This is a genomic window from Marinobacterium sp. xm-m-383 (assembly GCF_013283255.1).
GTDB lineage: Bacteria > Pseudomonadota > Gammaproteobacteria > Pseudomonadales > Balneatricaceae > Marinobacterium_E.
Genome location: NZ_WBYT01000003.1, coordinates 170,377 through 228,047, shown reverse-complemented (window position 1 = coordinate 228,047; position 57,671 = coordinate 170,377). Strand labels below are relative to the sequence as shown.

51 protein-coding genes, 1 tRNA gene and 2 pseudogenes (2 of these 54 only partly in view) are annotated in these 57,671 nt (G+C 49.0%); 40 read left to right on the top strand and 14 right to left on the bottom strand.

The genetic code is table 11. From position 1 onward, the window contains the following. From XMM383_RS06720 to XMM383_RS06705, 4 genes are all read left to right on the top strand, one after another. Positions 1-371 carry the 3' portion of a GatB/YqeY domain-containing protein gene (locus XMM383_RS06720; protein WP_173494728.1) on the top strand. 73 nt of this gene lie to the left of the window's left edge, so 371 of the gene's 444 nt are visible here — the last part of the coding sequence; the start codon falls outside the window, past its left edge; the stop codon is at positions 369-371. A 35-nt stretch (positions 372-406) separates the two neighbouring features. Then, positions 407-2,323 (top strand): DNA primase, encoded by a 1,917-nt coding sequence (gene dnaG / locus XMM383_RS06715; RefSeq protein ID WP_173494727.1) that lies wholly within the window; start codon positions 407-409, stop codon positions 2,321-2,323. A 141-nt stretch (positions 2,324-2,464) separates the two neighbouring features. Next, positions 2,465-4,297 (top strand): RNA polymerase sigma factor RpoD, encoded by a 1,833-nt coding sequence (gene rpoD / locus XMM383_RS06710; RefSeq protein ID WP_173494726.1) that lies wholly within the window; start codon positions 2,465-2,467, stop codon positions 4,295-4,297. Positions 4,298-4,359: 62 nt separating this feature from the next. Further along, positions 4,360-4,436: transfer RNA gene (locus tag XMM383_RS06705), tRNA-Ile, on the top strand. Positions 4,437-5,095: 659 nt separating this feature from the next. Here the strand turns inward: XMM383_RS06705 and XMM383_RS06700 are convergent. Further along, positions 5,096-5,449 carry a hypothetical protein gene (locus tag XMM383_RS06700; RefSeq protein ID WP_173494725.1) on the bottom strand — a complete coding sequence of 118 codons (354 nt, stop codon included), beginning with the start codon at positions 5,447-5,449 and terminating at the stop codon, positions 5,096-5,098. Positions 5,450-5,558: 109 nt separating this feature from the next. Then, a complete protein-coding gene (locus XMM383_RS11870; RefSeq protein WP_371731651.1) occupies positions 5,559-5,924 on the bottom strand; it encodes a type IV pilin protein in 366 nt (121 codons plus the stop codon). Between the two features lie 268 nt (positions 5,925-6,192). On the opposite strand from XMM383_RS11870, the gene pilB reads away from it, so the two are divergent. The 6 genes from pilB to yacG all read left to right on the top strand — a co-directional run bounded on the left by pilB (position 6,193) and on the right by yacG (position 12,282). Beyond that, positions 6,193-7,908: a type IV-A pilus assembly ATPase PilB gene (gene pilB, locus XMM383_RS06690; protein WP_173494724.1), complete on the top strand. Its 1,716-nt coding sequence runs from the start codon at positions 6,193-6,195 to the stop codon at positions 7,906-7,908. 36 nt (positions 7,909-7,944) lie between these two features. Further along, on the top strand, positions 7,945-9,192 hold the full coding sequence (locus XMM383_RS06685) for a type II secretion system F family protein (protein WP_173488528.1): 1,248 nt from the start codon (positions 7,945-7,947) through the stop codon (positions 9,190-9,192). Positions 9,193-9,822: 630 nt separating this feature from the next. Further along, positions 9,823-11,037 (top strand): bifunctional glutamate N-acetyltransferase/amino-acid acetyltransferase ArgJ, encoded by a 1,215-nt coding sequence (argJ, locus tag XMM383_RS06680; RefSeq protein WP_173494723.1) that lies wholly within the window; start codon positions 9,823-9,825, stop codon positions 11,035-11,037. A gap of 21 nt (positions 11,038-11,058) precedes the next feature. Beyond that, positions 11,059-11,457 (top strand): 8-oxo-dGTP diphosphatase MutT, encoded by a 399-nt coding sequence (gene mutT, locus XMM383_RS06675; RefSeq protein ID WP_173494722.1) that lies wholly within the window; start codon positions 11,059-11,061, stop codon positions 11,455-11,457. Next, on the top strand, positions 11,457-12,059 hold the full coding sequence (gene coaE / locus XMM383_RS06670; protein ID WP_173494721.1) for a dephospho-CoA kinase: 603 nt from the start codon (positions 11,457-11,459) through the stop codon (positions 12,057-12,059). The genes mutT and coaE overlap by 1 nt, the downstream gene beginning before the upstream one ends. Positions 12,060-12,075: 16 nt before the next feature. Further along, complete coding sequence (gene yacG / locus XMM383_RS06665) at positions 12,076-12,282, top strand: DNA gyrase inhibitor YacG (protein WP_173480423.1); 207 nt, start codon at positions 12,076-12,078, stop codon at positions 12,280-12,282. Positions 12,283-12,418: 136 nt separating this feature from the next. On the opposite strand, the gene XMM383_RS06660 is transcribed toward yacG, so the two are convergent. Together XMM383_RS06660 and nadC are read right to left on the bottom strand one after the other, a co-directional pair. After that, positions 12,419-12,625 carry a hypothetical protein gene (locus tag XMM383_RS06660; RefSeq protein WP_173480424.1) on the bottom strand — a complete coding sequence of 69 codons (207 nt, stop codon included), beginning with the start codon at positions 12,623-12,625 and terminating at the stop codon, positions 12,419-12,421. A gap of 205 nt (positions 12,626-12,830) precedes the next feature. Continuing rightward, positions 12,831-13,670, bottom strand: coding sequence for a carboxylating nicotinate-nucleotide diphosphorylase (gene nadC, locus XMM383_RS06655; protein ID WP_173494720.1), 840 nt, complete (start codon positions 13,668-13,670; stop codon positions 12,831-12,833). 101 nt (positions 13,671-13,771) lie between these two features. Here nadC and ampD point away from each other — a divergent pair, with 101 nt between their 5' ends. Continuing rightward, on the top strand, positions 13,772-14,326 hold the full coding sequence (gene ampD, locus XMM383_RS06650) for a 1,6-anhydro-N-acetylmuramyl-L-alanine amidase AmpD (RefSeq protein WP_173494792.1): 555 nt from the start codon (positions 13,772-13,774) through the stop codon (positions 14,324-14,326). On the opposite strand, the gene XMM383_RS06645 is transcribed toward ampD, so the two are convergent. After that, a complete protein-coding gene (locus XMM383_RS06645) occupies positions 14,319-15,035 on the bottom strand; it encodes a 16S rRNA (uracil(1498)-N(3))-methyltransferase (RefSeq protein WP_173494719.1) in 717 nt (238 codons plus the stop codon). The two genes, ampD and XMM383_RS06645, sit on opposite strands and share 8 nt — an antisense overlap. Positions 15,036-15,110: 75 nt before the next feature. Between XMM383_RS06645 and XMM383_RS06640 the strand changes: the two genes are divergently transcribed. Both XMM383_RS06640 and phbB read left to right on the top strand, forming a co-directional pair. Then, entirely contained in the window at positions 15,111-16,445 is a 1,335-nt protein-coding gene (locus tag XMM383_RS06640; protein WP_254443091.1) for an MATE family efflux transporter, read from the top strand. A 255-nt stretch (positions 16,446-16,700) separates the two neighbouring features. Then, entirely contained in the window at positions 16,701-17,450 is a 750-nt protein-coding gene (phbB, locus tag XMM383_RS06635; RefSeq protein WP_173480427.1) for an acetoacetyl-CoA reductase, read from the top strand. Positions 17,451-17,560: 110 nt separating this feature from the next. On the opposite strand, the gene XMM383_RS06630 is transcribed toward phbB, so the two are convergent. After that, positions 17,561-17,980, bottom strand: coding sequence for a YchJ family protein (locus tag XMM383_RS06630; protein WP_173494718.1), 420 nt, complete (start codon positions 17,978-17,980; stop codon positions 17,561-17,563). Positions 17,981-18,061: 81 nt separating this feature from the next. Here XMM383_RS06630 and sbcB point away from each other — a divergent pair, with 81 nt between their 5' ends. Then, entirely contained in the window at positions 18,062-19,507 is a 1,446-nt protein-coding gene (gene sbcB, locus XMM383_RS06625; protein ID WP_173494717.1) for an exodeoxyribonuclease I, read from the top strand. A 9-nt stretch (positions 19,508-19,516) separates the two neighbouring features. Here the strand turns inward: sbcB and XMM383_RS06620 are convergent, their stop codons facing one another. Further along, a complete protein-coding gene (locus XMM383_RS06620) occupies positions 19,517-22,261 on the bottom strand; it encodes an insulinase family protein (RefSeq protein WP_173494716.1) in 2,745 nt (914 codons plus the stop codon). A 141-nt stretch (positions 22,262-22,402) separates the two neighbouring features. On the opposite strand from XMM383_RS06620, the gene XMM383_RS06615 reads away from it, so the two are divergent. The 8 genes from XMM383_RS06615 to nadA all read left to right on the top strand — a co-directional run bounded on the left by XMM383_RS06615 (position 22,403) and on the right by nadA (position 29,519). Continuing rightward, positions 22,403-22,786 carry a DUF6394 family protein gene (locus XMM383_RS06615; RefSeq protein ID WP_173480431.1) on the top strand — a complete coding sequence of 128 codons (384 nt, stop codon included), beginning with the start codon at positions 22,403-22,405 and terminating at the stop codon, positions 22,784-22,786. After that, positions 22,783-24,477 (top strand): TrkA family potassium uptake protein, encoded by a 1,695-nt coding sequence (locus XMM383_RS06610; RefSeq protein ID WP_173494715.1) that lies wholly within the window; start codon positions 22,783-22,785, stop codon positions 24,475-24,477. Before XMM383_RS06615 ends, XMM383_RS06610 begins: the two co-directional genes overlap by 4 nt. Then, complete coding sequence (locus XMM383_RS06605; protein WP_217361980.1) at positions 24,474-25,388, top strand: DMT family transporter; 915 nt, start codon at positions 24,474-24,476, stop codon at positions 25,386-25,388. Before XMM383_RS06610 ends, XMM383_RS06605 begins: the two co-directional genes overlap by 4 nt. Positions 25,389-25,406: 18 nt before the next feature. Next, a complete protein-coding gene (locus XMM383_RS06600) occupies positions 25,407-26,270 on the top strand; it encodes a Tim44 domain-containing protein (protein ID WP_173480433.1) in 864 nt (287 codons plus the stop codon). A 95-nt stretch (positions 26,271-26,365) separates the two neighbouring features. Continuing rightward, a complete protein-coding gene (gene pal / locus XMM383_RS06595; protein WP_173480434.1) occupies positions 26,366-26,884 on the top strand; it encodes a peptidoglycan-associated lipoprotein Pal in 519 nt (172 codons plus the stop codon). Further along, positions 26,884-27,729, top strand: coding sequence for a tol-pal system protein YbgF (ybgF, locus tag XMM383_RS06590; RefSeq protein ID WP_173494714.1), 846 nt, complete (start codon positions 26,884-26,886; stop codon positions 27,727-27,729). Before pal ends, ybgF begins: the two co-directional genes overlap by 1 nt. A 2-nt stretch (positions 27,730-27,731) precedes the next feature. Next, positions 27,732-28,418: a 7-cyano-7-deazaguanine synthase QueC gene (gene queC, locus XMM383_RS06585; protein ID WP_173488535.1), complete on the top strand. Its 687-nt coding sequence runs from the start codon at positions 27,732-27,734 to the stop codon at positions 28,416-28,418. A gap of 57 nt (positions 28,419-28,475) precedes the next feature. Next, the gene (nadA, locus tag XMM383_RS06580; protein WP_173480437.1) at positions 28,476-29,519 is read left to right on the top strand and encodes a quinolinate synthase NadA; all 1,044 of its coding nucleotides are present in this window, start codon (positions 28,476-28,478) and stop codon (positions 29,517-29,519) included. Positions 29,520-29,563: 44 nt separating this feature from the next. On the opposite strand, the gene XMM383_RS06575 is transcribed toward nadA, so the two are convergent. After that, positions 29,564-30,973 carry a M48 family metalloprotease gene (locus XMM383_RS06575; RefSeq protein WP_173494713.1) on the bottom strand — a complete coding sequence of 470 codons (1,410 nt, stop codon included), beginning with the start codon at positions 30,971-30,973 and terminating at the stop codon, positions 29,564-29,566. A 75-nt stretch (positions 30,974-31,048) separates the two neighbouring features. Here XMM383_RS06575 and XMM383_RS06570 point away from each other — a divergent pair, with 75 nt between their 5' ends. Both XMM383_RS06570 and XMM383_RS06565 read left to right on the top strand, forming a co-directional pair. Further along, positions 31,049-31,285: a sulfurtransferase TusA family protein gene (locus XMM383_RS06570; RefSeq protein WP_173494712.1), complete on the top strand. Its 237-nt coding sequence runs from the start codon at positions 31,049-31,051 to the stop codon at positions 31,283-31,285. 7 nt (positions 31,286-31,292) lie between these two features. Further along, complete coding sequence (locus XMM383_RS06565; protein ID WP_173480440.1) at positions 31,293-32,366, top strand: AI-2E family transporter; 1,074 nt, start codon at positions 31,293-31,295, stop codon at positions 32,364-32,366. A gap of 55 nt (positions 32,367-32,421) precedes the next feature. Here XMM383_RS06565 and bcp read toward each other — a convergent pair whose 3' ends face one another. After that, a complete protein-coding gene (bcp, locus tag XMM383_RS06560) occupies positions 32,422-32,871 on the bottom strand; it encodes a thioredoxin-dependent thiol peroxidase (RefSeq protein WP_173480441.1) in 450 nt (149 codons plus the stop codon). Between the two features lie 153 nt (positions 32,872-33,024). Here bcp and dapA point away from each other — a divergent pair, with 153 nt between their 5' ends. The 3 genes from dapA to purC are packed head-to-tail and all read left to right on the top strand — an operon-like array spanning position 33,025 to position 36,018. Continuing rightward, positions 33,025-33,900, top strand: a complete 876-nt coding sequence (gene dapA / locus XMM383_RS06555) for a 4-hydroxy-tetrahydrodipicolinate synthase (protein WP_173483887.1) — start codon at positions 33,025-33,027, stop codon at positions 33,898-33,900. 10 nt (positions 33,901-33,910) lie between these two features. Continuing rightward, on the top strand, positions 33,911-35,266 hold the full coding sequence (gene bamC, locus XMM383_RS06550; protein WP_173494711.1) for an outer membrane protein assembly factor BamC: 1,356 nt from the start codon (positions 33,911-33,913) through the stop codon (positions 35,264-35,266). A 41-nt stretch (positions 35,267-35,307) separates the two neighbouring features. Next, complete coding sequence (gene purC / locus XMM383_RS06545; RefSeq protein WP_173494710.1) at positions 35,308-36,018, top strand: phosphoribosylaminoimidazolesuccinocarboxamide synthase; 711 nt, start codon at positions 35,308-35,310, stop codon at positions 36,016-36,018. A gap of 52 nt (positions 36,019-36,070) precedes the next feature. Here purC and XMM383_RS06540 read toward each other — a convergent pair whose 3' ends face one another. From XMM383_RS06540 to XMM383_RS06530, 3 genes are read right to left on the bottom strand one after another with little or no spacing between them, the layout of a single operon-like run. Next, entirely contained in the window at positions 36,071-36,703 is a 633-nt protein-coding gene (locus XMM383_RS06540) for an RluA family pseudouridine synthase (protein ID WP_173480445.1), read from the bottom strand. Continuing rightward, positions 36,700-38,049, bottom strand: a complete 1,350-nt coding sequence (rlmD, locus tag XMM383_RS06535; RefSeq protein WP_173494709.1) for a 23S rRNA (uracil(1939)-C(5))-methyltransferase RlmD — start codon at positions 38,047-38,049, stop codon at positions 36,700-36,702. The genes XMM383_RS06540 and rlmD overlap by 4 nt, the downstream gene beginning before the upstream one ends. A gap of 38 nt (positions 38,050-38,087) precedes the next feature. Then, positions 38,088-39,254 carry a cation:proton antiporter gene (locus XMM383_RS06530; RefSeq protein ID WP_173488540.1) on the bottom strand — a complete coding sequence of 389 codons (1,167 nt, stop codon included), beginning with the start codon at positions 39,252-39,254 and terminating at the stop codon, positions 38,088-38,090. A gap of 137 nt (positions 39,255-39,391) precedes the next feature. Here XMM383_RS06530 and nfuA point away from each other — a divergent pair, with 137 nt between their 5' ends. From nfuA to XMM383_RS06515, 3 genes are all read left to right on the top strand, one after another. Then, entirely contained in the window at positions 39,392-39,988 is a 597-nt protein-coding gene (nfuA, locus tag XMM383_RS06525; RefSeq protein WP_173480448.1) for a Fe-S biogenesis protein NfuA, read from the top strand. A gap of 419 nt (positions 39,989-40,407) precedes the next feature. Next, the gene (gene lon / locus XMM383_RS06520; protein ID WP_173494708.1) at positions 40,408-42,828 is read left to right on the top strand and encodes an endopeptidase La; all 2,421 of its coding nucleotides are present in this window, start codon (positions 40,408-40,410) and stop codon (positions 42,826-42,828) included. 151 nt (positions 42,829-42,979) lie between these two features. Beyond that, positions 42,980-43,255 (top strand): HU family DNA-binding protein, encoded by a 276-nt coding sequence (locus XMM383_RS06515; RefSeq protein ID WP_173480450.1) that lies wholly within the window; start codon positions 42,980-42,982, stop codon positions 43,253-43,255. A 702-nt stretch (positions 43,256-43,957) separates the two neighbouring features. On the opposite strand, the pseudogene XMM383_RS06510 reads toward XMM383_RS06515, so the two are convergent. Beyond that, positions 43,958-44,260 (bottom strand): annotated as a pseudogene (locus XMM383_RS06510) (transposase); the annotation flags it as partial. 560 nt (positions 44,261-44,820) lie between these two features. Here XMM383_RS06510 and XMM383_RS06505 point away from each other — a divergent pair. From XMM383_RS06505 to XMM383_RS06460, 10 genes and pseudogenes are all read left to right on the top strand, one after another. Beyond that, entirely contained in the window at positions 44,821-46,608 is a 1,788-nt protein-coding gene (locus XMM383_RS06505; protein WP_173480452.1) for an acyl-CoA dehydrogenase C-terminal domain-containing protein, read from the top strand. 120 nt (positions 46,609-46,728) lie between these two features. Then, positions 46,729-47,046 (top strand): SCP2 sterol-binding domain-containing protein, encoded by a 318-nt coding sequence (locus XMM383_RS06500; RefSeq protein ID WP_173480453.1) that lies wholly within the window; start codon positions 46,729-46,731, stop codon positions 47,044-47,046. Between the two features lie 67 nt (positions 47,047-47,113). Beyond that, complete coding sequence (locus tag XMM383_RS06495; RefSeq protein ID WP_173483353.1) at positions 47,114-48,784, top strand: AMP-binding protein; 1,671 nt, start codon at positions 47,114-47,116, stop codon at positions 48,782-48,784. Positions 48,785-48,802: 18 nt separating this feature from the next. Next, positions 48,803-49,360: a DUF2889 domain-containing protein gene (locus XMM383_RS06490; protein ID WP_173494707.1), complete on the top strand. Its 558-nt coding sequence runs from the start codon at positions 48,803-48,805 to the stop codon at positions 49,358-49,360. Continuing rightward, positions 49,357-50,106, top strand: a complete 750-nt coding sequence (locus XMM383_RS06485) for an enoyl-CoA hydratase-related protein (RefSeq protein WP_173494706.1) — start codon at positions 49,357-49,359, stop codon at positions 50,104-50,106. Before XMM383_RS06490 ends, XMM383_RS06485 begins: the two co-directional genes overlap by 4 nt. A gap of 406 nt (positions 50,107-50,512) precedes the next feature. Continuing rightward, positions 50,513-51,262 carry an electron transfer flavoprotein subunit beta/FixA family protein gene (locus tag XMM383_RS06480; protein WP_173480457.1) on the top strand — a complete coding sequence of 250 codons (750 nt, stop codon included), beginning with the start codon at positions 50,513-50,515 and terminating at the stop codon, positions 51,260-51,262. 12 nt (positions 51,263-51,274) lie between these two features. Next, positions 51,275-52,204, top strand: a complete 930-nt coding sequence (locus tag XMM383_RS06475) for an electron transfer flavoprotein subunit alpha/FixB family protein (protein WP_173480458.1) — start codon at positions 51,275-51,277, stop codon at positions 52,202-52,204. A gap of 69 nt (positions 52,205-52,273) precedes the next feature. Then, a complete protein-coding gene (gene fadB, locus XMM383_RS06470) occupies positions 52,274-54,436 on the top strand; it encodes a fatty acid oxidation complex subunit alpha FadB (RefSeq protein WP_173480459.1) in 2,163 nt (720 codons plus the stop codon). Positions 54,437-54,448: 12 nt separating this feature from the next. After that, positions 54,449-55,624 (top strand): acetyl-CoA C-acyltransferase FadA, encoded by a 1,176-nt coding sequence (gene fadA, locus XMM383_RS06465; protein ID WP_173494705.1) that lies wholly within the window; start codon positions 54,449-54,451, stop codon positions 55,622-55,624. Positions 55,625-55,873: 249 nt separating this feature from the next. Continuing rightward, positions 55,874-56,975, top strand: a pseudogene (locus XMM383_RS06460) (IS3 family transposase). Between the two features lie 131 nt (positions 56,976-57,106). Here the strand turns inward: XMM383_RS06460 and XMM383_RS06455 are convergent. Next, positions 57,107-57,671, bottom strand: partial view of an RND family transporter gene (locus XMM383_RS06455; RefSeq protein WP_173488550.1) — the 3' end only. The gene runs 1,802 nt beyond the window's last position; the window shows 565 of its 2,367 coding nt (coding positions 1,803-2,367); the start codon falls outside the window, past its right edge — the gene reads right to left on this strand; the stop codon is at positions 57,107-57,109.

Below are 57,671 nucleotides of genomic sequence, written 5' to 3'. Positions count from 1 at the left end.
GAACGATCCGATTGATGCTGGCTGAGTTAAAGCGCATCGAAGTGGATGAGCGCATCGAACTTGATGATGATCGCGTGCTCGCGGTGCTAGACAAGATGGTCAAGCAGCGCAAAGACTCGATTGCCCAGTATCAGGCGGCTGAGCGTCCTGAACTGGCGGAAAAGGAGCAGCAAGAGACGGAGGTGATTAAAACTTTCTTGCCGCAGCCTCTCAGTGATGTAGAGATCGATTCAATTATCGATGCAGCAATTGCTGCAACCGATGCTTCCGGCATGCAGGCGATGGGCCAAGTAATGGCCATCATCAAGCCGCAACTTCAAGGTCGTGCCGACATGGGAGCCGTTTCAGGTAAGGTCAAAGCGAAACTCTGATAGAGTGTTCGCTGGAACAGACAGCGAGCAGTTGAATGTCAGGAAGAATTCCGCAGCACTTCATAGATGACCTTTTAGCGCGAGTAAACATCGTTGATGTGATCGATTCGCGTATCAAGCTTAAGCGTGCCGGTAAAAACTACTCCGCACTCTGCCCATTCCATAAAGAGAAATCCCCGTCGTTTTCGGTCAGTCCTGATAAACAGTTCTACTACTGTTTTGGTTGTGGTGCTGGCGGCAATGCGCTCGGTTTTGTTATGGAGTATGAAAAGCTCAACTTTCCTGAAGCGATTGAAGAGTTAGCGCGCACTGTTGGTGTGGATGTGCCTCGTGAGCATGACCGTCAGCGCGATGTGGCTTATGAGAAACAGGTCAAGAAACAGTTCGATCTGCTCGAGAGTGCTAACGCCTTTTACCAACAGCAGTTGCGCAATCATAGCGACAAAGCCAAAGCAGTAGCCTATCTGAAAGAGCGTGGCCTAAGTGGTCAGATCGCTGCGCGTTTTCAATTGGGTTATGCCCCTCCGGGTTGGGATAATCTGCAGAAACATATTGCCAAAGAGACTGAAGATGCTGATTCGCTGCTGCTAAAGTCCGGCATGATGGTTGAAAACGAAGAGCGCGGCCGTCGTTACGACCGTTTTCGTGACCGTATTATGTTCCCAATCCGTGATATGCGTGGCCGTACCATCGGTTTTGGTGGGCGTGTATTAACGGACGAAAAACCGAAATACCTTAACTCTCCAGAGACCGATACCTTCCATAAGGGCAAAGAGCTTTATGGCTTTTATGAGGCGCGTCAGCATACCGGCTCATTAGAGCGTCTGCTGATCGTGGAAGGCTACATGGATGTAGTGAGTTTGGCGCAGCACGGTTTAACCTGGTCGGTGGCAACCTTGGGTACTGCAACCACTGAAGCTCACCTCGAGCGCATCTTTAAGATAGTGACCGAAGTGATCTTCTGCTTTGATGGTGACGCCGCAGGGCGCCAAGCGGCTAAGCGTGCGTTGGATACCTGTGTTCCGGTCATGAAAGATGGCCTAACAGCCCGTTTTCTCTTCTTACCGGATGGTGAAGATCCCGACACACTGGTACGCAGTGAGGGCCTGGATGCCTTTACGGCACGAGTTGATGAGTCTCTGCCGTTCAGTGAGTATTTCTTTAAAGCGTTGAGTGACAATATCGATCTCACCTCGATGGATGGTCGAGCTCGCTTTTCGACTCAAGCACTGCCAAAAATTCGTAGCATGCAGACCTCAGTGCTGCAGCAGATGATGTTGGATCGGGTTGCCGAGATGACCGGCTTAACAATAGAACAGTTGGATACTATCGCTAACCTGCACTCCAAAGTGGAGACGATCGCGCCTGAGCCTGCCGCTCGACCCAAACCCTCGTATAAGCCAGAGTCGATGCCGGATTATGACTCGGGTGAGTATCAGCATCCGCGCTATTTCGAATCGGAGCCGAGCTACTCAGATTCTTACTCCTCTCAGACTTCACAAGCTTCAGGGCCGGTGAGATCGGGTATCAGTACTAAGATCAACTTGGTTAACTCTGCAATCTCGATACTGCTGCACCGTCCTGACTTAGCGCATCAGGTGGTTCAGGCGACTGAATTGGAAGGGCTCTACGTTGAGAATATATCGCTGCTTAGGCAGTTGCTCAGCTACCTGCAGACCACTCCCGATGCTAGCCTAGGTACGCTGCTGTTGGATTGGCAGCGTGACCCAGAAATGGCGCCCAATCTGCTAATGCTCAATGAGATCTCACAGGTCGATCCAGTGCTCGACAATGTCGATGCCAAGGTGTTGCTGGATGATGCCATGGGGCGCTTATTATCACGTAAATACGAGCACGAATTGGCTGAATTGACACGTCTCTCGCGTGAGCGACCACTGACTAACGAAGAGAAACAACAGCTGGCGCAACTCTTGGCGCGTAAGGCCTTGTAAACCCTTCGCTCTGTCCCCATTTATAAACTATTAATAACCCTGCCGTTAATCCGTCTTTAACTGGCAGAGGTTGAACTTTTTAGCTATACTTCGTCGCTTGCAATTTTTGCGCGCCCAACGTGGCTAGACACAGGATTTTAAATGTCTGACAACACTGAACAGCAGCAATCACGCCTTAAGGAACTTATCGCTAAAGGTAAAGAACAAGGCTATTTGACCTACGCTGAGGTGAACGATCACCTCCCTGAAGATATCGCCGATCCCGATCAGGTAGAAGATATCATCCGCATGATCAATGACATGGGTATCTCTGTGTCTGAAGTTGCGCCGGATGCTGAGACCCTTCTAATGACCGATGGTGATGCAGGTGACGACACTGACGAAGAGGCGGTTGCCGCTCTTGCTGCAGTGGAGTCGGATGCCGGTCGTACTACCGATCCCGTGCGCATGTACATGCGTGAGATGGGTACCGTTGAGCTGCTGACTCGTGAAGGCGAGATCGAAATTGCGAAACGTATTGAAGAGGGTATCCGTGGTGTCATGGGTGCGCTTGCTCAGTTCCCAGGCAGTGTTGCCTTGGTGCTTGATGCCTACAAAACGACCGTTGAAGAGGAGGGTCGTTTAAGCGATTTGTTCAGCGGTTACATCGATCCTGATGCTGAAATCGCCAATAACAATCCTGTTCCTGAAGAGGAGGAGATTGAAGACGCAGACGATGATTCGGATGACGACGACAGCAACGATGATGATTCAGAAAAGGATCGTGGTCCAGACCCAGAAGAGGCGGCTGAACGTTTCGGTGCCATCGAAGAGGCTCTGGCTAAACTGATTAAAGCAGAGAGCAAAGGTCGTGATTCATCAGCATTTGGTGCAGCCCTTGAAGAGCTAGCACTGGTGTTTGCTCCCGTTAAACTGTCTCCACGCTACTACGATATGTTGGTTAGCCGTGTTCGTGGCTACATCGATCGTATCCGTACACAAGAGCGCAACATCATGCGTATGTGTACTCAGAAGTGCCGTATGCCGCGTGATCAGTTCATTAAAACCTTCCCAGGTAATGAAACTAATCCTGATTACTTCGATGATCTCGTTAAAGCGGGTAAGCCATACTCTGATGCGATCTCAGCAAGCCTAGATGATCTTAAACGTGCACAGCGTCGTCTGGTTGCCGTTGAAGAGGAGCTAAACATTGATCTAACCGAGATCAAAGAGGTTAACCGTCAGTTATCGATCGGCGAAGCGCGTTCACGTCGCGCGAAGAAAGAGATGGTTGAAGCCAACTTACGTCTGGTTATCTCGATCGCTAAGAAGTACACCAACCGTGGTCTGCAGTTCTTGGATCTGATCCAAGAGGGTAATATCGGCTTGATGAAGGCGGTTGATAAGTTTGAATACCGTCGTGGTTACAAGTTCTCGACCTACGCGACCTGGTGGATCCGTCAGGCGATCACTCGTTCGATTGCCGACCAAGCACGTACTATCCGTATTCCAGTTCACATGATCGAGACGATCAACAAACTGAACCGTATCTCGCGTCAAATGCTGCAAGAGATGGGTCGCGAAGCGACACCGGAAGAGCTGGCAGAGCGTATGGAGATGCCGGAAGATAAGATCCGTAAAGTATTGAAGATCGCTAAAGAGCCGATCTCGATGGAGACTCCAATCGGTGACGACGAAGATTCGAGCCTAGGTGACTTTATCGAAGATACAACGATGGACTCACCGATCGATTCAGCAACGGGTGAAGGCCTACGTGAATCGACTCGTGCTGTCTTGGCGGGTCTTACTGCTCGTGAAGCAAAAGTACTTCGTATGCGCTTTGGTATCGATATGAACACTGACCACACTCTAGAAGAGGTGGGTAAGCAGTTCGACGTAACGCGTGAGCGTATTCGTCAGATCGAAGCGAAAGCACTGCGCAAGCTTCGTCACCCAAGTCGTTCTGATCACCTACGTGGTTTCATCGACGAATAAATCTTTGATTTATAAGTTATTGCGCCCATAAAACCAGCTAGGTATTATGGGCGCGCTTCTTAGGGCCCATAGCTCAGTTGGTTAGAGCGCTCGACTCATAATCGATCGGTCGCAGGTTCAAGTCCTGCTGGGCCCACCACTTCCTCTAGCTCCAACGGCGATCCTCCAATCTCGATAGTGCCGGTGACTGGCTTCAGCCTGTCATCCGCAGGCAGAATTTAATGCCTATCTGGAAAACACCGGTATAGCAGATGTCAGGCTAAAGCCAGACACCGGTGCTAATAGCTAGATTCATACAAAAAATAATCGCGGCCTTTTCAAGACCGCTCCAACAGTGCCTGTTTCTAATCTCGTGCCAATTTGTCCACGTCCGATCGAGAGTGAGTACGATGGTTTTTCACGGTTAAGAGTTCAATCGGCTGAGGCCCGGATGGCCGAAGTCTGCAACGGAGGCAGGAGCCGACTTATTGCCATGGAAGGCATGTATTCCGTTAATGCAGGAGCAATTAACGGTTTGCAGTGTCCTATTGGACTTCAGTGAAAAATCATTGAACGGAGCGTGCCGCAGGCCGAGTGAGCGTGGTCAGTTTTTGCTTACTTTTTTCTGACAAAAAAGTAAGGCTGGTCGCCTTTAGGCGAGTAGAAAGCTTTTGATCTAGCTTTTAGCTCTGGTGACTGGCTTTAGCCTGTCATCTGCTATATCGGTGTTTTCCAGATTGTCTGAGAGTCTAACAGCGGATTACAGGCTGAAGGCCTGTCACCGAAGATCGCCTCATCTTCGATAAGGCTCCAACCGAACTACCGGCTACAAACAGCCCCACCAATCTGTACCCACTCATCATCATTTTGAATCTGCAGTACATCAAACACCTGAACCTCGGCCGGTTTGATGTCGTAGCGGGTCAGTAGTTGGCAGACGCGTTCGGCGTCGCTGTTGCGGTTTTGGCCGTTGGGTAGAACACCCACCCCTAAAATATGTCCCTTATCCCACCAGACAGGGCGAGCAGGGAAAGTGGGGTCTTTGGCGAGTTCCGTCTCAACTTGTGCACGAGTCTGCAGCGACACTTCCGGCTTGCCACTCTCAATGTAGTAGGTAACTGCAGCAGCTAAGATAATCAGAATCAGCAGGGTAAGACGCTTGTAGCTTTTCAAGGGGAGACCTCATTAATCAATTGAGGCGCAGTGTAGTATGAGGGGAGAGTAAGAACAACTCGACTAAAGAAAAAGGCCGCAGATGCGGCCTCTGAAAATTTATAAACTATTATTGAATAGAACAATTTCCAGATGATATGCCACCTACAAAACACGAAGCTGAGCTAGATGTTCCATTTACCTCAACTTTCAGTTCAGTAGTTGTATTAACTGCAGAGCTAGCCCACGTGCTTGTAGTCGAACCTGACCAGTCACACGCAAGTGCGCCTGTTGGTGCAGTATATTCATCACCTCTAGCTGTATCAATCAATAGTTTATTAGCTTGACCTTTAGCTTCAGCAAGACATGCATTGTTTCGAGAATCGGTTACATATTCATTATAAGCCGGCAATGCGATCGCAGCTAAAATACCGATGATTGCGACTACGATCATCAATTCGATTAGGGTGAAGCCCTTTTGTGTTTTCTTCATCATAAGAAACTCTCCAGTGAGTTAACTATTAAATACATTAAGCGGTACATCCTTTGTGCCACTTGAACCCTCCCTGAGGGCTTCTCAATCCGTTACCTTTAAAGTAGACCAGATTTGGGAAGTTCCAAGTAAAAATTAAAAAAAATATAAATTAATTTGAAAAACCCTGATTTGATTCACTTTTTTTCGTTTAAAGGTGCAGAATTCGATTTCTTTGCCATAATTAGGAGAGTTAATAGAGAATTTTTGACCCATTATTTAGGAATCATCTGTGCAGGCATCGAGTAACTTAAGCGGTTTAGCGAGGCGGTTGGTCAGTGACGGTGTGTTTTCTGCCGATACGGCGCAACAGGTCCTGCTTAAAGCGCGTGCCGAGCAGCGTTCGTTTATCTCCTACTTGATTGCCAACCGTATTATCAGTGCGCGTCGTGCCGCCAGTGCCGCTTCTGAAGAGTTTGGTCTTCCTGTATTGGATCTAGATGCGATCCCATTAGATGTAATCCCTAAAGATGTGGTCGACTCTAAGGTGATTGTTCGCCACCACGCACTGCCTCTGATGAAGCGTAATTCGCGTCTCTATGTGGCGATCTCAGACCCGACCAATATCAAAGCCCTCGATGAGATGCGCTTTACCAGCGGACTTCCGACCGAAGCGATATTGGTGGAAGAAGACAAGCTGACTCGCAAGATCGAGATGGTACTCGATTCCGAGGACAGTTCCGCCTCCCTTGGTGATCTGGGTGATAGTGACTTAGATAACCTCGAAGTGAGCGATACAGAGCTGCCGAAAGAGGAGAGCAGTGCCGAAGACGCCGCATCCGATGCTCCGATTGTTCGCTTTATCAACAAGATTCTGTTGGATGCCATCAATGGTGGTGCGTCCGATATCCACTTTGAGCCCTATGAGAAGAGCTACCGCGTCCGTTCGCGCATCGATGGTATCTTGCAAGAGGTCAGCTCGCCGCCTAGAAACCTGGCAGCGCGCCTCTCTGCGCGTCTTAAGGTCATGTCCAACATGGACATTGCTGAGCGTCGTGTGCCGCAGGATGGCCGTATCAAGTTGAAGATCTCAGCTAAACGCTCGATCGATTTTCGTGTGAATAGCCTTCCGACCCTCTGGGGTGAGAAGATCGTACTGCGTATTTTGGATCCCTCCAGTGCCAAGATGGGCGTTGATGCACTGGGTTTTGAGCCAGGTCAGCGTGAGCTCTACCTAGATACTCTGGCTCGTCCTCAAGGGATGGTGCTGGTTACCGGTCCCACCGGCTCGGGTAAAACAGTGACGCTCTACACCGGTTTGAACATCCTCAATGAAGAGGAGCGAAACATCTCCACCGCGGAGGATCCGGTCGAGATCAACATGGATGGGATCAACCAGGTCCATGTGAATCCAAAAGTGGGTTTAACCTTTGCCGAAGCGCTGCGCGCCTTCCTGCGTCAGGACCCTGATGTCGTCATGGTCGGTGAGATTCGAGACTTGGAGACTGCCGAGATCGCGATTAAAGCGGCTCAGACAGGCCACATGGTGTTATCGACCTTGCACACCAACTCGGCACCAGAGACACTGACGCGTCTACGTAACATGGGGGTCGCATCGTTCAATATCGCCACCTCAGCTACTTTGATTATTGCGCAGCGTCTGGCACGTCGACTCTGCACCGGCTGTAAAAAGCAGACCGATATCCCACATGAGACTCTATTAGAGCAGGGCTTTGAGGAGTCGCAACTGGCTGATTTGCATCTGTTTGAGCATAACCCAGAGGGTTGTTCGCGCTGTAACCGTGGTTACCGGGGGCGTGTCGGTATCTATGAGATGCTCGAAGTGACGCCGGCGGTGGCTGAGTGCATTATGGAGAATGGCTCGTCGCTCGACATCCTTGAGGTGGCGAAACGTGAAGGCTTTGCTACGCTTAGGACAGCAGGACTTAAAAAGGTTGCTGAGGGACTGACCAGTCTCGAAGAGATGAACCGCGTTATTAAGAACTGATCATTAATGCTTAATTATTTGATAGAAGTACTCTGAATGGCGAAGACCGCAACGCGAAAAAAATACAAAGAGCCAAAAATTCTGACCTTTGCTTGGACCGGTAAAGATAAAGCCGGTAACAAAAGTAAAGGGACCGTTGATGCGTTGACGCTCTCTGAAGCGAAGATCCAGTTGCGTAAGCAGGGGATCAACTACGACAAGGTCAAAAAACAGAGCGTTTCGATCTTCTCCAACAAAGATAAACCGATTAAACCGATCGATATTGCCTTTTTCACACGTCAAATGGCCACTATGATGCGCTCGGGCGTTCCGCTGTTACAGGGTTTGGATATCGTCGGTCAGGGTGCTGAGAAGGCGAAACTGAAGAAACTGATTTACGATATTCGTGCGGATGTGAATGGTGGCTCGGACCTGTCCACTGCCTTGTCTCGTTTCCCGCAATATTTTGATGATCTCTACGTCTCCTTGGTCGCTGCTGGTGAGCAGTCGGGTTCCCTAGAGGCGATGCTGGATCGCTTGGCACTCTACAAAGAGAAGAGTGAAGCGCTTAAAGCCAAGATCAAAAAAGCACTGACCTACCCAACCGCGGTTATTGTGGTCGGTCTTCTAGTAACCGCGATTCTGTTGGTTAAAGTGGTGCCGGTGTTTGAGGATGTCTTCGGCAGCTTCGGTGCCGACTTGCCCGCCTTTACTAAGTTCGTGGTTAATCTCTCTGAGATCGCGCAAAGTTATTGGCTCTATGTGCTGGGCCTGCTGTTTGTCGGTGGCTACTTCTTCCGGCGCGGCATGATCCATTCGAAGAAGTTCAGAGACTCCGTCGAACGAGCCAGTCTTAAAATCCCAGTGATTGGTGGCATACTCTATAACGCAGCGGTTGCTCGATTTGCCCGGACACTGGCGACGACGTTCTCGGCGGGTGTGCCGTTGGTGCAGGCTCTTGAGTCCTGTGCGGGTGCCGCCGGTAACGTGGTGTTCCACGATGCCATCATGCAGATCCGCAATGGTATTGCTGCCGGACAATCCTTGAAAAATGCGATCAATATGACCGGTGTATTCCCCGTGATGACCGTTCAGATGGTCGCCATCGGTGAAGAGGCCGGTTCACTTGACTCCATGCTCGATAAAGTCGCCGAGTTCTTCGAAGCGTCCGTCGACAACGCCGTCGATAACCTATCCAGCCTGTTAGAACCGCTGATCATGGTGGTGCTAGGTACCTTGGTTGGTGGTTTGGTTGTTGCTATGTACCTACCGATCTTCCAGCTTGGACAGGTTGTAGGAGGATAGTTTTCTATCCTCCAGTGACAGGCTTCAGTCTGTCATCTGCTGGTAGATTTTAACCGGCGATCTGGAAAACGTTGAAAGAGTGGATGTCAGGCTAAAGCCAGACACCGCTGCTGTTGGCTAGATCCCCATTAATACCCATCGCGGCCTTTTCAAGACCGCTCCAACAGTGCCTGATTCGAATCTTGTGCCGATTTATCCCCGTCCGACTGAGAACGAGCACGGTGTTCTTTTTCGTTAAGACGTTGAAAGGATCGAGCCCCGGATGGGCGAGAGTTTCAGCGCCTGCACGGAGCAGGCTTAGAAACACGACGTTTTGTATGCAGATGATGCAGGTGCAAATCATCTGTCTGAAATGTGCCTTTCGATGTTAGAAAAAGAGTATCGCGCGCAGTGTGCCGAAGGCCGAAGGAGCGGGGTGTGTTTGATCCACAGGATGTGGTGAATGCCGAAAGTGCAGGAGCACACTTTCGGCCCTGCTTCTTCTTTGCTCACACAAAGAAGAAGGCTAGCCGACGCTAGTCGGATAGATTGCCCTTGATCTTCCCAAAACAACAACACAAAAATAGTTAGCTGGCACAGATCAAACCCATTAAAATAATGGCCTATTATTTTAACTCCGAGGAACTCTCCATGGCTGTCGGTCCTGACACTCTTCCTACGCTCCACCCTGTTGCAGGTTTCAAAATTGGTATTGCCAGTGCGGGCATTAAGAAGCCTGGGCGTCGCGATATTGTGGTGATGGAGTTTCCAGAGAGTGCATCAGTGGCCGGTGTTTTTACTAAGAACGCTTTCTGTGCGGCCCCTGTTCATTTAGCGAAAGCCAATATGGCGACGGGTCAGGTGCGTTACTTGGTCACTAACACGGGTAATGCGAATGCCGGTACTGGTGAGCAGGGGATGATGGATGCTAAAGCGGTCTGTGCAGAGCTTGCACAGCGCGCGGGTGTTGCCGAGTCTCAGGTGATGCCCTACTCAACGGGCGTGATCGGTGAGCCTCTGCCTGTCGATAAGATCGTTGGTGCATTAGATGCGGCATTAGCCGATCTTAAAGAGGACAACTGGTTGGATGCTGCTTGGGGCATTATGACGACCGATACCCGTGCTAAAGCAGCCTCTGAGCAGATCGAAGTGGATGGCAAAACCATCACGATTACCGGCATCTCCAAAGGTGCAGGGATGATCATGCCAAACATGGCGACAATGCTCGGCTATGTGGCGACCGATGCCGAGATTGATCAGGTCTTGTTGCAGTCGTGGATGAGTGCTGCGACGGAACGATCCTTTAACCGCATCACTGTCGATGGCGACACCTCGACAAATGATAGCTGTACTCTGGTTGCGACGGGTGCTTCTGGGGTTCGAATAGAGGCGGACAGCGCTGCAGCAACGGCCTTTGTTGAAGCCTTTAACCGTATTATGTTGCAACTCGCTCAGTTGATTGTGCGTGATGGCGAGGGCGCAACGAAGTTTGTTGAGATCCGTGTCGACTCGGCTGAAACGTCAAAAGAGGCGTTGGATGTTGCTTACACCATTGCTCATTCGCCACTGGTGAAAACCGCTCTATTCGCCAGTGACCCTAACTGGGGCCGTATCTTGGCCTGTGTGGGTCGTGCCGGCATTGAAAACCTTGATCTGGACGCGCTGCAAATCTACTTAGGCGATGTCTGCATTGTCGAGAAAGGTGGTCGAGCGGCTAGTTACACCGAAGAGCAGGGGCAGGCTGTGATGAATGAGGAGGATATTCTGATTCACGTGGTGCTCAACCGAGGTAGTGCGAGCGAGACAGTTTGGACGACTGACCTTTCGAAAGAGTACGTGTCGATCAATGCTGACTACCGTTCATAAGAGATTGTTGAAAGACTCGCTATGAAACAGATACTGGTTGCCGCCGCTGCAATATTGAATCCACAAGGCCAACTGCTGATTGCCAAGCGCCCCGATGACAAGCATCAAGGCGGGCTTTGGGAGTTTCCGGGCGGTAAGGTAGAGACCGATGAAACGGTTGAGACAGCACTTAAGCGTGAACTGCTAGAAGAGATCGGTATTGAGATTGTGAAGTGTGAGCCTCTGGTCCGCATTGAGCACGACTACAGTGATAAATCTGTGGTCTTAGATGTCTGGGTGGTCAGCTCATTCAGTGGCGAGGCTTCCGGTTTAGAAGGCCAACCCATTGAGTGGATCAACCCTGTTGAGATGGACTCCTACCAATTTCCAGAAGCAAATCTGCCGATTATCGCCGCACTGAAAACGAGATTGGGCCTCTAATGCCTCCGTTTATTTTGGGGCTAACTGGCGGCATAGCCAGCGGTAAAACGGCCGCCGCTGATCGTTTAGAGTCCCTAGGTGCGACACTTGTGGATACCGATCTTATTTCGCGCGAAGTGGTGGAGACTGGTCAGCCGGCGCTGACTCAGATTGAACAGCACTTTGGGCCTGAAGTGATTCAAGATGATGGCCAGTTGAATCGTGCGGCACTGCGTGAGAGGGTCTTTAAAGATCCTAATGAGCGTCAGTGGTTAGAGGCTTTGTTGCACCCACTGATTCGTCAAACCACTATGGAACGTGCCTTAAACGCCGAGACCCCAATCGCGTTGGTGGTTGTACCCTTGCTGTTTGAGAGCGGGCACTACCAAGAGATTGATGCATCGCTAGTGATCGATGTGCCGGTCGAGGTACAACGACAGCGAACCTTGAGTCGTGACGGTGTCAGTGAAGCGCAGGTCGACTCGATTCTTGCCGCTCAGATGGATCGTCAATCTCGAATTGATCGGGCCGATTATGTGATCAGCAATACTGGCACTCTGGATGAGCTTTATTCTCAGGTGGATGCGCTCTATTATCAGTTGATCACCCAACCAAAGACATAATCCTACAGGAGCCCCCGTGAAAGTTAAATGTCCCACCTGCGAAAAGAAGGTCGAGTACTCCACCGAAAACAAGTACCGCCCATTCTGTTCAGAGCGCTGTAAGTTGATTGACCTAGGCGAGTGGGCAAGCGAAGGGTACAAGGTTGCGACACAGCCGGATATTGAGGATTTCAGTTCGGGTATGAGTCCGGAAGAGTTTGAACATACACCGACTCGGCATTGAGTTTGTTGGCAAACTCATTTAAAGCCAGAACTTTCTAATCGCCTAAAGGCGATCAACCTTACTTTTTGGTCAGCAAAAAGTAAGCAAAAACTGACCACGCTCACTCGGCCTGCGGCACGCTCCGTTCAATGATTTTTCACTGAAGTCCAATAGGACACTGCAAACCGTTAATTGCTCCTGCATTAACGGAATACATGCCTTCCATGGCAATAAGTCGGCTCCTGCCTCCGTTGCAGACTTCGGCCATCCGAGCCTCAGCCGATTGAACTCTTAACCGTGAAAAACCATCGTACTCACTCTCGATCGGACGTGGACGAATCGGCACGAGATTTGTATCTGTCACTTTGTTGGAGCGGTCTTGAAAAGGCCGCGATTGGTATGCAATAAAATTTTTTAAAAAACACCAGTGACTCGCTTCAGCCTGTCATCTGCTTTATCGGTTTTTTTCAGATAGGTAATAAATTCTAACGGCGGATGACAGGCTGAAGCCAGTCACCGGCACTATCGCGACCTCTGCGAGATCGCTCCTACGATATTACTTATCTGAACTAGACCAACCGCATTGATAGATCAATCGCGCGGCAGTGCTTGGTGAGCGCGCCAATCGAAATGTAGTCGACTCCGGTTTCGGCGTAACTCACCAGGGTGTCGTCGGTGATGTTGCCGGACGCTTCCAGTTTGGCTCTGCCATCAACCAAGGCAACCGCTTCGCGCATCTGATCGGGAGTGAAGTTATCGAGCATGATGATGTCTGCACCCGCTTCTAGGGCTTGGTTTAACTCGTCAAAGCTTTCGACTTCGACCTCCACCGGTTTGCCTGGGTGGTTGGACTTGGCTTGTGAGATGGCGGATTCAATGCCGCCGGCCGCTAGAATGTGATTCTCTTTGATTAGAAACGCATCAAACAGACCGATGCGGTGGTTGTAGCAACCGCCGCAGGTGACGGCGTACTTCTGTGCCAAACGCAGCCCCGGAAGTGTCTTGCGCGTATCTAAGAGTTTAACTGGGGTGTTGGCGACCTTGTCAGAGTACTGTTTGGCGAGGGTGGCAGTGCCTGATAACGTTTGAAGGAAGTTCAGTGCTGCGCGCTCTCCGGTCAATAGGCTTCTGGCCGAACCTTTTAGAGTGAAGAGCAGTGTGTTCGGTGCGACGGAGTCCCCATCTGCCACTTTCCAATCTACCTCTACGGTCGGATCGACCTGCTTAAAGACCTCATTGACCCAAGCACTGCCGGCAATCACCGCTTGATCGCGTGAGATGATCTCGGCATTAGCCTGTTGGCTCTCTGGGATCAATTCCGCCGTGATGTCACCTGTACTGACGTCCTCTTCAATTGCAAGACGGACATTCGCTTCAATGGTGGGCTTTAGGGTTTCTAGCGTTAGCATCGACAGGGACTCTTCGGGTAATATGATTTGAGCAGGTATTGTACGTGATCTTACCTCCATCGCCACTGTTAGCGGGGTTCAATTTGTCAGTTAGTTTCAGTATCGATCGACCTTCAGGCCGGCTCATAGGCGCCGACTGGATCGCCTCGCCCAATTGTAATGAGCGACCGAGTGATGAGATCTCACTGTTGGTGATTCATAACATCAGCCTGCCTCCAGGACAGTTTAATACTCAGGCGGTAGAGCGCTTCTTTTGTAATGAGTTGGACTGCAGCGAGCACCCCTACTACCAACAGATAGAGGGGTTAGAGGTCTCTGCCCATCTGCTTATAGAGCGGACGGGGCGTGTGGTTCAGTTTGTACCATTTAACAAGCGTGCATGGCATGCGGGGCAGTCCAGTTTTGATGGACGCGAACAGTGTAATGATTTCTCGATTGGCATTGAATTGGAAGGGAGCGATGATCAACCCTTTACCGATCAGCAGTACGACCAATTGGTTCAGATCACTGAGCAACTGCTGACCCACTACCCGCTGATTACCCCACACCGAATCACCGGCCATAGTGATATTGCGCCGGGACGTAAAACCGATCCGGGTCCCTGTTTCGATTGGGATCGTTATTTAAACGCCCTTGGATCTCTGCCAGCTAACTAATGGGAAACAGTCGCGACAGTAACACGGGCACAGCAGTCTCGACCCGTAAAATCCGCTCCCCAAGGTGAATAGCCTCTAGCCCCTGTTGCTGCATCAGATCGACTTCGTAAGGGATAAATCCGCCTTCAGGACCGACTGCTATCAATGTCTCTTTATCTGATGGTTCAGGGCAGAGTGAAGCGTTGTAGGGGTGGGCGATCAGTGCGCGTTTCCCATTAACCAGCGCTGGCAGTTCATCCTCAACAAAGGGTTTAAATCGTTTACGGATATGCACTTTGGGCAGTTTTGTGTCGCCAGCTTGCTCTAGACCCAGAATCAGATGTTCGCGGATCGAGTCTTCTGACAGGACAGGCGTTGACCAGTAGCTCTTATCGACGCGATAGGCGTTGATCAGGTAGATCTCTTTTACCCCCATGGCGGCTAGGGTTTGAAAGGTCCGTTTCAACATTTTTGGACGGGGTAGGGCCAGTAGTAGAGTCGCTGGCAGTGGTTTGGGGGGCTTTTTTTGAAGGTCAACCTTAAGGGATACCGACTCAGAATCGATCTGATCCACTCTGGCTGAGCCAATCAGTCCATTCAGTTCGCCAGCTCTTAGGGTGTCGCCGACCTCTAGTTTTTGTACTTCAAGCATGTGGCGGTGACGACGGTCACTGATGCGCACCTCAGTTGAGGAGGTGAAATCCTCTTTTTCTAGAATCAGTAAATTCACATTAAGCCCTGACAAATTTTGTAATAGTGTACTGCAAAGCTGGGTGTGCGTGGGAACCTAGGTTATAGTGCCCGCATGTCTAAAGCTGCAGATCTGACTAATGACCCGATAAGACCGACACTGGTGCGCATGACCGTGCCGATGATGTTCGGCATGATCAGTCTGATGCTGTTTAACTTGGCAGACGCTTGGTTTGTCGGTCGCTTAGGCACTTGGCCGCTGGCGGCACTGTCCTTTACCTTTCCGATTAGCTTCTCGCTGACCAGTCTGGCCATCGGTCTTGGTGTGGGGACTTCTGCAACTCTAGCTCGCCTGATCGGTCGCGGTGAGAAACAGCGAGTGGCACGTTTAGCGACTGATAACCTACTGATGGCAGTTTTGATTACTGCTGTGGTGGGCTTTATCGGGCAGTTTCTTTTGATTCCTATCGTAGAGTTGATGGGGGCTGCTGAGTATCTGATCCCTTATATAGACGCATACATGTCGGTCTGGTTCTTTGCGGCCATCTTTATGGTTCTGAACATGGTCTGTAACAGCACCTTCCGCTCGATGGGTGATACTCGCACCTCAGCCGCGCTGATGTTGGGCTCTTCAATTCTCAACTTTATCCTGGATCCCATCCTGATTTTTGGTTGGGGCGCTATTCCTGCGATGGGCATACAGGGTGCTGCCATTGCTAGCTTAATCGCTTGGGCGATCACCTCTGTGTTAGCGATTTGGGTGCTGTTCGTTCGTAAAAAGATGATCCTGCTGGGAGTACTAGACCCCAGTGTGTTGTTTAAAAATTGGCGTTCAGTCCTAAAGATCAGTCTGCCCGCGGCTCTGTCAAATATGATGACGCCGCTGGCTAACGGGATTTTGACAGCGATTGTTGCGCAGCATGGTGCAGCTGCGGTTGCAGCGTTTGGGGTAGGCAGTCGTATCGAATCTCTGGCCCTACTGGTCTGTTTGGCCTTGTCGATGACGCTGCCACCTTTCATAAGTCAGAACTTAGGTGCGAAACAGATCGCGCGTGTTAAGTCTGCCTACAGTGATGCGGTGTTCTTTGCATTGAGTTGGCAGTTGTTGATCTACCTGCTGTTAGCCCTTGGTGCAGGGCTTTTAGTGCCACTGTTTACTAACGACTCTGAGGTTGGTCGCTGGTTGGTTCTCTGGATGTTGATTGTACCGCTGGGCTTTGGATTTCAGGCGACTACTTTCCTCAGCTCGTCCAGCTTTAATGCTCTGCATCTACCTTATCATGCGATGCGTGTCAGCATCGTTCGACTCTTTCTCTTCTACATTCCACTCGGCTGGCTAGGTAGCACCCTGTTCGACCTTAAAGGGCTCTTTATCGGCCTAGTGGTAGCGAATGCGCTGACGGCGCTGTTCGCTTGGTTCTGGATGATCCGGACCCTAAAAAGGGTCTAATCAGACGTCATACCACTGTCATCTCTCTGGTTTAAATTGATCCACTACTTTGGTTCATTGTCTGACATTAAAACTTGTCAGGTTCTAAAAAGTAGAGTAATTACTTATCTAACGTAGGGTTTTTAAAGCCTCCATGGTCTATGTTTTTCCATTTCTTGTTTGCAGAGAGTGGAACGCAGAACGCAAAAAGAGAGGCCAATTCCCTGCATATCAATCGCCTCATTGAGAGTCGATCACAACACAAGGGTGAATAATATGAGTCAAAAAGTCGCACTTGTTACTGGTGGTACCGGTGGCTTGGGTGTCAGCATCTGTCGCAAATTGGCTGATGCTGGTTTTAAAGTCGTTGCTGGCTACAACTCAGGTGGTAATCACGAGAAAGCCAAAGCTTGGCAAGAGGAGCAACGCAAAGATGGCTACGAGATCGAAGTCGCTTACGGTGATGTCACTAATGCTGAGTCTTGTGCTGAGTGTATTGCGACGGTTGAAAGGCTAACTGGTGGTTCAGTTGATGTCCTAGTCAACAATGCGGGTATTACTCGCGATGGTCAGTTCAAGAAGATGAGCTGGGAACAGTGGGACGAAGTACTTAGCGCCAACCTCGACAGTATGTTCCACATGACACGCCTAGTGATTAACCCAATGCTTGAGAAAGGCTTTGGTCGTATCATCAATATCTCCTCTGTGAATGCGCAGAAAGGTCAGTTCGGTCAGGCAAACTACTCTGCAGCTAAAGCGGGTATCCACGGCTTTACCAAGGCGCTGGCGCAAGAGGTGGCTGCTAAAGGGATTACCGTCAATACGGTGTCACCTGGTTATATCCTAACTCCAATGGTGGCTAAGATTGATCAGGCAATTCAGGATAAAATTACCTCAACGATTCCGGTTAAACGTTTCGGTACACCGGATGAGATCGGTCGCACGGTAGCCTTTATTGCGGACGAAGAGTCGGGTTACATGACCGGTGCGGACTTCTCAGTGAACGGTGGTCTACACATGTTCTAATCCCTCTCTAATGCCTATCTAATAGCTTTAGGGATTAATCGATGTCAGACGCTATTTTGCTTAACAGGCCCACTCAATGGCCAAGCAGGTGCGTCTGACTTCTCTTTCACTTAATTGACTTCTACTTCACCATCCACATAGATCCATTTTTCTGCGTCGCGGCGAAAATTGGATCGTTCGTGCAGCACCCCAGCTCGTCCATCGGCCGATTTAAAGTGAGCATTGAACTCGACCTGTCCTTTTTGATGCAGAGGTCCACCCTCATGCGTATCCAGTATCTCCAGTTTCACCCACTCGGTTGAGCGAAGCTCTTGTGCCAGCATGTTCGCTTCACCTGGTGAGCGTCGCTCTGGCGCTAAAGTATCGATCAGATAGTCCACAGCACCGACAGAGAAAGCGGTGTAGCGTGAGCGCATCAGCTTTTCAGCAGTGGGTGCGACTGCGATGCCGGCTAGATAGGGTTGGCAGCACTCTGAAAAGGGGGCGCCACTGCCGCAGGGGCAGTTTGATTCAGTAGGATTGTTTAGCATTTTTAGAACTCTCTTAGCCAGAATGGAAAGGGCCTGTTACTCTTAACGCTATTATCAGCAATTTTCATCAAGGATGCGAAGATGAGTGCGCAAAACGAGACGTTTTTTTGGCACGACTACGAGACCAGCGGAACCGATCCACAACGAGATCGTCCCATGCAATTTGCTGGTATTCGGACCGATGCCGACCTCAATATCATTGAGGATCCTGTGATGATCTACGCTCGTCCTGCCGATGATATGTTGCCGCACCCGATGGCCTGTTTGATTACCGGGATTACGCCACAAATTGCCTTAGAGAAAGGGGTCAGTGAAGCCGAGTTTATCGCTAGGATTCATGCAGAGTTGGCTCGACCAGGTACCTGCGGTGTCGGTTACAACTCAATCCGCTTTGATGATGAGGTGACGCGAAATACCCTCTATCGCAATTTCTACGATCCCTATGCGCGTGAGTGGCAAAATGGCTGCTCTCGTTGGGATATCATCGACATGTTACGTCTCACTCGCGCACTTCGTCCCGATGGAATCGTTTGGCCTAGCTACGAAGATGGCACGCCGAGTTTGCGTCTGGAAGATCTGACCAAGGCTAACGGCATTGAGCATGGTAGTGCCCACGATGCGCTATCTGATGTCTATGCCACCATTGCGATGGCCAAGCTGGTTAAAGAGAGACAACCCAAGCTGTTTGATTATGTGATTCGTCATCGCTCCAAATTGGCGATTCAAAAACTGATCGATCCGCAAAGCATGAAGCCGGTGTTACACGTCTCATCACGTTACCCGGTAGAGCAAGGCAATATGGCGGTTGTTGCCCCGATTGCGGTGCACCCAACCAACAAGAATGCCAGCATTGTTTGGGATCTACGACACGACCCAGCCCCGCTTTTTGAACTGACTGCCGAGCAGATTAAACAGAATCTCTATCTCCCGCGCGATCAGCGTGATGAGAATACCCCTAAATTAGCTCTGAAGTTACTGCATGCCAATCGTTGCCCGATTGTGGCACCGGCCAACATGTTGCGCGGTGATGAACCGGCAAAATTTTCCATTGATGGCGATCAATGTCGGGCGCATTTGGCGCTATTGCGCAATGAACCTAATCTCCGAGAGAAACTGATGGCGGTTTACCAAGAGGATCGCGATGCGATTGCTGACCCTGATCTGCAGATCTACTCAGGTGGCTTCTTCTCCAATGATGACAAAAAATTTATCGATCGCGTGCGTGAGGCGGATGAAGAGAGCTTGTACGAATTACAGCTGCCGTTTCAGGATCCCCGTCTAGAGGAGATGTTACTGCGTTATAAAGCTCGAAATTTCCCAGAAACCCTAACCGATGAGGAACAGTTGAGTTGGGAGGAGTTTCGAGCGCAAAAGCTACTGAAAGGCACCGGTGGTTACCTCACCTTTGAAGCACTCTATGCAGAGCTGAATCGCATTGCTGAACTACCGGAGACTACGGCTGAGGAAAGGGCGATATTGGAAGATATCGCCCTCTATGCGGAGTCGATCTACCCCTTTGAACCTTAGAGAGTATGACTAAGATTGCTCAGGGTTAGCCTCTATCCAAAGTTTACGTTCAAGCAGCTGATCTGCGCGTTTGAGTATCTGCTCAGGCGTCAGATGGTCTAACGCGGTTAGAAGCTGCTCTCTGGTATCAAAGTTTAGGTTGTCACGATCAATCTCTCGCCAGAGTCTTTCAGTCTCATCCGCCAACCGCTTGGAGGGTGACGCAATTCGCGAGCGCAGACTTGCTCGATACTGTTCGATGTTTTGCTCTAGCTCTGCTGCTAACCCTGCACGCCAACCCGATAAGAAATCACTATAAGCCTGTTTCAGCGCTTGCGAATCAGCCGTCGGAGATTGCACGGTCAAACCGACTCCGGGTGTTTCACCTATAGGTAGAAGGTTTGTAAAGACCACATAGCCCAGTTGCTGCTCTGTTCTCAGCTGAGTGTAAAACGGTGTCGACAGAAGCTCGTTGATCAGAGCGGTTTCCACGCGTGCTTGAGCCGTGTCACTGTCCGCCTGAAGGTAGAGCAGCAGTGCGGAGTCGGTATGAGCGACCGAGATCGATTTAGTTGTCTCTCCATCATCTAGGCTGTTCGCTTTGATCGGGTTCACATTAGCGGGTTTCATCGCAGACAGTGCTGAGTGAACGGTTGAGCTGATCAGCTCGGCTTGTTCACGACTGATATTACCGTGGATAAACAGTTTTAACTGACCTTCAGCAAGCAGTTTCTCTCTCTGCTTGGAAAGATCAGCCAGTGTCATCGAATCAATTACCGCCAGTTTCTCTTCACTGCTCCAGCTATTATCCAATAACTCTTGGTAGAGCAGGGCAAAGGTTCGGTTGTAGGGTTTCTCTTTAAGGCTGTTGGCAAGATCCTCTTTAAGGTTCTGCTTCAATCGAGCAAACAACGCCTCATCCTGCAAAGGCATACTCAGAGACCTGAGCAGTGTTTCTAACAGACGATCCAGACGCTGGTTGTAGCCACTCACTTTAATGGATAGGCCTCGCAGGTGAGGGTAGATCTCGGCGTTCAGTCCAGCCAGTGCGGCATCGTAGAGCGCTTCGTTGAGCTGTTCATTGATCATGTCGGTCAACAGTGAATTGGCGACGGATGCGGCTGCATCAGGCTGAGCATTATTCGACAGTATCGCCAGATTGATTGCTCCTCTGGGCTGCTTGTAGCTGACATCAACCTTGTGCAGCGCAGTGAGATTACCCTCTTTAAAAACAGTCTCAGGCAACTCTGCTTGCGTCTCTTCGAGAAGATCGAACTGATCAGCAATATAGGGATTCAAGGGTTTAATGCTGAGGGCCGGAATGAGTTTTGGACTCTTCCAGCGCTCTAGAAGGGCGGAGTCGATCGTTTTAATGCTGTAGTCGATCTCATATCTAGGTTCTTGCTGATCGGTCTCAACCTGCTGTGAATAGAGGCCTAGCACTAAGTTGTCCGGCGTCATGTACGAGAGGTAGTCATTAATCAACGCGGCATCAAACTGATCAAAGGCGTAGGAGGCCCTGATCAATTCAGCCTCAGGGTAGTCCACCATCATCTTAGAAAGACGCATCACGTTGTGGATCGGTTCTGAACTCTGCTGGAATCGGAACTCATTCATCGCAAGAAGAGCTTGTTCATCAAAGAGTGACTGTTGAACACCGGCCTGTTTAATAAGCTCAAATTTGCTAAACACTGCCTCAATCACACGCTCTTTCTGCTCCAGACCTTTTAGGGTGAGATCGATATGGATATCAAAGGTCGATTGTTCGGGTTGATCGATGCCAATCCAAGCCCCGACGCTGTCGGCTAGACCTTCATCCTTAAGGTAAGAGAGGAGTGACCCTTTGCCCTCATAGCCGATTTGGTTTGCAATAAAGTAGAGCGGTTTTTTCTTCCAGTAACCTTCTCTGGGGGGAACAGGAAAAGTGAGCGTTAGTTGGCGGCTCTCTTTGAGGGTTTTGATGCGAATCTCACGACCTATCTCGTTCTCTGTGAACAGCGGCACCGCATCGCTGTAGGGCGTGGCGTTGCTGTTTTTAACCTTAGAGAAACGCTGAGTTACTAGCGTCTCTAGTTCGTCTAAAGAGAGCGGTGCGCTGACCACTAGTGTCATCAAATTGGCCGAGTAGTAACGGTTGTAAAAGTCGATCAAATCGGGGCGAATGGGGTTCTCTGGCGTGTTTTCCAGAGTATCGAGGTTGCCGACCGAAAACTGGGTCCAGTTGTGCTCTGGGTTCATCGCCTCTTTTTTAGCCACGTAGATGCGACGTCCATCATCCAGCCGTTTTGACTCGTACTCAGAGTGGACGGCATTTCGTTCACGATCCACGTAAGCCTCAGTGAAGAGTGGTGCTATGAAAAATTGAGCGAAACGATCGAGCGCTTCTGGGAACGCCTCTGCTCGGACATCAAAAAAGTAGTTCGTATCATCGTAGGCGGTGAAGGCGTTGTGGCTGCCGCCATTAGAGTTAATGAACGCTTGATAGGCGTCCGCCTCTGGGTATTTTTCGGTGCCTAAAAAGAGCATGTGCTCTAGGAAATGGGCCAGTCCTGCACGCTCCGGTGGGTTGGCGCTACTACCTACTTGTACATTCAAGGAGGCGGCTCCTTTGTCGCTCTGCATATCCGAGATCAGCAATGCTCTTAACTGATTGTCCAGTTCAAGAATTCGATACTCACGAGTGTCGTTGAGGCTTTTGATTACGTCGGCACCAACGATCGACGACAGTGATAAAAAAACGAGAAATAGAAGAGAAACGATCGATTTCTTGATCACGATGTGAAATACCCCCTAGATAAACAGTCACGATAAGTGTTAGCTTCAGTCATTAATATTAAGCCTAACTTAAACGTCGTTAAGATGTTGAACAGAAATACGTTTTAAGCTGACTAACTGGATTATTGGGAGCGCTTGTTGATGAACCGTGAAAAGGTTGTATTTGGATTCTTTATCATCTTAGCCCTGACGCTGAATGTCGGCTTTGTTCTTGGGGATATCGATAATCCTGCACATCATGAAGTGTTTGAGCTCTTTTTGGCCCTGGTAGTTAGTTTAATTTGTACGGTGTTGAAGTTTGGTGACCGCAGCCACCTTGGAGCACTGTTGCTGGCGACCAGTTTGGTTGCCGATTTGCAATTGATTGCAGCTGCGGTGGTCTGGGCCTATGCAGAGCAGATCTCGTCACTGGGAATGACGGATGGGACGATGGCGAGTATTGTGTCGCTTGCTGCTGGTGCACTGGTGGCGAATGTTGTGTCGGTGGTTCTGCTAGTGGTTGAGAGTGCGTCGATTCGTCGATGAATACACTGCTCTATATTCTACTTAGGCGGCTAAGACTGCCCCTGAGCGTTCTAATCGGCGTTTACGCCGTCTCTGTGCTTGGGTTTGTTTTAATACCTGGGCTTGATGATCAGGGTCAGCCTTGGCGTATGGATTTCTTCCACGCCTTCTACTTTGTCTCGTTTATGGGTTCCACCATCGGTTTTGGTGAGATTCCTTACCCATTCACCAGTGCTCAGCGGATGTGGACCCTGGTCTGCATCTACGCAACCGTCATTGCTTGGCTCTATGCCATCGGTGCCATGTTGAGTGTGCTGCAAGATCAAGGATTCTCGCGTCTGTTGCGCACTCGCCGTTTTGCTCATCAAGTTCGATCGATTCGAGAGCCCTTCTATCTAATTTGTGGCTTTGGCACAACGGGCCGAGATGTGGTGGCTGGACTGGAGCAACAGGGTATTAAATCGGTGGTCATCGATATCGATCAGAGCCGAATTGATGCTTTAGAACTTGAACAGTATTCACTGCCGGTGGTGGGTCTGTGTGCTGATGCCTCACTGCCGGAAAATCTCGATCTGGCTGGATTGCAGAACCCAAGTTGTCTGGGTGTGTTGGCCCTGACCAATGATGATAACGTCAATCTGTCGGTCTCGATTGCCAGCAAGCTGCTCTATCCGAAACGCATTGTGGTGAGCCGCAGCGAAAATGATACGACCACTGCCAACCTCTACTCCTTTGGCACCGATCTGGTAGTCGACCCCTTTAAGCAGTTTGCCGAGTATCTTGGCCTAGCGGCCCACAGTCCGCAAAAGCATCTTATCGTTGATTGGCTGATTTACTCAGAGCACCGCTCAATCGCATCAACCTATAAGCATCAATCGGGTCGATGGATTTTATGTGGCTATGGTCGCTTTGGTCGCGCGCTAGCCGGCTCCATGCGTGCCGAGGGGACAGAAATTACTTTAGTGGATCCTCATATGGATGGCTTCAGAGGCGAAGAGTCCGCAGCGGTAGTTGGTATCGGTACCGAGGCGTCTACACTGATTCAAGCGGGTGTTGAAGAGGCGGTGGGTATTATTGCTGGTACAGGTAATGATGCGGATAATCTGTCGATTATCATGACCGCTCGCGAATTAAATCCTAGGTTGCAGACGGTTGTTCGCCAAAACTTGGACTCTAATGAGTTAATTTTTGAGCGACTTAAAGCCGATTTTGTCATGAACCCAGGACGTACCATTGCCAGTCGCATTCTGGCTCATCTCCGTACACCCTTGCTAGCTGAGTTTTTAGACCAATCGATGGCGCTTGATGAAGTGGATGCCAGAGAGCTTATTCAGCGCCTCAATCGCTTGGTAGGTGATGGCCAGGTTCGCATTCAAGCCTTTACACTGGGCGATGAGACGCCTGCTGTAAAAGAGTGGATAGAATCTGGTCAGATCCTGACGTTACGATCACTACTCAAATCCCCAGCAGATCGAGCAAAGGAGCTGAAATGTTTGGCTCTGCTGGTGAAGCGTGGTGGTCAATTTATGATCGAGCCGGGTGAGCTGACTGAGCTGCAGTTGGGAGATCAGATCCTGTTTGCCGGGAGAGGGGCGGACCTGTCTCAACAGCGCTGGTTGTTTGAGAACGCTCGTACTCTCAATTACGTTGTGACAGGTGAAGAGCCGCATTACGGTCTGTTGAGTTATTTTGCTAAAGGAAATGCACGTTGATCGCCTATCTATTGTTGATCTTAACGCCACTATTTTGGGCGGGTAATCATGTCGCGGCTAAAGGAGTGGCTGATATTGCCGACCCACTATTGATGGCATTTTTACGCTGGGGACTCGCCTTTTTGATCCTATTGCCTTTCTGGCTGCCCAAAGCGATTCGACAGTGGCCGATTATAAAAGCGCATTTTCCACTGCTCTTTTGGTTATCACTCACCAGTGTCGGGTGTTTCAACACGTTCATCTATTTGGGGGTTGAGACGACCACCGCGACAAACACTACTTTGATGCATGCGATTATTCCCGTTCTAATTTTGTTGTTGAACCGGCTATTCTTCAAAGAGTCTGTGGGTGGGCTGCAGTGGTTAGGGATTGCGGCATCACTGATGGGAGTTCTGGTATTAATTACCCAAGGTGAGTTGCAGCGAATTGCCTCACTGCATCTTAACCCAGGGGATGTCTGGATATTGGCTGCGATTGTGACTTGGGCTCTCTATTCGATCACCTTAAAGTTCAAACCTAAAGAGCTAGAGCCGTTCACCTTTTTCGGGCTGTCGGTTTTGATTGGTTTGCTTGTGATCTTCCCATTCGCACTGTTTGAGCAGGGTGGCTTTGTCGTGCCGACTCTCGAGACGCCGGTCTGGGCGGTTGTGGTCTATATTGCTATCTTTCCCTCGATACTCTCTTACTCTTTCTGGAATCGTGGTGTGGCGCAGTTGGGAGCGTCGACCGCTGGGCTGTTTATCTATCTGATTCCGGTATTCGGTACCCTCTTGTCTATCTTGGTGTTGAATGAGACTATGCACAGCTTCCATTTAATCGGAATTGCCCTCATTGTGCTCGGCATCTGGTTGGCCGTCGTAAGACGAGTGATAGCAGGTATTCGACAAAACCGTACTAAAACCGTTAATTGATCTGAGGTTTATAAAATAATGAAACAACTCTTTACGCTCCTGTTTGCATTTTGTTTGGTGGCAGCTATTCCCCATCAAGCGGAGGCTAAACGTTTTGGTGGCGGTTTTAGCTTGGGCAAAAGCTACTCCATGCCTAAGAAGGCGGCTCCGGCTCCGACCAAACAGGTTGCCCCTTCTCAAACCGGATCAAAAACGGCACCGACCTCAACGGCAGGCGGTAAAGCGGGTATGGGTGGTTTAATGGGTGGACTATTGGCCGGCGGTATTCTGGGAGCTCTCTTTTTCGGTGGTGCCTTTGAGGGTATCCAGCTGATGGATATGCTGTTGATTGGTCTGGTCATCTTTATGCTGTTTAAACTGTTCGGGTCGCAAAGAAGGGCTGCTTATGCTGGCGCCTCTCAGGGAGGTTACGCCCCGAATGAAGTACCCATGGCTAGAAATGCTGAACAGGGATTGGGTGGTGCTTCAAACGCTTCAGGTATGAGCGCGACGTTCGCTAAGATTGATACGCCTGAGTGGTTTGATGAAGACGCTTTCCTGGCCGGCGCTAAGGATCACTTCAAAAATTTGCAGAGTGCATGGGATCGTCAAGATTGGCAGGAGATCTCTTCTTACACCTCACCAGAGCTATTGCAGTCGCTTAAAACCAATCGAATGGTGTTACCAGAAAACCAAGTAACTGAGGTTTTGTCAGTTGATGTTGAGTTGGCTAACTTCCAAACGCTGTTGGGTGAACACATTGTAAGCCTCTATTTTGAAGGTGAAATTCGTGAAAACGGTTCGGCCACCACTACACCGTTTGCAGAAGCATGGCACCTCAGTCGAGATGCGGATTTAGACTCTGGAAACTGGACTCTGGTCGGGATTGAGCAGGTTTCTTAAGTTTTTTTAGGTAGTCGCTTGAAATCCTTTAGCTCAGCCTATAGTTTAAGCACTATCCAATAGGACCAATAAAAATTTATTTTAGGAGATTGACGATGCGCGCAATCGCAATGACTCGAGTAGCAGCACTTGCAGCAGCCGTAGCGCTTGTTGCAGGTTGTAGTTCAACTAGCACAACAACGGATGGCGGTGCAGATGGTGCAGCTACCAATAATGCAGCAACCACTCAAGGCGCTGATGGCAGCAATGTGACTGCTGGCTCTTTTGCTGAAGTTGCTAAACTGCGCACCGTTTTCTACTTCGACTTCGATCAGGCTGTTGTTAAACAAGAAGGTTTCTCTGATCTTGAAGCGCATGCTAAGTATCTATCGAACAACCCAGGTGCAACTGTTCGTCTAGAAGGTCACGCTGATGAGCGTGGTACTCGTGAGTACAACATTGCACTGGGTGAACAGCGTGCTAACGCCGTTGCTCGTCTTCTGATGGTTAACGGTGCTGGTAGCAACCAGATCGAAACTATCTCTTACGGTGAAGAGAAGCCAGCTATGCTTGGCCACACTGAAGCTGAGTGGGCGCTAAACCGTCGTGTAGAACTGAGCTACACTAGCCGCTAATGAAATTGCGTCTACTGATTGCTCTACTGACTGCTGGCACTATTGCCAGCAGTTCTGTTTCTGCGGCACAACATTCCCAATCTGCCAACAGTGAACTGGTTCTTCTTTTGCAGCAGTTGCAGGCTGAGGTTCGTCAGTTGCGTGGTGAGATCGAGACACAGCAGTATCGTCTACAAAAGCTCGAAAAAGAGCAGTTGGATCGTTACCGTGATATGGATCGCCGCCTAAGCTCTTTAGTGCTTCAACAAGCTGACCCGCTTGCTGCGCCGGCTCCTGTTGTTGCTGACCAAGTTACGTCTAACCCTGTTGTTGCTGAGACAGCGTCTCCAAGTGTGGCTCTCGGTGAGAATCGGGCTGCTTCCGAAACAAATGCACCCGTATCAAGTAGCGCTGCTGCGACACAGCCAGTTGAGACGACCGTCGCTGGTTCTCCTGTTGAGGCGGAAGCACCTGTAGCCCCTGCTGAACCTACAGTCAGTGATCGAGTGGCTTACCAGCAGGCGTTTACACTGGTTCGTGAACGTAAGTTTGATGAGTCAGTTCAAGCCTTTGAACAGTTTATTCAGACCTATCCTAGCAGTGATAACCTAGCGAATGCCTACTACTGGATTGGCGAAGTGAAGCTTGCTCAGCAGCAACTAGACTCAGCCAAAGTCGCATTTGAAACGGTGGTTTCTCAGTTTGTTGGCCATCGTAAGCGCCCAGATGCACTCTATAAACTGGGTGTTGTGCAGGATCGTTTAGGTGATTCTGCTGCGCAACAGAGCAGTTTTAAACAACTGCTTGATGAGTATCCGAAAAGCTCAGCTGCAGGTCTAGCTCGTAACTACAAGCCTCGCTCATAACTATGAATCAAAAGACGAAACGTGCGGTCGTTCTGCTATCAGGCGGCCTTGACTCTGCTACGGTATTGGCGATTGCTGCTGATCAAGGGTATGAGTGTTACGCGCTAAGCTTTGACTATGGGCAGCGCGCTTTGACTGAGTTGAATGCCGCCAAAGCGGTTTGTGCCTCTGTTGGTGCAAAAGAGCATCGCGTATTTTCACTTGATCTTGCTCAGTTCGGTGGCTCTGCCCTGACCGATAGTTCGATTGAGGTGCCTGAGGGTGAAACCGAGGGCGTTCCTATCACCTATGTGCCTGCTCGTAATACGATCTTCCTCTCTATGGCGCTGGCCTGGGCGGAAGTTTTGCATGCGGATGCGATCTTTATAGGTGTTAATGCTGTGGACTATTCGGGCTACCCTGATTGCCGTCCAGAGTTTATTAAGGCCTACGAAGAGATGGCAAACCTAGCGACTAGAAACGGCGTCACGGGTGAGCCATTCAAAATTGAGACACCTTTGATTGATCTTACTAAAGCAGAGATCATTCAAGCCGGTCATCGTTTGGGTCTGGACTACGCTTTGACTGTCTCCTGCTATCAATCAGACGATGATGGCCGGGCTTGTGGTCGCTGTGACAGTTGCCGCCTACGAGCTAAAGGCTTTGATGATGCGGGTGTTTCGGATCCGACACGTTATATCCCAGTCTAACTCTTAACTAATTGACTCGTTACGACGTTGCTTTATACGTCACTTTTTGAGGTTGGTATGCAAACAAAAGCAGATCTTGATCAACGTATTATGGTGCAAGAGCATTTTGCTCAAGAGCATCTGCCCAGTGATCTTACGCCTGCTCAAGTCGCTGATCTTGAAGAGCAGATAGCGGTTGAACTGAAAGAGCGCGATGCATGCTTGGTCGCTCACTATTACACTGATCCTCTGGTTCAAGCACTGGCAGAGAAGACCGGTGGTTGTGTTGCTGATTCGCTTGAGATGGCGCGTTTTGGTGCTAATCACTCGGCATCTACTCTTGTGGTCGCTGGTGTAAAATTTATGGGTGAGACGTCTAAGATTCTTAGCCCAGATAAGCGCATCTTGATGCCTACTTTGGAAGCAACCTGTTCACTTGATATCGGTTGTCCTATCGAAGACTTTAGTGCGTTTTGTGATGCACATCCTGATCATGAAGTGGTTGTTTATGCCAATACCTCTGCCGAGGTGAAGGCCAGAGCGGACTGGGTGGTGACATCGAGTATCGCACTGCAAGTCGTTGAACATCTGGTTGATCAGGATAAAAAGATCATCTGGGGCCCTGATAAGCACCTGGGTAGTTACATCGAGAATCAAACGGGCGCAGAGATGCTGTTGTGGGATGGCTCTTGTATTGTCCATGAAGAGTTTAAAGCGAAAGGGTTGTTAGATCTTAAAGCGGTCTACCCAGACGCTGCGGTGCTTGTTCACCCAGAATCGCCCGCTTCTGTTGTCGAGCTTGCCGATGCAGTGGGCTCTACCAGTCAGTTAATCAAAGCGGCTCATGATCTACCAAACGATAGGTTCATTGTAGCAACCGATCGAGGCATCTTCTTTAAGATGCAGCAGGCTGCTCCAGGCAAAACCTTTATTGAAGCACCCACCGGAGGTTCTGGTGCAACCTGTCGAAGTTGCGCACACTGTCCCTGGATGGCAATGAACGGCCTTGAAAATATTTTGGATGGACTGCGTCATGGCCGTGAAGAGGTCTTTGTCGATCCAGAGCTTCGTCAACGTGCGCTTCGCCCACTTGAGAGAATGTTGAGCTTTCAAGCCCGCTAATCTCTAATTGAGTGAGTGACTCTCCCTGTTGCTCACATCAACCTTTATTTAAACAGTTCATCAAACCTCAGTTGGTCTGCTCGAATCTCTCTCTCCCTCTGTTCGAGCCAACCCAGTTGAACTCTATTGTTTCTAGCATCCCTGCGGGCAAACTCTACCTGTCTGAGCGCTAGATCAAACTCAGCTCGCTGAAAAAAGAACTCAATTCGGGTACGGTGAAGCTGCTCTATATCATTGATCAAGCCATATAGCTCGGCGAGATGGTAGAGAAACAGTGTATTGTTGGGGTGATCTCTAAGCAGTTTCCTGTAAAGGCTGATCGCTTGTAATACATTCCCCTGTTCTCTATAACTCTTGGCCAGTGTCGCTTGCACGGCAAGGTCATTAGGGTAGAGGTCCGTTAGCTCATCCATTAACTGTCCAGTCGCTTGCCCGCTGAGAGAGAGTTGAGTTAAACGACTGAGTTGCACCCAAGGGTGTTGTTGCCAGCTTTTGGAGAGTGCCTCCCAGTGGTTTTGCGCTTCCTCGTTGTTATTCACAGAGAGCGCTTTTAAGTAGTGAGTAAAATGCTTGGCTGACTCATCTAATTCTGAGTTGTTAAGTAGCTGATTTTCAGCGCCATACTTAACAGCCACTCTCGATTTGGCAATCATAAAGTTTTGGTGGTCACGATGCTCTGTACTAGCGCTCGGTAAATTCATGGCACGGTTAGTGGAATCAGCGATTCGCGATTCAGTCACTGGATGGGTTCGTAAAAACTCGGGTACAGCGCTGCCCGAAAAACGATTGGCTTGCGCTAGCTGTGCAAACATCTGTGGCATAGCTTGAGGGTCATACCCTGCGGCAACCAGCGTGCGCATGCCTGCTTGGTCTGCATCAAGCTCATTTTGTCTACTGAAGCTAAGTCTTGCATTTTCTGAAGCTCCAATAGTGCCTTGAAGTGCGGCCGCTCCTGCGTTGGGGTTGATGCTAGAGAGTAAAATACTGCCGACGATGCCAGCTAATACTAGTGGTTGTCGCTTCTCGCTGGCCGCCTGTTGTTGTGCAAAGTGACGCTGACTTAAGTGGGCAAGCTCGTGAGCGATCACCGACATTAATTGATCTTCTGTCTCTGTTGCTAGCAGCAGACCCGCATTGATGCCAATGATGCCGCCCGGTGCGGCAAAGGCATTAACCTCCTGTTGGTCGATGACCAATAGATCTAACCGCTTATCTTGTAGCTCAGAAAAGGGAGATAGGTACCATAATCGATCCTTGAGATAGCTCTCGACAATCGGATCGTCTAGAAGTTGGGCTTGGGCTTTCATCATGCGCATCCAGGCCTGGCCAAGTGCTCGTTCTTGCTCAAGCTGATAGCTCGAGTTGGTGCTGCCTGCTAGGGAGGGCAGCTTCTCTGAGCCTTGCACGTTAAAGCAGATAAGGCTGGATAGTAGAATGATTAAAGGGGTTCGCATCAGAGGTAGCATAGCCTTTGTTCTGTATATCAGTTACATTGCGCCGATAGATTCGCTTTTTACACTGACTTTAGTATGACAGAGATTCACATTGATAAAAGAGTCGACGCGACCGGTTTAGCTTGTCCGCTGCCGTTATTGAAAGCCAAGCAGGCGCTGAACAGCCTTGAAGTAGGGCAGGTGCTTGAGGTGATTGCGACGGATGCGGGTTCTGTACGTGACTTTAAAGCTTATGCTGATCTGTCGAATCATGAGTTGATCTCTACGACAGAGAACAACCAAACCTATATTCACCTTCTTCGCAGAGGTTAATTGAGCGATGCAAAAGATTTTTAGTAAATGGGTACAACGTTACTTCTCAAATGAGGAGGCACTGTTGCTTTTTTTACTGCTGTTTGTCTCTGGTTTGGTGATTTGGCACTTAGGTGGTGCGCTGATTCCGGTCTTTGCAGGGCTCATTCTTGCTTTCATGATGCAGGGCGGTGTCAATCGATTGAAAAGCATTGGCTTGGGTCACAAAAGTGCCGTTGCAACGATGTTTATCGCCTTTACCGGTTTTGTTGTAGCAATGTTCCTGTTCATTCTCCCTGCTGTTTGGACGCAGTTGGTTAACCTGTTCAATGAGCTGCCCGGCATGGTGACCAAGCTGCAGCAGGTATTGATGCTGCTCCCTCAGAACTACCCTGAATTGGTCTCTGCTGAACAGATTCGCAACCTTATCGGCACCGCTGCCGCTGAGCTGAGTCAGTTAGGGCAGTGGCTACTTAGCTTCTCGTTAAGCTCTCTAACGGGTGTGTTAACCGCGCTGATCTACTTCGTTTTGGTGCCTATTCTGGTGCTCTTCTTCCTGTTGGACGGTGATCGTTTGATCGCTGGTTGGACTGCATTTCTGCCTAAGAAGCGGGAGATGATGGATCAGGTCTGGAACGAGATGGACTCTCAGTTGGCTAACTATATCCGCGGTAAGGCGATTGAAATTTTAATCGTTGGTGTCGCTACCTTTATCTCTTTTGCACTGCTGGGTATCAACTATGCTGCGCTACTTGGTTTGTTGGTTGGTCTGTCGGTGTTGATTCCTTATATCGGTGCTGCGGTGGTGACTGTCCCAGTGGCGCTGATTGCCTTCTTTCAATGGGGCTGGAGCGATCAGTTTCTCTACCTAATGCTTGCCTATACGATCATTCAGGCGATCGATGGTAACGTGATTGTACCCTTGCTCTTTTCCGAAGCGGTTAATTTGCACCCGGTCTCTATCATTGTCGCTGTATTGGTGTTTGGAACGCTATGGGGGTTCTGGGGTGTGTTCTTTGCTATCCCGTTGGCGACTCTGGTTAAGTCGATCGTTTCAGCTTGGCCTACAGCGGATGAACTGCCCCCATCTGATGCAGGGTAAGTTGGATCGTCAATTTTAAAAAGAAGGGGTGCTGAGGCACCCCTTATCGTATCGATCAGTCGCCCAATATCTGAGCGGTGTGCTCTTTGGTTTTGACTTTGGCAATTACATCAGAAACCTTGCCCTGCTCATCGATGATGAAGGTGGTTCTGACCGTACCCATGTACTCTTTGCCGTAATTCTTTTTCAGCTGCCAGGTTCCGTAGAGTTCATGAACGGCATTGTCAGTATCGGCAATAAGTGGAAAGGGAAGATCATACTTTTCGATGAAGTTACGATGCTTGGCCTCTGAATCTGTGCTCACACCGATCACTTGATAGCCATTGTCCGCCAATCGCTCAATATTATCTCGCAGGTCGCAAGCTTGAGCGGTACAGCCAGGCGTGTTGTCACGAGGGTAGAAGTAGAGAACAACCTTTTTACCCTTGTACTGACTTAGCGTGATTGTCTCTCCATTCTGGTCCTTTGCTTCAAAGTCCGGAGCTGTTTGACCGACTTCAACCATCTTTATCTCCTAGTAATGCAATAAAAAGTTACTGTGCCTCTACGAATGTTACCCGGAAATCGTTTAAAATGGTTGGCTAAATAGTATTCTTGCTGATCATTAAAAGGATAACGCCTTAGAGATCAGCAACCGAGCCATAATAAGGTGAAATATATGATTCTTGGCAGCCTCGTTGCGCTGGTAACGCCGATGCACGATAACGGTGATATTGATTGGCAGGCTTTAGATCGCATTGTCGATATGCACATCGAACAGGGTACAGCCTCAATTGTTGCTGTGGGTACCTCTGGAGAGTCTGCGACACTGGATTATGATGAGCACCTAGAGGTGGTGGCTCGCGTTGTTGAGCGTTGTAAAGGCAAAATGCCGGTCATTGCCGGTACAGGCGCTAACTCTACTCGTGAAGCGATTGAGATGACTCGCGGTGCCAAAGATGCGGGTGCTGATGCCTGTCTTTTGGTGACCCCTTACTACAACAAACCGACTCAAGAAGGTCTCTACCAACACTACAAAGCGGTTGCTGAAGCCGTTGATATCCCTCAGATTCTCTACAATGTTCCCGGTCGTACGGCCTGTGATATGTTGCCAGAGACAACGCTTCGTCTGGCTGAGGTGAAAAATATCGTCGGAATCAAAGAGGCGACCGGTGATATCGAGCGTGCTCAATACCTGATCGATAACGCACCAGCCGACTTCGCAATCTACTCAGGCGATGATGCCACCGCGATCGAGCTCATTCTTGCTGGCGGTCACGGGAATATCTCTGTTACCGCTAACGCAGCGCCTAAGGCGATGGCCGAGTTATGCCAGCTCGGCTTGGATAAAAAGTTCGACGAAGCTCGAGCACTACAGCAGAAGCTGATGCCGCTGCATAAAGATCTATTTGTTGAATCCAACCCTATTCCAGTGAAATGGGCCATGTATGAGATGGGTTTGATTGGTCAGGGGATTCGTCTGCCTTTGACGCCGCTATCTGAAGAGAATCGCCCAACGGTTGTTGCTGCGCTGAAACAGACAGGTTTGATTTAAGGTCCCTACTATGAACGCTCGCTTTTGGATGCTGTGTGGAACGTTGGTTGTATCGGGTTGTACGATGCAGGATGCAATCAAGTCGAACCCGATATACGGCGAGAAGGGTGTTATCCGTGATCGCGGTCAAGAGTACGCTCTTGCACAGCCGGGTAAACGTCTTGTCATCCCTGAGGGTATCAATGCCAAGAGCACTGAAGATCTACTTCAGGTTCCTGAGATAAATGAATCGGAAGTTGTATCAAACGAACTGGTTCCTGAAGCGCCGCGCCCAGAGTTCTTTTTTGCCGTTGATGGCAATGATCGTGCATCGATTCGACCACTTGAGGGTGAGCGTGTCATTCTAGTCGATGAACCGATTGACCAGGTCTGGGTTGAATTAAAGCCATTTTGGCAGGATGCCAATATCAACCTGGCCATTGCGGACCCGAAAACGGGCGTGATGGAGTCAGAGTGGATAGAGGTTGCAGGCGAGGATCTTAACTACTTTCAGCGTCTTTTGAATACCGTCAAGTTTAACTCTGAAGCGAATGAGCCCTCACTCAACAAACTGCGAGTGCGTTTGCGTCCTGACCCGGATAACACCGAGAGAACAGCCATCAGCATGGAGCATGCTCAAATTGCATTGAGTGCTGATAAGAGTGAGCTCGATTGGAGCAGTGATGCGACTGAGTTGGCGTACTCCAACGAGATTATGTTTGCCATGTTGAACTATTTGGGTAAGGGGGATGTAGCTTCTACCGCGCCTACGCTTTCTCGCTTCCAAGTTGGTTCTGGGCCTACTGCTCAGATGGGCAAGGATTCAAGAAATCAGCCACTTCTCAATATCAGGGCCTCTGCTGACGAAGCCTGGGTTATGGTAAATGATGCTCTTGATAGAGCGGGTGTGGATGTCGGGACCCGAGATAAAGAGTCTGGAGCAATTTATCTTACCTTTAAGAGTACATTAAAAGAGCAAGAGTACAGTGGCTTCTTAGATTGGCTGAAAAACCGAGAATCTGGGCCTATTACACTTGATCTAGTGAATCCTAACTCTGTTGAAGATCCTATTGATAAAGACGTTGTTTACTCAAGTGATCCAGATGCCATCGTCAAAGGGGCCAAGGCTACTCAAGAAGAGCTGCAGGCAATGGATGGTTTTAAAGTGTGGGTAGGTAAGCGCGTTGTATACGTTTTTGGTCAAGATAATCAGAAGCGAGTTAACTCTGAATCTGGTGATTTAGAGCTGTATAAGCGTTTTCAGGTTCGCTTTAATCGCGCCAGAACTGGGGTGATCCTCTCTGTTCATAATGACAAGGGTGAGCCAGTTAGCTCTGAAAGTGCTGAAGAATTTTTGTGGACAGTTAAGGATAACCTGTCTTTGTAAGTTTCAAACCATCAGCATCGATGGTTACCTTGGAGTTTTGAATGGAAAAGCGTGAAGAGCTATATGCCGGTAAAGCGAAATCGGTATTTACGACTGATAACCCAGATCTAATGATCATGGAGTTCAGAGACGATACCTCGGCGTTTGATGGCAAAAAGATGGAACAGCTTGATCGTAAAGGTATGGTCAATAATAAGTTCAACGCTTTTATTATGACGGCTCTTGCGAATGCGGGTATACCGACTCATTTCGTTGAGCTGCAGTCTGATAACGAATCTGTGGTAAAACGACTCGACATGATGCCTGTTGAGTGTGTTGTTCGTAATATCTCAGCGGGTTCGCTTTGTCGCCGTATCGGCGTCGAAGAGGGGCTGGAGCTGAATCCGCCGACCTTTGAACTATTTCTTAAGAACGACGCGTTGGGTGACCCGATGGTCAATGAGTCTCTTGTTGAGACCTTTGGTTGGGCTGAGCCTGCTCATCTAGCCACAGCAAAAGAACTGACCTTCAAAGTTAACGATGTGTTGAAGAAGATGTTTGATGATGCTGGTATGTTACTGGTGGATTACAAACTTGAGTTTGGCGTCTTCAATGGTGAAGTGTTATTAGGTGATGAGTTCTCTCCAGATGGCTGTCGTCTGTGGGATAAAGAGACCCGTGAAAAGATGGATAAAGACCGCTTCCGTCAGGGGCTGGGTGGTGTCATCGAAGCCTATGAAGAGGTGGGTCGCCGTCTTGGAATGACTTTTTAATTCCAATCAAAACGCATCAAGAAGCCGGCTTAATATGCCGGCTTTTTTGTCTTTAGAAGGGAGCGGGGGATGAAAAGCTCAGGCGTTCTCCAGAAATAGGGTGGTGAAGCTCAAGTAGGTCAGCGTGGAGCATCAGTCTATCTGAACAGGTCAACGCTTCCCCTTCAGCATATAGGTTGTCGCCTAATATTGGCTGACCCAGGTATTGGCAGTGGACTCTAAGCTGATGGGAACGCCCAGTAATCGGGTAGAGTGATAATCGAGTGGCTGTGTGCCCATTGATTAGCTCCAGGCCTCGGTTACGGTAGAAGGTGAGCGCATGCTTTCCCTGTTCGTGATCAATGATCTGAAGGGGACGGCGATCCCAGTCACAACGAAGGGGTTGTTCAACCCAGCCATCAGCTTGACTCATTTCGCCGCTGACTAGGGCGGCGTATCGTTTGAATGGAATACGATTTTGAAACTGTATGCTGAGCTCGCGATGAGTCATTTTTGAGCGAGCAAGCACCATCAGCCCTGACGTTGAACAGTCGAGACGATGCACGATCAACGCATCAGGCCACTGTTCAACGGCACGACTCCATAAGCAGTCTTGCTTATCCTCTCCTCGTCCGGGGACAGAGAGCATTTCAGCCGGTTTTTCTAAGATCAGCATATCCTGATCTTCATAGTGACACTGGATCATGGTGTCGGCTCAAACAGTGCAATTGATTCGACGTGATGAGTCTGCGGGAACATATCAGCGACTGTGAATCGCGTCATTGAAAAGCCAATATCAGACAGTGTTTTACTGTCGCGCACCAGCGACATTGGGTCACATGCGATGTAGAGGATGGCTCTTGCTCCAAGATTTTGCAGGTGAGGAATCAGGTCAGCCGCACCACTTCTTGGCGGATCAAGAAGAATAAGATCGTACGGGCTATTCAACCAAGCTGTCTCTGTATTGACGTTGCTAAGATCTGATTTGATGGATGTTAAGTTGTCGATCACATTGAGTGCTGCATTGGCTTGTGAGCGTTCGACCATAGCTGAAACGCCCTCAACTGCCACCACCTCTTTGGTCAGTTTTGCTAAAGGTAGGCTAAAGTTACCGAGCCCTGAGAAAAGATCGAGAAGACGATCCTCTTGCTTAGGCTTTAGCCACTCAATTGCGCACTCAATGAGAGCTTCGTTGACAGAAGCATTCACCTGTATAAAGTCATTGGTATCAAACTGATAACGGATATCACGCTGTCTATTGATGAACTCCGGCTCTTCAATGCTATTCAGAGTCAGGGTTTGATCATTAAAACTCACTCGTAAGTTGATGCCCTCATTGACGGCTAGTGAGGTTAGGGCACCCATAATCTCGTCTGATGGGCGCTTTTTAGCACGTATCTCAACCGCCAGTAAGTTGTCGCCATCGCTCAAAGAGAGATGCGTTAATGTCTTAAGTTTATCCAGTCCATCCAGGCGTTCGCGCAGTGCGCCTAAAAAACGGTTACACCGATCGGTCAGGACGGGACAGCTAGGTATATCAATAAGCTTATTAGATTCAGAACGTCTAAAACCGATGATTAAATCACCACTTTCACGTTGATTAATACCGACACGAGCGGAGCGGCGGTAGTTGAGTTTTTGTTCCGAGACGATAGGGGGCTCAGTGATCTGTGGCTCAAGATTGGATTGACGCTTAAGTGTGCTGAGTATCTGGTCACGCTTCAATTCTACTGCACGCTCAGGGTCTAAATGCTGAAGATCACAGCCACCGCACTCACCAGCATAATCACAGCTAGGTTGGATACGGGCATCTGAACCCGTTTGAATCTCATTAACAACCGCCTCATCAAAGCGCTTACCTGCTTTAGTCAAAGTAGCACTGACCGTTTCACCTGGTAGTGCTCCCTGGATAAACAGTGCCTTGCCGTCGACTCTTGCGACTCCCCGACCTTCCAAAGAGAGAGATTCAATCTGAATACTCTCTGGCAGGGAGTGAGTGGCTTTTGCAGGGGCCTTTTTAGGGCCGCCATATCTAACGGTGCGTCTGCGCATGGGAACTTAATACTCTTAAATGTCGGCTTTTAGGCCAGTTAATCTTTTCTAAGCGAATCTTTAACCGCGATTGGTGAAGGGTAGTTAAAGATGACGATGTAGGTCGATAACAGAAAGCTTAAAATAGCGGTGGCCTGAATAACGTGGGATGCTTCAGTGCCAATTAAACCACCTGCAAAAGCGAGATAGGCAATCAGTAACGAAAACTCAGAGATTTGTCCCAAACGAAAGCCTATCTCCCAGCCTATTGAAGGTGATTCACTGATTCGACCTAAAAGCAGTCGGAAAATAACCGGTTTTAATAGCAGAACGGCGATGGTTAAGATCAGCGCAGGTACTATGATTAATCCAATTAGATTTAAATTGAAGCTGGCGCCGACTGAGAAGAAAAATAGAATTAGGAAAAAATCGCGCAACGGTTTTAGATTGGTTGCGATGTATTGCGAAATTGGGCTGGTTGCCAGAGCAATGCCCGCGATAAAGGCACCCATTTCGGCCGAAAGGCCACCCAGTTTTGCCGCCTCAGCCATGCCAAGACACCAGCCAATCGCCACTAAGAAAATGTATTCATGAAAACGGTCAAACTTCATCAGTAAGGGCAAAATGACATAGCGAACGCCTGCCCATGCAAAAATACCCAATGCCGGTAGTGCGATGGCCGATTTGACGAAACTGCTCATCGGATCGCTGTCACCTCCCGAGTTGAGTATCAACAGGACAATAATGGCGATCACGTCCTGCAACAGTAGAAGACCGACGACCAGTTCTCCGGTGTGTTTGTGGTGTAGGACGGTCGTGGGTAGCAGCTTAATCCCTATGATCGTGCTGGAGAACATCACTGCAGCACCGATGATAACTGACTCAGCCTGACTGAATCCAAACAGGCTACCCACGCTAAAACCTAAGCCTAAGAACAGTGCCGAACTGGCAATCGCCACCAGTGTTGCCTTCTTGAGCATATGGATCAGATGGGCAGGCTGCATATCCAAACCCAGTAAGAACAGCAGAAAGATAATGCCGATATGAGCGATATCGCTGAGTAGATTAGTATCGGAGACCAGTTCAAGACCGTAAGGTCCGAGCAGTGCCCCAAGCACAATATAAGCAACAAGCAAGGGCTGGCGTGTAAACAGTGCTACAGAGGCTAGCACCGCTGCGCCGGTAAAAATAAGAAAGAAAGATGTAAACAGACTGTGCTCTAGCATGAGTGCTCTCCGGTGGATGAGCAAATTGTAACAAGTGAGAGAGAAAATCGTTACGTTTAAATAATTGAGTGTTTTACTCGGAATTAATAACTCGCTATCCTATAGCGCATTATCGGTACGACTACTGGAGAGTTTTGATGTTAAATATTGAAGTGACAGAAGGTGCACAAGGTTACCTTGCCGAGCTTCTAGAGAAGCAGAACGTTGAAGGCATTGCGGTCCGTCTGTTTGTGACACAACCGGGCACAACCTATGCGGAAACTTGTCTAGCTTACTGCCGTCCTGATGAGGTCAATGATGAGGACGAGGTGATGCAGCTTGAACAGGTTCGCTTCTACATTGAGAAGAACAGCATTCCCTACCTTGATGAAGCGTTTATTGACTATGCTACTGATCGTATGGGCGGTCAGTTAACGATTAAAGCGCCGAATGCCAAAGTGCCTAAGGTGTCTGCCGACAGCCCAATCGAAGAGCAGATTAACTACATTCTCTACTCAGAGGTTAATCCCGGTCTAGCTTCACACGGTGGCGAAGTTAAGCTCGAAGAGGTCTCTGAAGAGGAGGCTGGACTTGTCGCTATCCTTCGTTTCGGTGGTGGTTGTCAGGGTTGTAGTGCCGTTGATATGACCCTAAAAGACGGTGTTGAGGCGACTTTAATTGAAAAAGTACCTGGTCTGGTCGGAGTTCGAGATGTCACAGATCACAGCCAGCGTGAACAGGCTTACTATAAATAACGTGAGATTGTTAACTAGACACCCAAAGCGCCTCATTAGAGGCGTTTTTCAATTTGTGGGCTGTTCTAGGGAGCTTACGAATAAGTCCATGACATCTCAGGCTTACAATCAAATTCAGCATCAAGGCGTGTTTTCGAAGGCCTAGCGGGCTAAGTCGAGAAAGCACAACGAAGAGGATGGGTTTGATTGTAAGCCCCGTAGGGCGCGACGTGAAACATCCATCTACAGCGTTGGATCGCTTATTAAGGACGACGGCCATTAATTGCTCAATCCGCCTCGTATCTGAATGTTTCAGATCGCGCTGAGAAATTATGGACTTGTTCGTAGGCTCCCTTGCTTGCATTTTCGTAACGGATCCCCATAAATGACTTATAGTCAGTTTATAGATCGGTAAAAGATTCACTATAGAGGTATGCATCATGGAAAATAATCAGAGCAGTGTTCAAATTGAACTACCGGTTCTCCCGCTTCGAGACGTGGTTGTATACCCTCACATGGTCATCCCTCTGTTTGTTGGGCGCGAAAAGTCGATCCAAGCTTTGGAAGAGGCGATGCAGCGTGACAAACAGATTCTGTTAGTTGCACAACGCAGTGCCTCTGAAGATGAGCCTAAGATGGATCATCTTTTTCATACAGGCACGGTCGCGACCATACTGCAAATGCTTAAGCTTCCCGACGGCACTGTAAAAGTGTTAGTTGAAGGTGAGTATCGAGCTTCTATTAGTGACTTCTTTGAAGAGGCGGAGCACTATGCGGCTCACCTTCAAGTGCTTGAAGAGGAGGAGGTTGCCCAGTCTGAGGCTGAGCTCTACAAGCGTTCGACGCTGGAACAGTTCGAGAAGTACATCCAAGTTAACAAAAAGATCCCCAATGAGGTCATGACCTCGTTGAATAACATCGATGAGCCAAGTCGTTTGGCCGATACGATCGCGGCTCATATGTCGCTTAAGCTTGATCAAAAACAGTCCATTCTCGAAATGCTGGATGCGAAAGCTCGCTTAGAGCATTTGATGTCACTGATGGAGTCTGAAATTGATCTAGTCGAGGTTGAAAAGCGCATTCGCGGTCGTGTGAAGAAACAGATGGAGAAGAGTCAGCGCGAGTACTATCTGAATGAGCAGATGAAAGCGATTCAGAAGGAGCTGGGTGATCTGGATGAGAATGGCGGTGGAGAGCTCGACGAGCTAGAAAAACGCATTGATGAAGCGGGTATGCCGCAAGAAGCGTTGGATAAAACTAAAGCTGAGTTCAATAAGCTAAAAATGATGTCACCAATGAGCGCTGAGGCGACCGTTGTTCGTGGCTACATCGATTGGATGCTACAGATTCCTTGGAGCAAACGCTCTAAAGTTCGTCTGGATATGAAGCGTGCTTCAGCAGTATTGGATAAAGATCACTTTGGCTTGGATGAGGTCAAAGAGCGTATTCTTGAGTACCTAGCGGTACAGAAGCGTGTACGTCAGCTGCGTGGTCCAATTCTCTGTTTAGTCGGACCTCCTGGCGTCGGTAAAACCTCTTTAGGGCGTTCTATCGCCCGAGCGACCAATCGTGAATACATCCGTATGGCGCTGGGTGGTGTGCGAGATGAAGCCGAGATTCGTGGTCACCGTCGAACCTACATTGGCTCTATGCCAGGTAAGCTAGTTCAGAAGATGGCCAAAGTCGGTGTTAAAAACCCGCTATTCCTTCTTGATGAGATCGATAAGATGGGTATGGATCAGCGTGGCGACCCTGCATCTGCTCTACTAGAAGTGCTGGACCCTGAGCAGAACAGCACCTTCAATGATCACTACCTAGAGGTGGATTATGATCTCTCTGAAGTGTTGTTTGTCTGTACCTCTAACTCGATGAACATTCCGGGTCCATTGTTGGATCGTATGGAGATTATTCGCATCCCGGGTTACACAGAGGATGAAAAGCTGAACATCGCACGTCGCTATTTGATCCCTAAACAGATCAAACAGAATGGCCTTAAGGTGAAAGAGTTGGAGATTGATGATTCAGCGATCATCGATATGATTCGATACTACACCCGTGAAGCGGGTGTGCGTGGCCTTGAACGAGAAGTGGCTAAAGTCGCTCGTAAAGTCGTTAAAGAGATTGCGCTCGGTGAATCAACCGCTAAATCCGTTCTTGTGAACAGTGATAACCTTGAGCACTACCTTGGGGTTCAGAAGTTTAACTTTGGCCGTGCAGAAGATGAGCATCAGGTGGGTCAAGTAACAGGGTTGGCTTGGACGCAAGTCGGTGGTGAAATTCTGACCATTGAGAGTGCAGTAGTTCCAGGTAAAGGCCGTCAGGTTTTGACAGGCTCATTAGGCGATGTCATGAAAGAGTCGATCCAAGCCGCTTTGACGGTCGTTCGGAATCGCGCTCAGTCTCTAGGCATCGCACCCAACTTCCATGAAAAACAGGATATTCATATCCACGTTCCTGAAGGCGCAACACCAAAAGATGGTCCCAGTGCTGGTATCGGTATGTGTACGACTCTTGTTTCAGCGTTGACAGGGATTCCTGTTCGCTCAGATGTGGCCATGACGGGTGAGATTACTCTGCGAGGTCAGGTTCTTCCTATCGGTGGTCTCAAAGAGAAGCTACTTGCTGCGCACCGCGGTGGTATTAAAACGGTGCTTATTCCAGAAGAGAACCGCCGAGATCTGAAAGAGATTCCAGATAACATTAAGGCAGATTTAGAGATTAAGCCGGTTAAATGGATTGATCAGGTGTTGGAAGTTGCATTAGTAGAGCAGCCTGTTCCATTGGATGATGCCGAAGTTGAAGAGCTAACCAGTGAGACTAAAGGTGAAAAATTAACTACTGGGTCAAGAACGGCACACTAGACTTAAGTGTCAATTTTATGAAACTCGCTGAAAACACCGTATTTTCTGGGTTTTTAATGTTGACACTGGTTTTAAACAGTTGGTATAAAGTGTTTACGGTTATTTCATAACACAAAACAAACAAAACATACTCTCTTTTAAGGGGCACAACGTGAACAAATCAGAACTTATCGATTCTATTGCTGCATCTGCAGATCTTCCAAAAGCAGCTGCTGGCCGCGCTCTAGACGCCGCTCTAGAAGCAATCACTGGCGCACTAGCTAAAGGCGACTCTGTTGCACTAGTTGGTTTTGGTACTTTTGGTGTTAAAGAGCGTGCAGCACGCACTGGTCGTAACCCACAGACTGGTCAGCCAATCCAGATCTCTGCAGCGACTCTACCATCTTTCAAGCCAGGTAAGGCTCTGAAAGATGCCGTGAATAAATAAGAAACTGTTTCAATAGCTGTTGATAGATTTCCAAAGGCTCCTGTTCATAGGAGCCTTTTTTGTTTCTTGCCTTTCTTGTTCTAAATTGAAGTGTTTCATTCTTCAATCGAAGTAAAAATATTCGTTCATAAACCGATCGTTTCAAATAATTTCTTAATTTTATACTAAGCTGTCTTAATCGAATCGTTTAATAAACAGGGTGTTTCATTAGATGGCAGAGATCAAAATTGAGGATGTTAGATTTGAAAAACTAGGTGGTATCACCTTACCAATTGTGATGGTAGGCGGTCTTGTTGATCCGCTAGCGGCTTCTTATACTTTGCAGAGGTTCCAATCAGGAAAGCGGGTTAATACTGTTAGAACGGATCAGCGAGCGATTCAACACCTCTATCGCTTCTATGATGAGCGTTCATTGAATTTTAAAGAGGAACTTAGGAAGCTTAAGCCGTTAACGGCAGGAGAAATTGAAGAATATTCTTCATCATGCAGTGTAAATTCGGTTACGGGTGAGCTTTATAGTTCTAGTTGGTATGCAATTCGTTTTCTAGGGGCTGAACGTTATCTAAAGTTTGTTTGGATGTTTTATCAATCATTAGAACATGACCCGGAGAAGCTATTAGTCAGTGAAAAGCATTGGGAAAGAATGAAAAGGGGATTTTCCCTTTATGCCAAGGCACCCTATAACTCTGATGGGAAGATGAAGGTAGCCGCTTCACAGATCGCCTCAGCATCATTGCGATCGTTCTTATCACTTTTACGATACGGCGCTACAAACTGGGGTGCCATCATGCGAACTTCATGTCCGAGCTTCTGAAGCTCTCTGGCCCAGTAGTGTGCCCCTCCGCAACTTTCCATGCCCACAATACAGGGCTCCTGTTGAGCGAAAAACTCTAATACCTTGGCGCGCTTGATCGTTTTCCGTACAACAGGCTTTTCTTGGTGATCGACAGCAAAAACTTCAAAGACGTTTTTGGCCAAATCGAAACCGATACGTATACTTTTCATGGTGGACTCCTGCTATTCGATTGATTATCTCACCTTCAATGTGGCACAAGATGCCGGGATTGGGGGAGTCCATCCCATTTCCCTAAGCTAGTGGAGCTTTTTCATTTTGCTTCCAGCTTTGTTGGTGTGGTTTCTATGCTGTTATCGGTTGTTTTTGGTTCCCTGATCGAGCAGTTATATAACCAGACGCTTCTGCCGTTGGTTGTTTTTTTTTTTGCTCTTATCGATTTGCTCCTATGCCGTCACTTGTTGGGCAGTTTGTCATAGGACTGGCGAATAGCTCCTCCCGGGTAAAAACATCTTCTGATTGAAATTGTCATTTTCTTTGGCTGTTTATGTAAGTAAACAGCCCCTCAATCCCTCGTAATTCTTGGCTTTAATGGTTTCTGAAATCTTTTGTCAGTAAAACTGGTGGGTTTTGTCATTGGCGGATCATGCCCTTTGAACCAAGCTTAATAAAACCAATAAAGCTTAGTTGGACCAGTAAAAAGGTTCAGCGAGACTATCAGTATTACCCTCTAAGAACTGGTAGTCATAACAAGAATGATGAGGATGATGTAATGCCAGAATATAAAGCGCCACTTCGTGACATGGATTTTGTGCTGAACGAAGTATTGAATGCAGAGCAGCACTATCAGAGCCTGCCTGGGTGCGAAGATGCGACTCCGGATATGGTGTCTGCGATCATGGAAGAGGGTGCTAAATTCGCGGAGCGTGTTCTTTCACCATTGAATCAGATTGGTGACCAGCAGGGCTGCCAGTGGAGTGATGGTGCAGTAACGACTCCAGAAGGATTTAAAGATGCCTATCAGCAGTTTGTTGAAGGTGGTTGGCCATCGCTGGCTCATGAAGAGGAGTGGGGTGGTCAGGGCTTGCCTGAATCCATCGGTATCATCATCAACGAAATGGTGGGTACAGCCAACTGGTCCTGGAGTATGTATCCGGGTCTGAGTCATGGTGCGATGAATACGCTGGATGCTCACGGCACCGATGAGCAGAAAGAAACTTATCTGACCAAACTGGTGTCTGGTGAGTGGACCGGCACGATGTGCCTGACTGAGCCTCACTGTGGTACCGATCTGGGTATGCTACGAACTAAAGCAGAGCCTCAGGAAGATGGCAGCTACAAACTAAGCGGCACCAAAATCTTCATCTCGGCCGGTGATCACGATATGGCAGACAACATTGTGCATATCGTACTGGCACGTCTTCCGGATGCACCTGAAGGCACTAAAGGTATATCCCTGTTTATTGTGCCTAAACATCTTCCACAGTCTCTGGGTGAGAACAACGGTGTGTCCTGCGGTTCGCTTGAACACAAGATGGGCATTCACGGTAACGCAACCTGTGTCATGAACTTTGATGATGCAACAGGTTATCTGATTGGTCCGCCAAACAAAGGTCTGAACTGTATGTTCACCTTTATGAATACTGCACGTCTGGGTACCGCATTGCAGGGCCTGGCTCATGCCGAATGGGGTTTCCAGAACTCTCTGGTCTACGCAAAAGACCGTTTGCAGATGCGTTCATTGAATGGTCCTGCAAGCCCGGATAAACCTGCCGATCCAATCATTGTTCACCCTGAAGTGCGTAAGATGTTGCTGACCCAGAAAGCCTTTGCAGAGGGTGGTCGGGCATTAATCTATTACTGTGCACAGCTCGTAGACCAGGTGAAGCTGACAGAAGGTGAGGAAAAAGAGAAAGCAGATGCGCTGCTCGCATTCCTGACACCAATTGCCAAAGCCTTCCTGACTGAAGTGGGTTTCGAATCCGCTAACCACGGTTTGCAGGTCTTTGGTGGTCACGGCTTTATCTCCGAATGGGGTATGGAGCAAAACGTACGTGATAGCCGCATATCAATGTTGTATGAGGGCACCACACAGATTCAGGCGCTGGACCTGTTGGGTCGCAAAGTGCTGATGTCTCAGGGTGAGTCTCTGAAAGGCTTTACCAAAATCGTACACAAGTTCTGTCAGGCTGAATCAGATAACACTGAACTGCAGGCGTTCATCAAACCTCTGGTTGAACTGAACAAAGAGTGGGGTGAACTCACTATGCAGATCGGTATGAAAGCAATGCAGAACCGAGATGAAGTGGGAGCTGCTTCGGTGGATTACCTTATGTACTCCGGCTATGTGGTACTGGGTTATTTCTGGGCTCGAATGGTAAAAGTGGCTCAGGAAAAACTGGCTGCAGGCGAGGGTGATCAGGCGTTCTACGAAGCCAAACTGGCAACCGCTAAATTCTACTTCGAACGCATCCTGCCGCGCACACGTTCTCTGGTGGTAACTATGCAGTCAGGCTCAGATAACCTGATGGCACTGGATCAAGAGAAGTTTGCGTTTTAGGGCGGCAGTATGAAAAGAGTTCTGAACAACCCAGTAGGCCGCACAATGTTGCGCGGCCTGCTCAAACTGAACGCCAAACGTTATCAACTTAAAAATAAAAACAGTTCCGGGAGTACACAAATGGCTGATATGAATTCAATCTTTACCGAAATGAAAAGTCGCTTTAATGCAGATGCTGCAGCGGGCACAGATGCAGTGTTCCAGTATGAAATCAGTGACGGTGGTGAATGGTTTGTAACTGTACAGGACGGCAGTTGCGAAGTGACAGAAGGTAGTAATGATGATGCGACCGTTACCCTGCGAATGGACACTGAAACACTTGAAGAGGTGATGTCAGGAGAAACTGACGGCATGCAGGCGTTTATGAGTGGCCGTATCCAGGCAGATGGCGATATTATGCTGGCAACTAAACTGGCTGCGATTTTCCCTGTAGCCTAAAATTTATTACAACAAATAAATTTGAACCTTCAGGTTCTCTATAAGAATAACTATTGAGGAGCCCACGATGGTGCAGCAGCTACCTGCGGCGGATACTATTCCGGCTGATATAAATTCATATGGCTTTCAGACCGTACCCGATGTCCTGCGGTACAGTGTCGAAAAATATGCAGCGCGCCCTGCATTCACCAGCTTTGGACGTACCATCGATTACCAGGAGCTGGATGAGTTATCGGATGCGTTTGCAGTCTATCTACAAAAAGAAACCAGTCTTCAGCCCGGTGACCGCGTCGCTATCCAGCTACCCAACCTGATTCAATACCCTATTGTGCTGTTTGGCATTCTCAAAGCGGGGCTGGTGGTTGTGAATACCAACCCGCTTTATACCTCCAATGAGATGGAACATCAGTTTTGTGATTCCGGTGCCAAGGCGCTGATCATTCACAAAAGCATGGCGCACAAAGCAGAAAAAATATTGCAGAACACCGCCATTGAACATCTGATCGTGACGCAGGTGGGAGACCTGCATGATTTCATTAAGCGTAATCTGCTTAATGCAGCCGTTAAATATCTCAAGAAAATGGAGCCGGATTACAACCTTCCGCAAGCCGTGCCACTGCGTAAGGCTTTAATGCAGTATGTGGGTGAATCACCCGAAGCAGTTGAGGTAAAAACGGCGGATGTTGCCGTGTTGCAGTACACCGGGGGTACAACTGGCGTGTCCAAGGGTGCGGTACTCACTCATGCAAACCTGATTTCCAATATGCTGCAAGCTGAAGAGCGATTGGTGATGCCGGGTGTGAACTGGGCTGAAACCGTTATTTCACCGCTGCCTCTTTATCATATCTATGCCTTTACGGTTGCCCAGGTGGTCTCCCTGTTGGGTGGTCACAGCGTACTTATTCCAAATCCGCGTGATATTCCGGGTTTTGTTAAGGAGATGGGCAAGTGGAATATGAGTACCTTTGTGGGCTTGAACACTTTGTTTGTTGCACTCTGCAATAACGAGGATTTTCCAAATCTGGATTTCAGCAGCCTTAAATTCACCGCATCCGGTGGCATGGCCCTGAATCCATCAACCGCAGCTTTGTGGAAAGAAAAAACCGGCTGCGAAATCATTGAAGGATACGGTCTGACCGAAACTTCTCCAGCCGTATGCTTCAACGATCCAAACCAGACTCATTTGGGCACTATTGGTAAACCAATGGTACATACCGATCTGCGTCTGATTGGCACAGATGGCGAGGATGTGCCAAATGGTGAAGCGGGTGAACTTTGCGTCAAAGGGCCGCAGGTAATGCGTGGTTACTGGCAACGTGAACGCGAAACCAGCTCCGCATTCACAGATGATGGTTACTTCATTACTGGTGATATCGCGACCCGGGATGATGAAGGCTATATCCGCATTGTGGATCGTGCCAAAGATATGATTCTGGTATCCGGCTTCAATGTTTATCCAAACGAAGTTGAAGATACTCTGACCCTGCACCCGGATATCGTTGAGTGTGCCGCCATTGGTGTACCTGATGATATATCGGGAGAAGTAGTGAAAGTCTTTGTTGTATCCAGTAATCCATCTCTTACCGCAGAAGAAGTGCGCGGATGGTGTAAGGATAAGCTGACCCGCTACAAGGTCCCTAAACAGGTTAAGTTTGCACAGGAACTGCCCAAATCCAATGTAGGCAAAGTTCTGCGTCGAATGCTGAGAACACCTGAAACTAAATCTGATGCTGCCTGAATAGCGAGAACATTGCTTATGCCGCTCTCAAAACCCGTTCGTCGTAAAAAGCATCATAATCGTAATGTGATGTGTAATGGCTTCGAACGTGATGATCAGCTATGGGATATTGAAGCAAGAATGACCGATATCAAAGCCTATGATATCGATAACCTTGAGCGGGACGGTTATGTCTCTGCAGGTGAAAACTACCATGATATGAGTATCCGGGTGACCATGGATCGCCGGTTCTTAATTCATGAAGTGGAAGCCTGTATCGACAGCAGCCCCTTTCGCATGTGCCCCAGAATTGCGGATGCCTTTCGTAAGTTAGAAGGTACCCGTATTGGTCCTGGGTGGCTAAGACAGGCAAAAGAGAAGTTGGGTGGCGTTTTAGGCTGTACCCATATGAATGAGCTGTTGCCAGTGGTAGCGACCACCGCCGTACAGACTCTATGGCCTGTGAGCAAAGAGGATGTTCTGGAAACCGGAGCTAAGCTAATGCTCAATAGTTGCCATACCTGGGGGCAGAGCAGTGAGATGGTAAAGACCTACGCGCCGCAATTTTACCAACCGGAAAGTGAAGTGAACGGATGACAGATTTGGTTCTATACAAGGTGAACGATGGTGTCGCTGAGATTGCGCTGAATCGACCCGATAAGAAAAACGCGATTACCCTGAATATGTACGAACAGGCCGTATCCTATCTGGATCAGGCGGCTTCGGATGAAAATGTCAGAGTGGTACTGTTCCGCGGTGAGGGGCAAAGCTTCTGCGCCGGAAACGATATTCAGGATTTCGTTTCAGGTATGGGCTCCCGCGAAAATCTGAAAAGCGTGGTCAGTTTTCTGCATCAGATAGCCACCTATAAAAAACCTCTCATGGCGGCCGTACAGGGCAATGCGGTTGGCATTGGAACCACCATGATGATGCACTGTGATCTGGTGATCGCCTCTGAGGATCTTAAATGCCAGATGCCTTTTGTACATCTGGGTTTGGTTCCGGAAGCCGGGGCAACTTTGATCATCCCCTCGATGTTAGGCCAGAGGCAGGCCTTTGAACTCCTGATTGAAGGCCGCCCATTTGGTGCGCAAAAAGCACAACAGAGCGGTTTAGTAAATGCGATAGCCGAAGTTGAAACCTATCTCGACGTTGCCAGAGAAAGAGCGCAAGCGCTGGCTCGTTTACCCAAAGAGGCGATTCTGGAATCCAAGCGTCTGATGAAAAAGCAGTATCAGGAAAACCTGCTTGCTGTGATTGATGAAGAGCTTGAGGTATTTTACGAGAGACTGTTTTCGGACGAAGCGCGTCAGGCGTTTATGGCTTTTTTACAGAAATCATAAAGGGGCAACAGCCCCTTTTCTGTTCCCCTAACTTATTTATTTTTCAGTGAATATTTCCGTTTATAAGGCGCTTTATGTCGCTAAGGATAACGGCCGAAACCGCTACGCTATTGCCAGCTATAGCGATAAAGATAGCAACCAACAGCCCTCGTTTTTCTGACTTTTCATACTTTATCTGCCAGCAGCAGATGTTGCTGTGCAGACCTTTCTGCCTTTTTTGGTGTTTTTTGATTGTTTTTGTTTGTTTGTAAACGCCTCTGTAAGCCACTATTTACGAGGCTTTGTTGCTTAATGCCATTTTTTGTCAGTTATGTAGCTGCTTTTTGTCATTGTTGAATTTTGGTCCGCAACTAGTATTTAAACATAACTAAAAACAACAGCCGGATAAGAAATAGAAGAGGCAGTTATGAAAGTACTGGTCGCTGTAAAGCGTGTCATAGATTACAACGTCAAAGTGCGCGTTAAAGCAGATAGCAGTGATGTTGATCTGGCCAATGTAAAAATGGCCCTGAACCCTTTCTGTGAAATCGCAGTGGAAGAAGCAGTACGTCTTAAAGAGGCGGGCACTGCGGATGAAGTTGTTGTGGTTTCTATTGGTAGCAAAAGCTGTGAAGAGCAGATTCGAACTGCACTGGCACTGGGTGCTGACCGCGGTATTCGTATCGAGACTGAAGATGCACCGGATTCACTTTCCGTTGCCAAGCTCTTGGAAAAAGTCGTTGAGAAAGAAGCACCAGGTCTGGTGATTCTGGGCAAACAGGCGATCGATTCAGACAATAACCAGACCGGTCAGATGTTGGCTGCGCTTCTGGATCGTCCACAAGGTACGTTCGCCTCTGAAGTTAACGTATCGGGTGACAGTGTTCAGGTAACCCGTGAAGTCGATGGCGGCCTGCAAACAGTTGAATTGGCCATGCCAGCCATTGTGACTACAGACCTGCGTCTTAACGAGCCACGTTATGCAGCCTTGCCAAATATCATGAAAGCAAAACGTAAACCTCTGGAAGTACTGAGCCCGGATGATCTGGGTGTCAGTGTCGGCAGTAATATCACTCTGCTTCGCGTAGAGCCACCTGCAGAACGTCAGGCAGGCATTAAGGTCGGCTCGGTGGATGAGCTGGTCGAGAAACTGCGCAACGAAGCAAAAGTGATTTAAGGAGGTTGAGTGATGACTACGTTGGTAATAGCTGAACACGATAACAAAGAACTTAAACCAGTTACCTTAAATACACTGGCGGCAGCACAAGCAATTGGCGGTGACGTGCACCTACTGGTGGCGGGTAGCGGTTGTGGTGCTGTGGCAGATACAGCGGCACAGATTCCTGCAGTAAGCAAAGTACTCACTGCGGATAGCCCGGCATATGAACATCAGCTGGCAGAAAATGTCAGCAAACTGGTTCTGAGCATTGCTGCAGATTACAGCCACATTCTGGCGTCTGCTACTACAACCGGAAAGAACTTCCTACCACGGGTTGCTGCGCTGCTGGATGTAAACCAGATCTCCGACATTATCTCTGTAGAGTCGGAAGATACGTTCAAACGCCCAATCTATGCAGGTAACGCAATTTCCACTGTGCAGTCCGCTGATGCTGTCAAAGTCATTACCGTGCGCGGTACCGCTTTTGATGCGGTTGAAAACAGCGGCGGCTCAGCTGAAATCTCAACTGTAGGTGAATCCTGTGATGCGGGCATCTCAAGCTTTGTCGGTGAAGAACTGGCAGAGAGTGACCGTCCGGAACTGACTGCTGCATCCGTAGTGGTGTCTGGTGGTCGCGGTATGGGCAACGGCGAGAACTTTGACCTGCTTTACAAAGTGGCAGACAAACTCGGCGCTGCGGTGGGTGCATCCCGAGCCGCAGTTGACGCAGGTTTTGTTCCTAACGATATGCAGGTAGGTCAGACCGGCAAGATGGTTGCGCCGGATCTGTACATCGCGGTGGGTATCTCCGGTGCCATTCAGCACCTGGCAGGTATGAAGGATTCCAAAATCATTGTTGCGATCAACAAAGATGAAGAAGCCCCAATCTTCCAGGTGGCAGATTATGGTCTGGTGGCAGACCTCTTTGAGGCAGTACCCGAGTTAGAGGGCAAGTTGTAAGCCCTTCATTAATATCAAAGAGCCTCGTTATACCGAGGCCATAAATAAAAAATAGACGGAGCAACTTAGATGCTTTTCGAAGGAAAATCGATTCAGGTTCAGCCGGTCGAAAACGGAATCTACGAAGTGGTTTTTGACCGCAAAGATGATGCCGTTAACAAACTTGACCGTACCACCACTGCAGAACTGCATGAAGCCGTGGCTGTATTGCAGGCGATTGATGACCTGCAGGGCGTTATTTTTACCAGCGCCAAAGAGAGTTTTATTGTCGGTGCCGATATCACCGAGTTCATGGGCTTCTTCACACAGGAAGACGATGTACTGATTGCCGGTTTAATGGAGACCCACGGTCTGTTAAATCAGATCGAAGACCTAAAAGCCCCCACCGTTACAGCAATTAACGGACTTTGCCTCGGTGGTGGGTTTGAGGTCGCCCTGGCGACAGATTACAGAGTACTGGGTGATCAGGCCAAAGTGGGCCTGCCTGAAGTAAAACTGGGTATCTTCCCCGGTTGGGGCGGCACCATTCGTCTGCCTCGTCTGATCGGTGTTGATAACGCGAATGAGTGGATCTGCGCAGGTGTCGAAAAACGTGCCGATGCAGCGCTTAAAGATGGCGCGGTTGATGCGGTAGTGACCACAGCACAGGTACGTGAAGCCGCGCTGGATCTGTTGAAAGGCTGTATTTCCGGCAAGTTTGATTATCAGGCCCGTCGTGATGAGAAGAAGAGCCCGATCAAACTGAATCAGGTTGAGCAGATGATGGCGTTTGAATCCGCTAAAGGTGTCATCGGTGGTAAGGCGGGTCCTCACTATCCAGCACCTATGGCAGCTCTGAAAACGGTTCAGAAGCATGCCAACCTGCCACGTGAAAAAGCCAACGAAGTGGAAGCGAAAAATTTCGTCAAAGTGGCTAAAACAGATGTCTGCGCATCACTGGTGGGCCTGTTCCTTAAAGATCAGTATGTGAAAAAAGTCAGCAAAAGCTTTGAGAAACAAGCAGAACCTGTTGCCAAGGCTGCCGTACTGGGTGCCGGTATTATGGGCGGCGGTGTTGCGTATCAATCCGCGGTTAAAGGCACGCCAATCCTGATGAAGGATATTAACGAGGGTGCCCTGCAACTGGGTCTGGATGAAGCCACTAAACTGCTGAACAAACGTGTATCCCGCGGTCGTATGGATGCCATGAAAATGGCAGGCGTACTGAACAAGATCACCCCAACACTGAACTACGGTGATTTCGGTAACGTTGATCTGGTGGTTGAAGCGGTAGTTGAACATCCTAAGGTTAAAAAAGCGGTTCTCGCAGAAGTTGAAGAACAGCTACAGGAAGGCGCGATCCTGACCTCCAACACATCAACGATCTCGATTACAGAGCTGGCTACGGCTCTGAAAAAACCTGAAAACTTCTGCGGTATGCACTTCTTTAACCCCGTGCATCAGATGCCGCTGGTTGAGGTTATCCGCGGTGAGAAATCTTCGGAAGCAGCCGTTGCGCGTACCGTCGCTTATGCAAAAGCGATGGGTAAAACCCCAATTGTTGTGAATGACTGCCCAGGCTTCCTGGTTAACCGAATTCTGTTCCCGTATTTCGGTGGCTTTACGGCCCTGATGGAAGATGGCGCAGACTTCAGGCAGATCGACAAAGTGATGGAAGGGTACGGCTGGCCAATGGGCCCAGCGTATTTGCTCGACGTTGTTGGCATCGATACCGCACACCACGCCGATGCGGTGATGGCGGTAGGTTATCCAGATCGCATGAGCCATGAAGGCGAAAACGTGATCGACCGTATGTTCAAACTGGAGCGTTTCGGCCAGAAGAACAACAAAGGTTTCTACCAGTACGAGCTGGACCGCAAAGGTAAACCGAAGAAAATTGTTGATGAAGACGTCCCCGCACTGCTGGAAGGCATTGCCAAAGAAAGCCGCGAATTCAGCGATGAAGAGATCGTTGAACGTATGATGATTCCACTGTGCATCGAAACGGTACGTTGCCTCGAAGATGGCATCGTAGACAGCCCGGCAGAAGCCGATATGGGCCTGATCTACGGTATCGGTTTCCCTCCATTCCGTGGCGGTGTATTCCACTACCTGGACCAGCTTGGCCTGGATAACTTCTGTGCCCTGGCAGCGAAATACGAATCTCTGGGGCCGTTGTATCAGCCAACAGAGAAAATGAAAAAGATGGCCGCCGCAGGCGAGACATATCTACCAGCAACTGCACAGGCTTAAGGGGTAAGACAAATGAACTTAAAACCAAATGACGTAGTAATCGTTGACGGTGTTCGTACCCCGATGGGTAAATCGAAAAACGGCTCGTTCCGTAACGTCCGTGCCGAAGCATTGTCAGCAGCTGTAATGAAAGGCCTGCTGGAACGTAACCCAGCGGTAAAAGCCGGCGAAATCGAAGACATCATGTGGGGCTGTGTAAACCAGACCAAAGAGCAGGGCTTCAATATTGGCCGTAATGCGGCGGTACTTGCAGGCATTCCACATACGGTAGGTGCGCAAACCATCAACCGTTTGTGCGGTTCATCCATGGCTGCACTGCACGCCGCAGCGCAGGCGATCATGACCGGCAACGGAGACATCTTTATCGCCGGTGGTGTGGAGCATATGGGTCACGTATCCATCATGCACGGTGTGGATATCAACCCGGAAATGTCTAAGCAGGTGGCAAAAGCGGCCATGATGATGGGCGTAACCGCAGAAATGCTGGGCAAGATGAACGGCATCAGCCGTCAGATGCAGGATGAGTTCGGGGCACGTTCCCATCGTCTGGCACACGAAGCTCATCTTAAAGGCCTGTGGGACAGCGAAATCATCCCGGTAGAAGGCCACGATGAAAACGGCTTTAAATCTTTGCTGGAAGCGGACGAAGTCATCCGTCCGGAAACCACCGTCGAAACTCTGAGTGCGCTGAAACCAGTGTTTGTACCTAAAGTGGGTACAGTCACCGCAGGTACATCCTCTGCTTTCTCTGATGGCGCATCGGCACTGCTGGTGATGTCAGCAGCCAAAGCAGAAGAGCTGGGGCTGACACCACGCGCCCGTATCGTGAGCATGGCAGTTGCTGGTTGTGACCCATCCATTATGGGTTACGGCCCGGTACCGGCTACTCAGAAAGCACTGAAACGTGCGGGTCTCTCCATCGACGATATCGACTATGTCGAGCTCAACGAAGCGTTTGCAGCACAAGGCCTCTCTGTCCTGAAAGGTCTGAAACTGCTCGATAAGATGGAAGACAAAGTAAACCTCAAAGGCGGTGCAATTGCACTGGGTCACCCTCTGGGCTGTTCCGGTTCCCGTATCACCAACACGCTGATGAACGTACTGGAACAGAACGATGGCACATTAGGTCTGGCGACCATGTGTATTGGTATGGGCCAGGGTATTTCCACCATCATAGAGCGTGTTTAACCCAGCCCTAACTCTTTCTTGCAACACTCGCTTTTCGCTATTTGCCCCGCATTTGCGGGGCTTTTCATTTAATATTGCCTAAAATCAGGCGATAGAATCAGAAAGCAATTTTAACCAACTCACACTCATGTAAGGATTACCCACAGTATCCAAGAGGAAGGCTAATGGCGCTCTACATTATCCCAGTTCATCGCCACTAGTTTGCTAGACACCTCTCAGCCATAGAAAATGGCTTTTAAAGAGGTGCTTATGAGCAACAAACGTTATCCCGAAGAGTTCAAAATCGAAGCGGTTAAACAGGTCACTGACCGAGGCTACAGCATTGCAGATGTGGCTAATCGGCTCGATGTTACAACCCACAGCCTTTATGCCTGGGTCAAGAAGTACGGCCCCGATTCAGCCGAGTATAAAGCGAAGTCAGATGAGCAGTTAGAGATACGCCGCCTCAAGAAAGAACTGAAGCGAGTCACTGAAGAGCGAGATATATTAAAAAAAGCGGTGTACTTCGCCAACCAGTCCGATTGAGGTAAACCTTTATCCGTGATCTTCATAAGGATTGGCCCGTACGCCAGCTCTATTCATTACTGGATGTGCATCCTAGTGGGTATTACGCATGGCGTAAGCAGCCTTCTTCCAGGCGCTATGCAGCAGATCAACGGCTCACTGGATTGATCAAGCAGTACTGGCTGGAGTCAGGTGGTTTGTATGGCTATCGGAAGATCCATAGTGATCTGCGCGAGTATGGTGAAACCTGTGGCCCCAATAGAGTTTATCGGCTCATGCGGTTAGCTGGGTTGAAGGTTCATATTGTTACTCCGAACCGACTACAGCAGCAATTCAGTGTCGCTGCCCCTAATAAAGCTTGGGTAACAGATATCACCTATATCAAAACCCATGAGAGGTGGCTGTATTTGGGTGTTGTCGTTGACCTGCTCTCAAGAAGGGTGATTGGATGGTCAATGCAATCCTGTATCACAAAGCAACTGGTGCTAGATGCGTTGCTCATGGCTGTATGGCGACGTAATCCTCAGTCAGAGGTAGTCGTTCATTCTGGTCAGGGAAGTCAGTACACAAGCTATGATTGGCAATCCTTTTTAGAGATACATGGCCTAAAAGGCAGTATGAGCCGACGAGATAACTGCCACGACAATGCCGTTGCTGAGAGCTTTTTCCAACTACTGAATCAGAAAGAATCCGCGGCAAGGTTTATGCAACCAGAGAAGATCCACGCAGTGATATCTTTGAATACATAGAGCTGTTTTACAACAGCAAACGATGTCATGGTTTTAATGATCAGCTATCACCGAAAGAGTATGAAAACCGATATGAAAAACGGCTGCTGAGTGTCTAAAGAACTAGTGGCGATTCAAATTTATATAAAGGGGAGAGCAAAATCATTTGGAGTTTGGTTTTCTATCCAAACTCTATCGTGTTTGATTTTGCTCTTTTCACCAGCCTGCACACCTTTAAACTCTAAATATTCTAGGGCTCTACTTTGTTGCTCGTCTTACCGTAAGGATTAAGCAGGCAGGCAATCGCCGGTAACAGAATCAGCGCACCCAGCATGTTCCAAATAAACATAAAGGTCAGCAGGATACCCATATCCGCTTGGAATTTGATGGGTGATAGTACCCATAGGACCACACCAATACCTAACGTTAGGCCGGTGAAGGCAACTGATTTACCGGTGCTCTGCAGGGTTTCCAGATAAGCTGCAGCGAGGCTATGGCCTTGTTCCAGATAGGTTTTCATCTTCGAATAGATATAGATACCGTAGTCGACCCCAATACCTACACCCAGAGCAATTACAGGCAGGGTAGCGACTTTAACGCCAATACCCAGTTGGGCCATCAATGCCTGACAAAGAACGGATGTCAGTGCCAGCGGCGCGATGATGCAGATCACTGTGCTGATGGATCGGAAGGTCAGCAGGCAGAGAATACTGACGACGGAATATACCCAGATCAGCATTTCGTACTGGGCGTCTTCAATCACTTCATTAGTTGCGGCTTCGAAACCCGCTTTACCCGCGGCCATCAGGAACTCG

Excerpts from the sequence above, each read along its gene's own strand:
- queC (WP_173488535.1), top strand. The coding sequence starts at position 27,732 with ATGAATCAAAAGACGAAACGTGCGGTCGTTCTGCTATCAGGCGGCCTT.
- fadA (WP_173494705.1), top strand. The coding sequence starts at position 54,449 with ATGAACTTAAAACCAAATGACGTAGTAATCGTTGACGGTGTTCGTACC.
- XMM383_RS06505 (WP_173480452.1), top strand. The coding sequence starts at position 44,821 with ATGCCAGAATATAAAGCGCCACTTCGTGACATGGATTTTGTGCTGAAC.
- mutT (WP_173494722.1), top strand. The coding sequence starts at position 11,059 with ATGAAACAGATACTGGTTGCCGCCGCTGCAATATTGAATCCACAAGGC.
- rlmD (WP_173494709.1), bottom strand. The coding sequence starts at position 38,049 with ATGCGCAGACGCACCGTTAGATATGGCGGCCCTAAAAAGGCCCCTGCA.
- lon (WP_173494708.1), top strand. The coding sequence starts at position 40,408 with ATGGAAAATAATCAGAGCAGTGTTCAAATTGAACTACCGGTTCTCCCG.
- XMM383_RS06495 (WP_173483353.1), top strand. The coding sequence starts at position 47,114 with ATGGTGCAGCAGCTACCTGCGGCGGATACTATTCCGGCTGATATAAAT.
- dapA (WP_173483887.1), top strand. The coding sequence starts at position 33,025 with ATGATTCTTGGCAGCCTCGTTGCGCTGGTAACGCCGATGCACGATAAC.
- XMM383_RS06685 (WP_173488528.1), top strand. The coding sequence starts at position 7,945 with ATGGCGAAGACCGCAACGCGAAAAAAATACAAAGAGCCAAAAATTCTG.
- dnaG (WP_173494727.1), top strand. The coding sequence starts at position 407 with ATGTCAGGAAGAATTCCGCAGCACTTCATAGATGACCTTTTAGCGCGA.
- argJ (WP_173494723.1), top strand. The coding sequence starts at position 9,823 with ATGGCTGTCGGTCCTGACACTCTTCCTACGCTCCACCCTGTTGCAGGT.
- XMM383_RS06475 (WP_173480458.1), top strand. The coding sequence starts at position 51,275 with ATGACTACGTTGGTAATAGCTGAACACGATAACAAAGAACTTAAACCA.
- bamC (WP_173494711.1), top strand. The coding sequence starts at position 33,911 with ATGAACGCTCGCTTTTGGATGCTGTGTGGAACGTTGGTTGTATCGGGT.
- XMM383_RS06570 (WP_173494712.1), top strand. The coding sequence starts at position 31,049 with ATGACAGAGATTCACATTGATAAAAGAGTCGACGCGACCGGTTTAGCT.
- nfuA (WP_173480448.1), top strand. The coding sequence starts at position 39,392 with ATGTTAAATATTGAAGTGACAGAAGGTGCACAAGGTTACCTTGCCGAG.
- rpoD (WP_173494726.1), top strand. The coding sequence starts at position 2,465 with ATGTCTGACAACACTGAACAGCAGCAATCACGCCTTAAGGAACTTATC.
- coaE (WP_173494721.1), top strand. The coding sequence starts at position 11,457 with ATGCCTCCGTTTATTTTGGGGCTAACTGGCGGCATAGCCAGCGGTAAA.
- purC (WP_173494710.1), top strand. The coding sequence starts at position 35,308 with ATGGAAAAGCGTGAAGAGCTATATGCCGGTAAAGCGAAATCGGTATTT.
- bcp (WP_173480441.1), bottom strand. The coding sequence starts at position 32,871 with ATGGTTGAAGTCGGTCAAACAGCTCCGGACTTTGAAGCAAAGGACCAG.
- phbB (WP_173480427.1), top strand. The coding sequence starts at position 16,701 with ATGAGTCAAAAAGTCGCACTTGTTACTGGTGGTACCGGTGGCTTGGGT.
- nadC (WP_173494720.1), bottom strand. The coding sequence starts at position 13,670 with ATGCTAACGCTAGAAACCCTAAAGCCCACCATTGAAGCGAATGTCCGT.
- XMM383_RS06615 (WP_173480431.1), top strand. The coding sequence starts at position 22,403 with ATGAACCGTGAAAAGGTTGTATTTGGATTCTTTATCATCTTAGCCCTG.
- XMM383_RS06630 (WP_173494718.1), bottom strand. The coding sequence starts at position 17,980 with ATGCTAAACAATCCTACTGAATCAAACTGCCCCTGCGGCAGTGGCGCC.
- XMM383_RS06540 (WP_173480445.1), bottom strand. The coding sequence starts at position 36,703 with ATGATCCAGTGTCACTATGAAGATCAGGATATGCTGATCTTAGAAAAA.
- fadB (WP_173480459.1), top strand. The coding sequence starts at position 52,274 with ATGCTTTTCGAAGGAAAATCGATTCAGGTTCAGCCGGTCGAAAACGGA.
- XMM383_RS06610 (WP_173494715.1), top strand. The coding sequence starts at position 22,783 with ATGAATACACTGCTCTATATTCTACTTAGGCGGCTAAGACTGCCCCTG.
- ybgF (WP_173494714.1), top strand. The coding sequence starts at position 26,884 with ATGAAATTGCGTCTACTGATTGCTCTACTGACTGCTGGCACTATTGCC.
- sbcB (WP_173494717.1), top strand. The coding sequence starts at position 18,062 with ATGAGTGCGCAAAACGAGACGTTTTTTTGGCACGACTACGAGACCAGC.
- XMM383_RS06575 (WP_173494713.1), bottom strand. The coding sequence starts at position 30,973 with ATGCGAACCCCTTTAATCATTCTACTATCCAGCCTTATCTGCTTTAAC.
- XMM383_RS11870 (WP_371731651.1), bottom strand. The coding sequence starts at position 5,924 with ATGATGAAGAAAACACAAAAGGGCTTCACCCTAATCGAATTGATGATC.
- pal (WP_173480434.1), top strand. The coding sequence starts at position 26,366 with ATGCGCGCAATCGCAATGACTCGAGTAGCAGCACTTGCAGCAGCCGTA.
- XMM383_RS06500 (WP_173480453.1), top strand. The coding sequence starts at position 46,729 with ATGGCTGATATGAATTCAATCTTTACCGAAATGAAAAGTCGCTTTAAT.
- XMM383_RS06640 (WP_254443091.1), top strand. The coding sequence starts at position 15,111 with ATGTCTAAAGCTGCAGATCTGACTAATGACCCGATAAGACCGACACTG.
- nadA (WP_173480437.1), top strand. The coding sequence starts at position 28,476 with ATGCAAACAAAAGCAGATCTTGATCAACGTATTATGGTGCAAGAGCAT.
- XMM383_RS06600 (WP_173480433.1), top strand. The coding sequence starts at position 25,407 with ATGAAACAACTCTTTACGCTCCTGTTTGCATTTTGTTTGGTGGCAGCT.
- XMM383_RS06565 (WP_173480440.1), top strand. The coding sequence starts at position 31,293 with ATGCAAAAGATTTTTAGTAAATGGGTACAACGTTACTTCTCAAATGAG.
- XMM383_RS06485 (WP_173494706.1), top strand. The coding sequence starts at position 49,357 with ATGACAGATTTGGTTCTATACAAGGTGAACGATGGTGTCGCTGAGATT.
- XMM383_RS06480 (WP_173480457.1), top strand. The coding sequence starts at position 50,513 with ATGAAAGTACTGGTCGCTGTAAAGCGTGTCATAGATTACAACGTCAAA.
- XMM383_RS06530 (WP_173488540.1), bottom strand. The coding sequence starts at position 39,254 with ATGCTAGAGCACAGTCTGTTTACATCTTTCTTTCTTATTTTTACCGGC.
- XMM383_RS06490 (WP_173494707.1), top strand. The coding sequence starts at position 48,803 with ATGCCGCTCTCAAAACCCGTTCGTCGTAAAAAGCATCATAATCGTAAT.